The organism is Candidatus Acididesulfobacter guangdongensis (genome assembly GCA_004195045.1).
GTDB classification, from domain to species: Bacteria; SZUA-79; SZUA-79; order Acidulodesulfobacterales; family Acidulodesulfobacteraceae; genus Acididesulfobacter; species Acididesulfobacter guangdongensis.
Map to the genome: position 1 here is coordinate 173,015 of SGBC01000004.1, position 57,671 is coordinate 230,685.

50 protein-coding genes, 1 tRNA gene and 1 pseudogene (2 of these 52 running past the window's edge) are annotated in these 57,671 nt (G+C 31.9%); 40 read left to right on the plus strand and 12 right to left on the minus strand.

What is annotated here, in order from left to right; translation table 11 throughout:
- The 3 genes from htpX to EVJ46_09380 form a co-directional block, all read left to right on the plus strand.
- Positions 1 to 51 carry the 3' portion of a zinc metalloprotease HtpX gene (gene htpX / locus EVJ46_09370; protein RZD15722.1) on the plus strand. The gene continues 810 nt to the left of window position 1, outside the view, so only the last 51 of its 861 coding nucleotides appear in the window; the start codon falls outside the window, past its left edge; the stop codon is at positions 49 to 51.
- 164 nt (positions 52 to 215) lie between these two features.
- Positions 216 to 866: a ribulose-phosphate 3-epimerase gene (rpe, locus tag EVJ46_09375; protein RZD15723.1), complete on the plus strand. Its 651-nt coding sequence runs from the start codon at positions 216 to 218 to the stop codon at positions 864 to 866.
- A gap of 250 nt (positions 867 to 1,116) precedes the next feature.
- A tRNA-Pro gene (locus EVJ46_09380) sits at positions 1,117 to 1,193 on the plus strand.
- Positions 1,194 to 1,329: 136 nt separating this feature from the next.
- Here EVJ46_09380 and EVJ46_09385 read toward each other — a convergent pair.
- From EVJ46_09385 to EVJ46_09395, 3 genes and pseudogenes are all read right to left on the minus strand, one after another.
- Positions 1,330 to 1,579: pseudogene (locus EVJ46_09385) on the minus strand (XRE family transcriptional regulator).
- Between the two features lie 266 nt (positions 1,580 to 1,845).
- On the minus strand, positions 1,846 to 2,091 hold the full coding sequence (locus tag EVJ46_09390) for a hypothetical protein (protein ID RZD15724.1): 246 nt from the start codon (positions 2,089 to 2,091) through the stop codon (positions 1,846 to 1,848).
- Between the two features lie 609 nt (positions 2,092 to 2,700).
- Positions 2,701 to 3,387, minus strand: a complete 687-nt coding sequence (locus EVJ46_09395) for a hypothetical protein (protein RZD15725.1) — start codon at positions 3,385 to 3,387, stop codon at positions 2,701 to 2,703.
- Between the two features lie 327 nt (positions 3,388 to 3,714).
- On the opposite strand from EVJ46_09395, the gene EVJ46_09400 reads away from it, so the two are divergent.
- Both EVJ46_09400 and EVJ46_09405 read left to right on the plus strand, forming a co-directional pair.
- Positions 3,715 to 5,115 (plus strand): replication-associated recombination protein A, encoded by a 1,401-nt coding sequence (locus tag EVJ46_09400; GenBank protein ID RZD15726.1) that lies wholly within the window; start codon positions 3,715 to 3,717, stop codon positions 5,113 to 5,115.
- Positions 5,116 to 5,275: 160 nt separating this feature from the next.
- The gene (locus tag EVJ46_09405) at positions 5,276 to 5,527 is read left to right on the plus strand and encodes a hypothetical protein (GenBank protein ID RZD15727.1); all 252 of its coding nucleotides are present in this window, start codon (positions 5,276 to 5,278) and stop codon (positions 5,525 to 5,527) included.
- 94 nt (positions 5,528 to 5,621) lie between these two features.
- Here the strand turns inward: EVJ46_09405 and EVJ46_09410 are convergent, their stop codons facing one another.
- Entirely contained in the window at positions 5,622 to 5,954 is a 333-nt protein-coding gene (locus tag EVJ46_09410) for a carboxymuconolactone decarboxylase family protein (protein ID RZD15825.1), read from the minus strand.
- A gap of 345 nt (positions 5,955 to 6,299) precedes the next feature.
- Here EVJ46_09410 and EVJ46_09415 point away from each other — a divergent pair, with 345 nt between their 5' ends.
- The 17 genes from EVJ46_09415 to EVJ46_09495 all read left to right on the plus strand — a co-directional run bounded on the left by EVJ46_09415 (position 6,300) and on the right by EVJ46_09495 (position 27,022).
- Entirely contained in the window at positions 6,300 to 8,327 is a 2,028-nt protein-coding gene (locus EVJ46_09415; protein ID RZD15728.1) for a type IA DNA topoisomerase, read from the plus strand.
- 300 nt (positions 8,328 to 8,627) lie between these two features.
- Complete coding sequence (locus tag EVJ46_09420; GenBank protein ID RZD15729.1) at positions 8,628 to 9,356, plus strand: hypothetical protein; 729 nt, start codon at positions 8,628 to 8,630, stop codon at positions 9,354 to 9,356.
- A gap of 144 nt (positions 9,357 to 9,500) precedes the next feature.
- Positions 9,501 to 10,175, plus strand: coding sequence for a 3'-5' exonuclease (locus tag EVJ46_09425; GenBank protein ID RZD15730.1), 675 nt, complete (start codon positions 9,501 to 9,503; stop codon positions 10,173 to 10,175).
- A 187-nt stretch (positions 10,176 to 10,362) separates the two neighbouring features.
- The gene (locus tag EVJ46_09430; GenBank protein ID RZD15731.1) at positions 10,363 to 10,809 is read left to right on the plus strand and encodes a dUTP diphosphatase; all 447 of its coding nucleotides are present in this window, start codon (positions 10,363 to 10,365) and stop codon (positions 10,807 to 10,809) included.
- Positions 10,810 to 11,000: 191 nt separating this feature from the next.
- On the plus strand, positions 11,001 to 11,693 hold the full coding sequence (locus EVJ46_09435; protein RZD15732.1) for a ubiquinone/menaquinone biosynthesis methyltransferase: 693 nt from the start codon (positions 11,001 to 11,003) through the stop codon (positions 11,691 to 11,693).
- A gap of 1,231 nt (positions 11,694 to 12,924) precedes the next feature.
- Positions 12,925 to 14,520, plus strand: a complete 1,596-nt coding sequence (locus EVJ46_09440; GenBank protein ID RZD15733.1) for a hypothetical protein — start codon at positions 12,925 to 12,927, stop codon at positions 14,518 to 14,520.
- A 399-nt stretch (positions 14,521 to 14,919) separates the two neighbouring features.
- A complete protein-coding gene (locus tag EVJ46_09445; GenBank protein RZD15734.1) occupies positions 14,920 to 15,285 on the plus strand; it encodes a cytochrome c in 366 nt (121 codons plus the stop codon).
- A 134-nt stretch (positions 15,286 to 15,419) separates the two neighbouring features.
- Complete coding sequence (locus EVJ46_09450) at positions 15,420 to 16,097, plus strand: cytochrome c (GenBank protein ID RZD15735.1); 678 nt, start codon at positions 15,420 to 15,422, stop codon at positions 16,095 to 16,097.
- Between the two features lie 606 nt (positions 16,098 to 16,703).
- Positions 16,704 to 18,125: a HAMP domain-containing protein gene (locus EVJ46_09455; GenBank protein ID RZD15736.1), complete on the plus strand. Its 1,422-nt coding sequence runs from the start codon at positions 16,704 to 16,706 to the stop codon at positions 18,123 to 18,125.
- A 27-nt stretch (positions 18,126 to 18,152) separates the two neighbouring features.
- On the plus strand, positions 18,153 to 18,821 hold the full coding sequence (locus tag EVJ46_09460) for a response regulator transcription factor (GenBank protein ID RZD15737.1): 669 nt from the start codon (positions 18,153 to 18,155) through the stop codon (positions 18,819 to 18,821).
- Between the two features lie 323 nt (positions 18,822 to 19,144).
- The gene (locus tag EVJ46_09465) at positions 19,145 to 19,552 is read left to right on the plus strand and encodes a c-type cytochrome (GenBank protein RZD15738.1); all 408 of its coding nucleotides are present in this window, start codon (positions 19,145 to 19,147) and stop codon (positions 19,550 to 19,552) included.
- Positions 19,553 to 19,651: 99 nt separating this feature from the next.
- Positions 19,652 to 20,014, plus strand: coding sequence for a cytochrome c (locus EVJ46_09470; GenBank protein ID RZD15739.1), 363 nt, complete (start codon positions 19,652 to 19,654; stop codon positions 20,012 to 20,014).
- A gap of 505 nt (positions 20,015 to 20,519) precedes the next feature.
- Complete coding sequence (locus tag EVJ46_09475) at positions 20,520 to 21,329, plus strand: 4Fe-4S dicluster domain-containing protein (GenBank protein RZD15826.1); 810 nt, start codon at positions 20,520 to 20,522, stop codon at positions 21,327 to 21,329.
- 66 nt (positions 21,330 to 21,395) lie between these two features.
- Positions 21,396 to 22,598 carry a polysulfide reductase gene (locus tag EVJ46_09480; GenBank protein RZD15740.1) on the plus strand — a complete coding sequence of 401 codons (1,203 nt, stop codon included), beginning with the start codon at positions 21,396 to 21,398 and terminating at the stop codon, positions 22,596 to 22,598.
- Complete coding sequence (locus EVJ46_09485; GenBank protein ID RZD15741.1) at positions 22,598 to 25,708, plus strand: molybdopterin dinucleotide-binding protein; 3,111 nt, start codon at positions 22,598 to 22,600, stop codon at positions 25,706 to 25,708. The genes EVJ46_09480 and EVJ46_09485 overlap by 1 nt, the downstream gene beginning before the upstream one ends.
- 264 nt (positions 25,709 to 25,972) lie before the next feature.
- Complete coding sequence (locus EVJ46_09490) at positions 25,973 to 26,662, plus strand: hypothetical protein (GenBank protein RZD15742.1); 690 nt, start codon at positions 25,973 to 25,975, stop codon at positions 26,660 to 26,662.
- 114 nt (positions 26,663 to 26,776) lie between these two features.
- Positions 26,777 to 27,022 (plus strand): hypothetical protein, encoded by a 246-nt coding sequence (locus EVJ46_09495; protein RZD15743.1) that lies wholly within the window; start codon positions 26,777 to 26,779, stop codon positions 27,020 to 27,022.
- 45 nt (positions 27,023 to 27,067) lie between these two features.
- Here EVJ46_09495 and EVJ46_09500 read toward each other — a convergent pair whose 3' ends face one another.
- Entirely contained in the window at positions 27,068 to 27,235 is a 168-nt protein-coding gene (locus EVJ46_09500) for an EAL domain-containing protein (GenBank protein ID RZD15744.1), read from the minus strand.
- A 325-nt stretch (positions 27,236 to 27,560) separates the two neighbouring features.
- On the opposite strand from EVJ46_09500, the gene EVJ46_09505 reads away from it, so the two are divergent.
- Entirely contained in the window at positions 27,561 to 28,406 is an 846-nt protein-coding gene (locus EVJ46_09505) for a hypothetical protein (protein ID RZD15745.1), read from the plus strand.
- 11 nt (positions 28,407 to 28,417) lie between these two features.
- Here EVJ46_09505 and EVJ46_09510 read toward each other — a convergent pair whose 3' ends face one another.
- Complete coding sequence (locus tag EVJ46_09510; GenBank protein RZD15746.1) at positions 28,418 to 30,034, minus strand: DUF445 domain-containing protein; 1,617 nt, start codon at positions 30,032 to 30,034, stop codon at positions 28,418 to 28,420.
- Between the two features lie 269 nt (positions 30,035 to 30,303).
- Between EVJ46_09510 and EVJ46_09515 the strand changes: the two genes are divergently transcribed.
- Complete coding sequence (locus EVJ46_09515) at positions 30,304 to 30,711, plus strand: DUF2784 family protein (GenBank protein RZD15747.1); 408 nt, start codon at positions 30,304 to 30,306, stop codon at positions 30,709 to 30,711.
- A 113-nt stretch (positions 30,712 to 30,824) separates the two neighbouring features.
- Here EVJ46_09515 and EVJ46_09520 read toward each other — a convergent pair whose 3' ends face one another.
- Positions 30,825 to 31,169, minus strand: coding sequence for a hypothetical protein (locus tag EVJ46_09520; GenBank protein ID RZD15748.1), 345 nt, complete (start codon positions 31,167 to 31,169; stop codon positions 30,825 to 30,827).
- Positions 31,170 to 31,529: 360 nt separating this feature from the next.
- Between EVJ46_09520 and EVJ46_09525 the strand changes: the two genes are divergently transcribed.
- From EVJ46_09525 to EVJ46_09550, 6 genes are all read left to right on the plus strand, one after another.
- Positions 31,530 to 32,654: a cytochrome-c peroxidase gene (locus EVJ46_09525; protein RZD15749.1), complete on the plus strand. Its 1,125-nt coding sequence runs from the start codon at positions 31,530 to 31,532 to the stop codon at positions 32,652 to 32,654.
- A gap of 522 nt (positions 32,655 to 33,176) precedes the next feature.
- On the plus strand, positions 33,177 to 33,578 hold the full coding sequence (locus EVJ46_09530; GenBank protein RZD15750.1) for a hypothetical protein: 402 nt from the start codon (positions 33,177 to 33,179) through the stop codon (positions 33,576 to 33,578).
- 305 nt (positions 33,579 to 33,883) lie between these two features.
- Positions 33,884 to 34,849 carry a DMT family transporter gene (locus tag EVJ46_09535; GenBank protein ID RZD15751.1) on the plus strand — a complete coding sequence of 322 codons (966 nt, stop codon included), beginning with the start codon at positions 33,884 to 33,886 and terminating at the stop codon, positions 34,847 to 34,849.
- A gap of 13 nt (positions 34,850 to 34,862) precedes the next feature.
- On the plus strand, positions 34,863 to 35,279 hold the full coding sequence (locus EVJ46_09540; GenBank protein ID RZD15752.1) for a hypothetical protein: 417 nt from the start codon (positions 34,863 to 34,865) through the stop codon (positions 35,277 to 35,279).
- A 183-nt stretch (positions 35,280 to 35,462) separates the two neighbouring features.
- A complete protein-coding gene (locus tag EVJ46_09545) occupies positions 35,463 to 36,224 on the plus strand; it encodes a sulfite exporter TauE/SafE family protein (GenBank protein ID RZD15753.1) in 762 nt (253 codons plus the stop codon).
- 325 nt (positions 36,225 to 36,549) lie between these two features.
- On the plus strand, positions 36,550 to 39,045 hold the full coding sequence (locus EVJ46_09550) for a diguanylate cyclase (protein ID RZD15754.1): 2,496 nt from the start codon (positions 36,550 to 36,552) through the stop codon (positions 39,043 to 39,045).
- 135 nt (positions 39,046 to 39,180) lie between these two features.
- On the opposite strand, the gene EVJ46_09555 is transcribed toward EVJ46_09550, so the two are convergent.
- Positions 39,181 to 39,723, minus strand: a complete 543-nt coding sequence (locus EVJ46_09555) for a hypothetical protein (GenBank protein RZD15755.1) — start codon at positions 39,721 to 39,723, stop codon at positions 39,181 to 39,183.
- Positions 39,724 to 40,974: 1,251 nt separating this feature from the next.
- Here EVJ46_09555 and EVJ46_09560 point away from each other — a divergent pair.
- The 3 genes from EVJ46_09560 to EVJ46_09570 all read left to right on the plus strand — a co-directional run bounded on the left by EVJ46_09560 (position 40,975) and on the right by EVJ46_09570 (position 43,952).
- Entirely contained in the window at positions 40,975 to 41,802 is an 828-nt protein-coding gene (locus EVJ46_09560) for a hypothetical protein (GenBank protein ID RZD15756.1), read from the plus strand.
- Positions 41,803 to 42,008: 206 nt separating this feature from the next.
- Complete coding sequence (locus EVJ46_09565; protein RZD15757.1) at positions 42,009 to 43,076, plus strand: alcohol dehydrogenase; 1,068 nt, start codon at positions 42,009 to 42,011, stop codon at positions 43,074 to 43,076.
- 144 nt (positions 43,077 to 43,220) lie between these two features.
- Positions 43,221 to 43,952, plus strand: coding sequence for a DUF481 domain-containing protein (locus EVJ46_09570; protein RZD15758.1), 732 nt, complete (start codon positions 43,221 to 43,223; stop codon positions 43,950 to 43,952).
- A 93-nt stretch (positions 43,953 to 44,045) separates the two neighbouring features.
- On the opposite strand, the gene EVJ46_09575 is transcribed toward EVJ46_09570, so the two are convergent.
- On the minus strand, positions 44,046 to 45,185 hold the full coding sequence (locus EVJ46_09575) for an HlyD family efflux transporter periplasmic adaptor subunit (protein ID RZD15759.1): 1,140 nt from the start codon (positions 45,183 to 45,185) through the stop codon (positions 44,046 to 44,048).
- Between the two features lie 162 nt (positions 45,186 to 45,347).
- Positions 45,348 to 46,856 carry a TolC family protein gene (locus tag EVJ46_09580; GenBank protein RZD15760.1) on the minus strand — a complete coding sequence of 503 codons (1,509 nt, stop codon included), beginning with the start codon at positions 46,854 to 46,856 and terminating at the stop codon, positions 45,348 to 45,350.
- A gap of 947 nt (positions 46,857 to 47,803) precedes the next feature.
- Between EVJ46_09580 and EVJ46_09585 the strand changes: the two genes are divergently transcribed.
- The 3 genes from EVJ46_09585 to EVJ46_09595 all read left to right on the plus strand — a co-directional run bounded on the left by EVJ46_09585 (position 47,804) and on the right by EVJ46_09595 (position 51,279).
- Entirely contained in the window at positions 47,804 to 48,811 is a 1,008-nt protein-coding gene (locus EVJ46_09585; GenBank protein ID RZD15761.1) for a sulfite exporter TauE/SafE family protein, read from the plus strand.
- A 200-nt stretch (positions 48,812 to 49,011) separates the two neighbouring features.
- Positions 49,012 to 49,533, plus strand: coding sequence for a hypothetical protein (locus tag EVJ46_09590; GenBank protein ID RZD15762.1), 522 nt, complete (start codon positions 49,012 to 49,014; stop codon positions 49,531 to 49,533).
- A 327-nt stretch (positions 49,534 to 49,860) separates the two neighbouring features.
- A complete protein-coding gene (locus tag EVJ46_09595) occupies positions 49,861 to 51,279 on the plus strand; it encodes an MFS transporter (GenBank protein ID RZD15763.1) in 1,419 nt (472 codons plus the stop codon).
- Between the two features lie 13 nt (positions 51,280 to 51,292).
- Here EVJ46_09595 and EVJ46_09600 read toward each other — a convergent pair whose 3' ends face one another.
- A complete protein-coding gene (locus EVJ46_09600; GenBank protein ID RZD15764.1) occupies positions 51,293 to 51,529 on the minus strand; it encodes a DUF2892 domain-containing protein in 237 nt (78 codons plus the stop codon).
- Between the two features lie 280 nt (positions 51,530 to 51,809).
- On the opposite strand from EVJ46_09600, the gene EVJ46_09605 reads away from it, so the two are divergent.
- Together EVJ46_09605 and EVJ46_09610 are read left to right on the plus strand one after the other, a co-directional pair.
- The gene (locus tag EVJ46_09605; GenBank protein RZD15765.1) at positions 51,810 to 54,176 is read left to right on the plus strand and encodes an EAL domain-containing protein; all 2,367 of its coding nucleotides are present in this window, start codon (positions 51,810 to 51,812) and stop codon (positions 54,174 to 54,176) included.
- A 169-nt stretch (positions 54,177 to 54,345) separates the two neighbouring features.
- Positions 54,346 to 54,612: a hypothetical protein gene (locus EVJ46_09610; protein RZD15766.1), complete on the plus strand. Its 267-nt coding sequence runs from the start codon at positions 54,346 to 54,348 to the stop codon at positions 54,610 to 54,612.
- Between the two features lie 548 nt (positions 54,613 to 55,160).
- Here the strand turns inward: EVJ46_09610 and EVJ46_09615 are convergent.
- Positions 55,161 to 55,580, minus strand: coding sequence for a hypothetical protein (locus tag EVJ46_09615; protein ID RZD15767.1), 420 nt, complete (start codon positions 55,578 to 55,580; stop codon positions 55,161 to 55,163).
- Positions 55,581 to 56,672: 1,092 nt separating this feature from the next.
- Between EVJ46_09615 and umuD the strand changes: the two genes are divergently transcribed.
- Both umuD and EVJ46_09625 read left to right on the plus strand, forming a co-directional pair.
- Positions 56,673 to 57,218: a translesion error-prone DNA polymerase V autoproteolytic subunit gene (gene umuD, locus EVJ46_09620; GenBank protein ID RZD15768.1), complete on the plus strand. Its 546-nt coding sequence runs from the start codon at positions 56,673 to 56,675 to the stop codon at positions 57,216 to 57,218.
- Between the two features lie 346 nt (positions 57,219 to 57,564).
- Positions 57,565 to 57,671: the 5' end (the start) of a hypothetical protein gene (locus EVJ46_09625; GenBank protein ID RZD15769.1), read on the plus strand. Its footprint extends 811 nt past the window's final position; only the first 107 of its 918 coding nucleotides appear in the window; the start codon lies at positions 57,565 to 57,567; the stop codon falls past the right edge of the window.

The following is a 57,671-nucleotide window of genomic DNA, read 5'->3' on the forward strand; positions in this document are numbered from 1 at the left end:
GCGACTGAAGATAGAATCGCGAGGCTTAAAGAAATGGCAAAAGGTTTATAATAGCCTACCGCCTCTTTAAAAAATTTTCAGAAAAATGACTTATCTTATTGCTTGATTATTATTAATAATATGTTATTATATTTTACATTGGCAAAAATTATTTAGACAGATTGATTGGTTTGTTTGTTAGTTATTTTTGTCGCTATTAACTAAAAGAGGTTATTTTGAAACAGATTGCGCCGTCTATTCTTTCGGGTAATTTACTGAATTTATCAAGAGAAATAGAATTAATAGAAGAAGCAGGGGCTGATTTAATCCATATAGATATAATGGATGGTATTTTTGTGCCTAACATTACTGCAGGGTGGAATTTTGTTGAAGCTATAAATGAAAAAACTGCTCTGCCTTTGGACGTTCATCTAATGGTTGACAGGCCTGAAAGGTATATCGAGGATTTTATTAAAGCAGGAGCGGATATACTTACGATTCACCAGGAGGCTTGCATACACTTAAACAGAACAGTTGAACGGATAAGAGAATTAGAGGCAAGTCCGGGTGTTGCAATTAATCCTTCTACTCCTGTTGCAGTATTAGAAAATATTCTTGATTATGTAGACATGGTTTTAATAATGTCTGTTAATCCGGGTTTTAGCGGACAGGAATTTATTTATGCGTCTTTATTTAAAGCTGAAAAATTATTCAGAATGATAAATGAAATTGAACTTGAAACCATTATCGAGATAGACGGAGGAATTAAAGTTTCTAATATTGCAGAAGCTTCCAATTCTGGATGTGATATATTTGTGAGCGGGTCTGGTATATTTGGTACAGAAAATTATTCTGAAACAATAAATGAAATGAAAAGAAGAGTGTGACGCATATCAGATTAAATTACAGTTGTTCACGTATTTTTATTTTTCAAGATATAATATATAATAAACAATTAACCTTTAAAAAATTTGTTGCTCCAATTATATTTTAAATTATTTAATCTTTTACCGACATTTACATTATCATAAATACTAACATTAATGTTAGTATTAAAAGTTTTATCTATCCTGTGAATCAATTTTATTTATTAGATTGATTATATTAATTTGTTTAAGTCGTTCTCTTACCATATTTCGGGACGTGGCGCAGTCCGGTAGCGTACCTGCTTCGGGAGCAGGGGGTCGTGGGTTCAAATCCCGCCGTCCCGACCAGTAAAATAAGTGCTTTGCGGTAGTTTTAAAAAACGGTTTAAAATTGATTGTGCCCTTAATTGTCGGAGTAGGAAAAACAACTACCGCCGTAAATTTAGCCAAATCGCTTACCTTGCCTATTTTTCCGGTTACAGCTTTAATATGCGGATGCTACCCGTTCCAGCATGGAAATCTTAATATCTTCGGCATGGTTTTCTATTCTTGAAATAGCGGTTTTTTTGGTTTTAAGCTTAGCGGCAAGTTCTTCCTGAGTTAAACCGGCAGACTCCCTCATCTGGCGAATCATAGCTCCGATTTTAAACTGTTCGTAGCCTCCATCAAATCCTTCGCGGAAAGATATGTCCGTTTTTTTTCATATTTTCTGTGTATTTTTTCAAATCACTCATTTTTACCATAACATTTTTTTTTGCGACGATTTTGTAACAAAAATTCAATAAATTTTATACAAAATATATATTATTTATGATTTATTGTCAAGGTCTAAAACAGCTTATGTACTGCGTCTTTAACTGGTGCCCCGACCGGAACTAACCGATGGCCAAAGGTTTAGAAAACCTGTTATTGCGGATTACGACTTATTGATATTGTTAAATTATTATCATTGTTAAAAATGCTATATGACAATTTTGAGACAAAAGGTTTAAATCCGGACTTATTCGTTTGCTGCTTTATCTCTATATATTCTTTCTTCTCTGAATCCCATATGAACGAGTATATCGTATAGTCTGTCCATTCTATCGGACAGTCTGTCTATTCTGGCGGATAATTTATTATCCACTTCTGTAATTTTATCGGAAAGATTTTTATTTAAACTAATCTTTCTGTCCGTATGGACATAAACCCCGATGACAAATCCAAGCGTAATTAAAAGTATGCCTAAATTTATATAACCTATCATAATACCCCCTAAATTAAATTAATTCTTTATTAAATTATACCGCCGTTCTTTAAAATAATAAAGGATTTTTTCTTCATTTCTGATTATTCAAATAAAATCTCTGCGCATTTTTATTTGTTTATTTTGAAAAAATAAACGCTAATAAATAATTAATGGATAAATAAGGATAAATAAATCTAACTTTTTATTTTTATTACTTTTTTTATTGAATTTTTCTTGATTTTCTCTGGGGGAGGGATATAATTTACAATAGTTAATATTTAATACTAATAAAATTATGGGAACAAAATTATAGGGACGGATTTATTATTCCTTTTTACCGGTTGGTAAATTGCCAATAAAAAATCCCCACATATATTGGGGAAATTTATTTTGCAAAATTGGGGATTTTTTGATTGCAAAATACACCTAAAGAGGGCGTAAAGTTCTACGTCTGCTACAACGCGATGATTCTAACAACCTCGTGAGAAAGACTATTATAAAAGGCGTGACCCCCGTTCTCATGGGACTTTTAAAGGTTTACGAACTGAGGAAGGAAGGGTATGTGTATGTTACCAATCCGTAAAATTAATGCGGCGAGATAGGCTCATTATACCTGAAATCTTAATATCATGTATATTTTGCATCCAACTGAACACGGTTTACGTTTTTAATTAGACACCCATTACGGAAATTACCGGACACCCTTTTCTCAATTAATTTGATAGTTATTAAATCTTTAGTAAGCTTATTAGTAGCTTCGGCAATAAGCTTATCTATATCTTCATCGGATATAGTTACTAACCTGTACAATTCGTTGAGTTTCTTAATTTTAAAAGCGGGGTTCTTTTCTATTAAACCTTTTTCAATACAAAAATAAAAAAAATTGTATAATGTAGATGTTTCAATATTTGCGGTCATAAACGATATTTCAGATTCCCTTTCGCCGATATTTTTCGGCATTGATAATATTTCTAATTTTCTTTTTAATTGATAATCTTTAATATTGGATTGGGTAATAGCTTGAATATTCTTAGTTTTAAAAATAGGCAAGAAATGTTTTGACGAAGTAATTCTAACTTCAATTGTTTTTTGACTAACTGCTTGAGATTTAATATATTGCTCCCATGCGGATAAAAATGTATAATTAGAATTAATTGGCATGCTAAATTTTTTTCTAATTAAATCAGTTTCAATGGTATTTGCGATTTGCTGGGCGAGTTTTTTATCATGGGTTTTTGTCGTACCTTGATATTGCCTGCCTTCTAATCGCACTTGATGCCAATAAATATTGCCTCTTTTGTATATAGTTGCCATAATTTTTGATTTAAAAATAAATTTTATGGTTGATTTAAAAAACGAACTGGGCTATCAAAAAATAGATGCCGTAATTAAAAGTTTGCGTTCTGATGAAAATCTACCTATTTACGAAATAGCATAAGTTATACTATAAATTTTCATGAACGAAAAACACGAACACGAAAAAAGAACACGAACATAACATATACGCCATGGCTTACCGTGAATGGGACTATATGGATATCCTTAATTTCGACGGATTGGAAACGAGATAGAGATAGGACGAAAATTCATATCATAACGGAAATAATATAACTGTTTTTTTACTGATAATTTTAAATCTTTATGAATCTGTTTGACAATAGCGGCAATAATGACGGAAGCGATAACAATGTCGCTGCAAATAAATTTAAAAATAACATTCTCCAACCCCTTGCAGAAAGGCTGCGGCCTAAATCGTTATATGAGTTCTTTGGGCAAAATCATATTCTTGGCGAAGGCAAACCTTTAAAAAATATGCTTGATGCGGGATTTATACGTTCTATGATATTCTGGGGTCCTCCGGGAAGCGGAAAGACCACGCTTGCCACCATAATTGCCGGTATATCCGGTTATGAGTTTTATAAAATTTCTGCAGTCTCAAGCGGCGTAAAAGAATTAAGAGAAATTATCGACAAGGCAAATACTAATTTTAAATACTACGGCAAGCCTATACTTATCTTTATTGATGAAATTCATCGATTCAATAAATCACAGCAAGACATACTGCTTCATTCAATTGAAGAAGGAAGTCTTATCTTAATCGGAGCTACTACAGAAAACCCTTCATTCGAAATAAATTCGCCTATTTTATCAAGAGTAACCGTATTTACTTTACATCCCCTATTTAAAGAAGATTTAAACCTGATTATAGACAGAGCGCTTGCCTCCGATGAAACTGTTAAAAAAAAGAAAATTAACTTAAAAGAAGACGGCAGGGAAGCTCTCATAAGATATTCCGGCAGCGATGCAAGAATAATGCTGAACGCTCTTGAAACGGCCGTAAATACTTCTGAAACAGCCATAAATACTGCTAAACCATATACTGATAACGTCAATGACGACACTATCATACTTGACGCAACGAAAATAGAAGAGGCTTATTTAAGAACATCAAAATATGATAAAACAGGTGAAGAGCATTATAATACTATCTCCGCTTTTATAAAAAGTTTAAGAGGCAGCGATCCGGACGGAGCTGTTTTCTGGCTTGCTAAAATGCTTGATTCAGGAGAAGATGCTAAATTTATTGCAAGAAGAATGGTTGTTTTGGCATCTGAAGATGTCGGCAACGCAGAACCTGATGCATTAAATTTGGCGGTTAGCTGCTTTAACGCTGTAAATGTAATAGGCATGCCGGAGGCGAGAATTCTTTTGTCGCAGGCGGCAACATACCTTGCAAGCTGTCCTAAATCAAACGCAAGCTATCTTGCTATAGAATCGGCGTTAAATGATGTGAAAAAATTCCCCGGAATAACAGTTCCGCTTCACTTGAGGAATGCGCCTACAAAACTTATGAAAGAGCTTAATTATCATGAAGGATACAGATACGACCACAATTATGAAAATCATTTTGCGAAACAGAAATATCTTCCAGAAGAACTTTCAGATAGAATATACTACCGACCTGAAAATATCGGCAAGGAAAAAGAAATTAAAATACGTCTTAAAGCATTATGGGAAGAAAGCAAGAATTACCGAGAATAAAATTGATTATAGCCCAAATGTTAATAAGTGCCGTTTTGTCGGTCTGTCTGAATAGGCAATTCAATGCAGACGGAAAATAGATGAAAATAAATAAAGATACTATAAAGGTACTAGAAAAACAGATTAAGATACTATTTAAGTTCGACCGGAAAATAGAAGAATGCTATACACAATATTATTTCAAATATTAAACTATTCAGGCTTATTGGCTACACTATTAGCCGTCTGGTTCTTTTCGTCGCATAAATACAAAATAGGATTCCTAATATCCATATTAAGCTGCATTCTCTGGATAGCTATCGCTTATATCGATAACGTATGGAGTTTGTTAATTCTTAATGCGATATTGCTGATATTGGATATAAGAGGATATTTTAAAAAAGATATTCAGAAAATAACGCAGAAAATATAAAAATAAAATTGCGATTAATACTTTAAGATAGCCGCAATCCTTGCTTCTTCAAGATATATCACCAAAGAAACCAAAGTATTGATATGTATTTTTATTATTTCGCTCCAAATTGATCGCACGCATCAATTACGTATCTTATAAATGCGACACTCGGTCCTCCGCCCATGAGAGCCGCCACAAATGCAGCCTCTATTATTTCCGGTCTTGACGCTTTATGTGAAATAGCGTTTTTTACATGAAAAGCGACACAGTACTCGCATTGCGATTTAACCGATAATGCAATAGATATTAATTCTTTAGTTTTTGCGTCTAATGCCCCGCTTTTTTCAGCTTGTTTAAAAAATCCCATAAAAGAATTTGTATATTCCGGATAATCTTTTCCAAGTTCGTTCATTAAATCAATAAATCTGTCATATGCCATGTTCATGTCTATTTTCATTTCTTTCGGTTCCATTTTTAACCTCCCTGTATTATTTTAATATTAAATACATTATATATAGTATATAATACTATATATAACAAATATATTATATATAATTATGCAGACGACTTTATTTATTAATTAAACCGATATAAATTTTTGCAGCTAAATATATAATATATATTATAACCTTATTATCAATATGTATCTCTATTTAATATTATTATCAATATAATTCTATATTATTTATATTTACCCGTTGATAGCGGAAACAAAGTGCAGCGAAGCTCATTCTCTGCCTTTAGGCATATGGACAAAAAATAAATATAAACTAAACAGAGCAGAGGATTCATGAAACTAATCATCGCCGAAAAACCGTCCGTAGCTAAAGCCGTGGCTTCTTTTTTAGGCTCTTCCGTCCGCGGAAACGGATATTTCGAAACTAAAGATTATACTATAACGTTCTGTTACGGTCATGTTTTGGAGCAGCTTGGTCCGAAAGAATATCTCGGCAGACCCGTCAATATAAACGACGCTCCGCTGATACCCGACAAATGGCGGTTAAAAGTAAAAGAGTCCGCTTCCGTTCAGTTTAAAATTATTAAATCGTTAATAGCAAAGGCTTCGGAAATAATAAACTTGGGAGACCCGGACAGAGAAGGGCAGCTGTTAGTAGACGAACTTATCGAATACTGCGGTTATAAAGGACCGGTCAAAAGATTATGGCTGAACGCCTTAGACGATGAATCAGTCGCTAATTCGTTTAAAAAACTTGAAGACAATTCTAAATATATTAATTTTAAGAACTGCGCTTTAGCCCGCCAGAGATTAGACTGGCTAATCGGTTTAAACGCCTCTATCGTTGCCACCAAAAAAACCAATCAGCTGTTATCAATAGGAAGGGTTCAGACCCCCACGCTGTCTTTAATAGTGGAACGCGATTTAAAGATAGAAAACTTTAAGCCGCAGGATTTTTACGAAGTCTTCGTTGATATAGAACATGCAAAGCCTTTTACGGTTAAATGGATTAAAGGCGATATTAAAACGGACGAAGAAAACCGCATTACGGATAAGCAGGCTGCCGAGAAATTAGCCGGTCTCGTAAAAAACACTGCAGGCAAGGTTATCAACTTTGAAAGCAAGAAAGGAACTTCTAAAGCGCCTAATCCGTATAATCTTGCAAAACTAACCAAGGACGCTTCGGCTAATTTCGGCTTTTCCGCCGATACAACGCTGAAATTAGCCCAGAGTTTATACGAAAGGGCTTTTGCTACGTACCCCAGAGTTGACAGCGAGTATCTGCCTGAAGAACAGTTTGCCGGCAGTAAAAAAATACTGATGAACTTTAATTTGCCCAAAATAATAGATTTTACCAAGAAACATCCGGCATGGAACACAAAAAAAGTTGACGCTCATCACGCTATAATCCCGACGGTTAAAAAAGCGGCGGGACTGAGTGAAGACGAACAAAACCTATATAATTTAATAGCAAACAGATTTATTAATCTGTTTATGCCGGAACAGGAGTTTATAACTAAATTAATAGAAATGGATATTAAAAACAATATATTTTCGGCTAAAAAAAAGATAATAACCAATCCCGGCTGGTCAGACGAAAAATCGCAGGATGATTTGCCGAACGTAAAAATAAACGATATTTTAAATACGGCGGGTTCGAGAATGGAATCCAAACAGACCACTCCGCCTGTGAGGTTTACGGACGGAACTTTAATAGCCGCAATGGCTAATATTCATAAATACGCCGAAGACGACAAAGACATAGAAATATTAAAAGAAATAAAAGGCATAGGAACAAGCGCCACGAGAGCCAATATAATAGAAACTCTTATAAAGCGCGGATATATAGAAAGACAGAAAAAAAACCTTATTTCCGTTGATTTGGGAAGAAAGCTGATAAGCGATTTAAAAGGCGGCGAAAATATTAAACTGCTGACTTCCGCTCATTTAACCGCCGATATGGAAGAAGAGCTGAAATTAATAGAAAAAGGCGAAAAAACAATAGACGAAATACTGAATAAAGGCATAGCAACGACTAATGAACTAACAGCAAGCCTTAAATCTTTGCCTTTTTCCATTAAAGGCGTTCCGTATAATAATCCGAACGCGCAGGTAATCGGCAAATGCGGGTGCGGAGGAGATATAACGGAATTTTCAAAAGGATATAAGTGCGTCAAGTGCGGAGCTATTGTATGGAAAGAATTTTCAGGAAAAAAATTATCAATTAGAACCGCCGTAAGTCTTTTGAATAATAAAACCGTTTCGCTGAAAGGTTTTACGTCAAAAGCGGGCAAAAAATACGATGCCGTTTTGCGTTACGATTTTGATGCAAAAAAAATAGCGTTTGTTAATAACAAATGACTAATGTAAACTTATTAGAGATTACGGACCAAGCAGGAGTGGGATTTGTTTATTAATAGCAAATGACCAATATAAACAAGAGGCGATAAAATATGCCGGAGATACAAATCTTCATAATTAATAATTTTTTTTGTGCTATAATATAAAAGTAAAACTAACGTATATAAAATTCACTATATAAAACTAAATATTAAATAATATTGAAAATGTAAATGTAAATATAAATATAAATATAAATGTAAATATAAATATAAATATATTAATATTAATTAATACAAAAAATAAATCGGAGCCAAAATCATGAAACTTTTAAATAAAGCAGTTTCTGCAGCAAAAAATGCTGCAAGAGCTTTTAATAGGTTGTTCTATAGGTTTTTAGTTAAAACTCCGGCATTAAATTCGGGCGTATATATGCTTAAATATAAAAAACATATTATTTTTCTTACCATTTTTATGTTATTTGCGTTTAACCTTAGCGGCTGTGCAACATATCGGACACCTTCAGCCTATTCGGCCGGTTTTATAAGCGTATCAACCCCAAGTTTTGCTTTTTCTTTCGGACAGGGGGTTAATGCGTATTATTATCCGCCTTTTCAAACTTATATTTACGGATATAACGGGTACTATTACAGATGGTTTAATAATAGCTGGGTTTATGCAAGCGCTTATTCGGGTCCGTGGTTTCAACTGCCCCCGACCTCTGTTTTGCCGCCTCCGCTGCTTTATGGTCCGCCTCCGCCTATAGTCACTTATAGACCTTATTTTATGTGGTGGAGAAGAAATATTGGACCGTGGTACAGAGTATATCATCCGGGGTGGTGGGTTAGACACCGCGCATATTTGAGACATTATGACTTGTGGCGTTCTCATGCAGCGAGGTTTTATGCAAACCATCCGTTTAACAGATGGAAGATGAGAAGAATCTTTAATATAAAACGCAGAGAAAGAGAAAAATATTTCCGAAGAAGAATGAAAGCATACAAACGCAATCAAAATAACAGGCGCAGATTTTATAGACATAGACATTAGAAAAAAACTATATATATTATATATATAATTATACTATGGCAGCGTATCGGCAAAGAAATGGCAAAACTGCAGTCTGATGCTGATACGCTACACTTGTTTGTTGATATAATTTTTTAAGTTAACATAAATCAAAAAAGAATAAAAATGTCTGGTATTCTTATTTTCGATACGGAAACTACCGATGCTTCAGAACCTGTTCTGATAGAAGCCGCAGGTATTTACGTAGAAGGCAGTCCATTTGATAAACAGCATAATGTATTCACTCAAAGATATAATCCTGAAAAGCCTATAAGTTTTGGAGCTATGGCTACGCATCATATATTAGATGAAGAGCTTGTCGGCTGCCCTAAATCTTCCGAGTTTAAATTAAACGCTAACGTTAAGTATTTAATAGGACACAATATAGATTTCGACTGGTCTGTTATAGGCAAACCGCCTGTAAAGAGAATAGATACGCTTGCTATGGCAAGAGCCGTTTATCCTGAGTTAGATTCTCACGGTCTTATAGCTTTGAGCTATGCTCTATGCGATGCAAATAAAAGAAAACAGTTAAGAGAAGTATTAAAAAACGCTCATAGTGCTCTAACAGATGCCAAATTATGTTTAAGCGTTTTGAGAAATATTTTGCAAAAAATGGATTTGCATAAATGGTCTGATATTTATGCTTTTTCGGAAGAATCAAGAATACCTAAGATAATGCCGTTTGGAAAGCATAAAGGCATTGCCGTAAAAGCTCTCCCTGATGATTATAAAATATGGTTAAGAAAACAGCCGAATATTGACGAATATTTATTGAAGGCGCTAAATGCTGCTGAATAAAAATAAATAAATGAAATGATTAAATAAAAATTAAATAAAGCTAAATAAAATAAAATAAAATTAAGTAAAATCAAACAAAACAAAATAAAACTAAGTAAAATTAAATTAAATAAAATCAAATAAAATAAAGTTAAAATAAAACTAAATGCAATAACTAAATTTTAACGGCTGCAAAATAATTATTATTATGATTATGGACTTATTTGAAGACTTTTATTTAAACATTGAACTTTTTCATCCCGAAGCCGTTATGCCAGTCCGCAGTATTAACGGAGACGCCGGATTAGATTTATGCGTTTGCGAAAAGACCGTCTTAAGACCTAATGTTTTAATTAAAGCGCATATAGGCATTAAAATAGAGTTTCCCATAGGCTACGCCGCTATTATAAAAGAAAAATCAGGATTGGCTTTAAAAGGCATTGAAATTAAAGCCGGTGTGATAGACCACGAGTATAGGGGGGAAGTGATCGTGTTAGCTAAAAATAAATCAATGGCGCCTATAATATTAGAAACAGGAAATAAGATAGCTCAGATGTTAATAATGCCGGTCTGGACAGGTAAGCCCTTGCAGGTAGGAAAAGTAAATAAAAATACCGTAAGAAAAGATAAAGGCTTCGGTTCGACCGGGGAATAGAAAGATAAAATTAAGCTTAACATATTAAATTGAATTAAATTAAATAACGAAACTAAACTAGTCCGTATTTTTTTTAAAGTATAACTGGTAAAAATTTCAAAAATACGATATATATAATAAAGACGGAAGCAATTTAATAAAAAATTATATTTACAGATTGGTGCAATATAGTGAGCAAAAAGATAAATGAGATGTTTTCTAGGATATATAAAAAATATGATTTTATGGACCATATTTTAAGCTGTAATGTGGATATTTTCTGGAGAAAAAAAGCAGTAAACGAAACCCTAAAAGGTTTAAAAAGTCATAACAGCTATAAATTGCTTGATGTCGCATCGGGAACAGGAGACCTTGCAATTGAAATAAAACGTGCTGCCGTCAAAAAAAAGCAGGGTGAAGATATAGATATAGACATATATGCTATAGATTCAAACAGCGATATGCTTAATGTAGCCGTTAATAAAGCAAAAAAGATGAATTTGCCCATACATTTCAAAGTCGGCGATGCCCTGGCAATTGATTTTCCTTCCGACAACTTTGATTTACTTACAAGCTCATTTGCATTAAGAGATTTTGACGATTTAGAGAAATTCATTCAAGAGGCAAATAGAGTATTAAAAAAAAACGCGAAGATTGTGCTTATGGATATGTCTGATCCAAAAGGCAAATTTTCTAATCTGTTTTTTAATCTATATGCAAAAATTATGATTTTAGAAGATTCTTTAGTAGATAAAGATGCTTATTCATTTTTGATTAACAGCATACGTTCATTTGATGAGCAAAGATTAATAAATATTATGAAAAACAAAGGTTTTAAGAATATAAAGGTTGCCAAACTTTGTCCGTATGTAACTTTTTTATTGACGGCTGAAAAAGATAAATGAGTGTTTTGAAGAAAGAAAGGAAAAATTTGAACGAATGAAAAAATAATATATAATTTTTAAATCAACATTTTTAATAAACTAAACAAATAAATATAACTTCAATAAATATAAATAAATAAACAAACAAACTAACTAACTAAATAAATAAACAGGAGACTATTGTATGAAAAATATTGAAATGAACGTTGCCGGCGATGTTTTAACAATTAAGGTTGATCTTTCCAAGACATTCGGCAAGTCCAGCAGCGGCAAATCAACTATTATCGCTTCTACGGAAGGCAATGTATCAGTGCCGGGCAAGGAGGAAGTAAAAATCGGATTAAACGTTTATACTAAGTAAAGTTAATAATAACAATAATTAATTAATTTGAGGAAAAGGTAATATAAACCGTTCTTAAAAATGATGTTTGTCTGTTGAAATAATAAGGAACCATAAAATAATTTTATGTTTCTTTATAAATAAATTAATTTTAATTTAACACAATAAACTGATTTTAAAGACCGGTTTTATTTAATTTGCAAATTTATTTATTGTTCTATTATCCGTTTACTTTATGTATACCGTATTTTTGCATCGCATAAAGCCTTATAGACTATGCTCGTTTTTGTCTAGAATCCCTAGTTTTTAGACATGGGGAGTATGTCAATCACTCCGTAACTGTGGATTAAGAAAGTTTATATACTAAAATTTCATCCTTCTTTTTTATTTTCAACCCGACACTTCACCGCTTTTTTATTGCAAATGGAACTTATTCAAGTTATTAATTTATTTTAAAAATAGATTTAAGCGATTTCTCCCCGTCGTTCTTTCCTGAAATGTAAGATAATAATTCGCAAACTTATAGTTTAAAGCTTACATATACGTAGTTATATTTTACATATTAAATATTATTTGTTTACAAAATGTATATATTCCACTTCTTTTCATAACAATATTTATAGAGTAAGCTCTAATTATTATAGAATGGTCATAAAATATAAAAAAATATTGGTTTAATATTTTTTTAGCAATATTAACCTTTATTCTATAATTTAAAACTTTTAATATTAATAATTCATAAAATATACGGGTTAAAATATTACAATAAATATTAAAAAATATATTGCATATAGAGATAATATACATACATTTGCTGCATGGATTGTTTTTTATATTATAGCTTAACCACACTAACTTAATTCACTATTCATTAATTTAATTTGGAAAAAAACAGCAAAGAGGAGAGAGGGTATGAACACATTTAACAGGACAGAAAAGCGAAGGTTGAATCAGCCGAGCTTGAACCAAAAATACGTATTTTTTATTTTGGTTTTTGGATTTATTGCAGTTTTAAGTTTTGCGGTATTGCAGATAAAAACGTCTTATGCGTCGGGACAATCCGTATTAACGGGAGGAAACGTTAATCTTTACGAAAACCCGGCAACCGGCGAAGTATTTTTAAAATCGGGCGCGGGAAGAGTAAAGATAGGAAAAAAAATGACGGATAAACTCTTTAAAACGAAAAGCGCCGAGTCTTCAGACATACCGTCCATGCCGTCATGGCTGAAAAATATTCAGCTTCACGCCCTTATCTATATGGGATACGGGTATTTTACCAATACGGGCTTCAGCGGTCAGATGCAGCTTGAAGAAGAACCGCCTGCAACCGGTAATAACGGATATAACGCTTTTAACGTCAACAGGGGATATTTAATATTTATTTACCAGCCGAATAAAAACTGGTTTTTAAAGATTACGCCTAATATAGTTAAAACGTCAAATTCCGGAATAACGGGAGGAAGCGAGTTTTACCGTCTTAAATATGCATTTGTTCAGTTCAACCATGTTTATAATGCAAACGGGCTTACGACAAATATAAAAGTAGGTCAGTTTCCGACTCCTATGGTAGCATGGGAAGACGGACTTTTAGGATACCACTTTGTTGAAAGAACCCCATGGGGATTTTTAGGTGTAACATCTACTCAGGCAGGTTTAGGCGTATCCGGCAAATTCAGAAATGACGGTAAGATATATTTGGCGTATAACGCCGGTATTTTTAACAATGCGGCTTTTCATAATTCCGAAGAAGCAGACCAGAAGAGTCCTCAGGTAAGGTTAAGCTACTACCCGTTCGGCGCATCTTCAAATTTAAACGGTTTAGGCGTAAGCGGGTACTATTCATGGGGAATGAACGACAGCAGTTTTGAGCCGTCCGTGTCTGATGCAAGTTCTTCAAATCTTCCGGTTACAAGGTCGTCTTTGATTCTTAATTATAAAACGGACAGATACAATATTGTTCTTCAATATGATTATGCAAGAAATTTAACATATCCGTTAGGCGGAGGACCCACCAGTTTCGGAAACAGCGAAGATGCCGGAAGCGCATGCTCTCCCATAGGCGAATATTCCACTTCAGAACCAAATACAACTTGTAATCCTAACGGCTCTTTGCCGTTCAATGTCGGTTTGCCGTCAAGCGTGACAGGCGCGATTTCAAATAATAGCGAGCACGGAGTAGACGCTTTCGGATATTATAATATAACAAATAAAATAGGCGTATTCGGACTTATTCAGGACTGGTTTATGCAGCCTAATGCCGGAACTCCCGTTGCAAGCAGCGGTACAAGTAATTTATACGAAAGTCCTTATAATTTTCAGAGACTCGTAATAGGCGTCGGGTATAAACTAAACAATAATATTCAGCTTGCATTAGACGACCAGAATTTCAGATTCTTAAACGACAGCGCCTATAGAAACGCTCCTGAAACATCGCCTGCGTATATTAACTATGGACAGTGGATGGGAGATACTAACGCAATATTCTTAAATGCGAGGATAGCGTTTTAGAAATCAGGGCTTTATATTAATAAAAAATAATAATAGCGGTAATAAAACTTTTACAAATGAATTAATAAAAATTACAAATTATAAATTATAGATAGGCAGAGGTTTTTCTTTATCTCCGGCAAGGAACGCAAATATACGTTTCAGTTAATGTGAAGATTAATTGAAGCGTATATTTGTTATTTTTTTATCTTTTTCTAAATGTAAGCTAATTACTTACAAACTAATATTTATATCCTACATATTAAATCTAATTTGTCTACAAAATGTATATATTCTACCTCTTTTTATATGACAATAACTATTATAAGCTTTAATTAAAGGGGAAATGTAATACAAAAGGAAATATTAAATCTAAATTTATTATGATGTTAATTTAAAAATTTAAAAAGGGGAATTAAAATGAAGAACATTAGAAATGGAATTATTCTCAGTGTTATTCTGTCTGTTTTTTATTTATTTTTCATTGCCGGCAGTTCTGCTTTTGCGCTATCTGGCAAGGCGGTATTTAAATCAGCAGGGTGTATAAGCTGCCATACAATTAACGGCGCAGGAGGCAAGATTGGACCAAATTTGAGTAAAATCGGCTCTAAACGGAATATTGCATGGTTAAGAAGTTTTATTTATAATCCGTCTAAGTATTTTGCCCCCGGCAGTTCAGTTAGTTTAAACGGAAAAACCTACACAGTAATAATGCCTCCTTTTAGCAGAACCTTATCTAAAGCTAAATTAGATGTTCTAACGACATATTTAGAATCATTAAAATGATTTACTTTTTATGACGGTAGGTTTTTTTGATAGCAAAATATAATTGCGTAATATGTTTTCATATTAAGCTGATGATTTAAAACTAATGATTTAAAACAAAATAATAGTTTAATTAAAAATATTTTTAAATTTAAATGAGGGGGTATAAGATGAATAAGACGAAAAAGTTCATTTTTATTACGGCAGTATCTTTTATACTTTGTTTTTTTAGTGTCGGTTTAGCTTTTTCAATGCCGTCGGGACCTAAGCTTTTCAAGGAGTATTACTGTATTGACTGCCATACGCTGGGTCATCAGGGAGGAACGGTCGGACCTGACCTTTCTAAAATCGGCAAAACCAAAAGCCTTGCGTGGATTAAAGCTCAGATATTTCATCCAGGCAGCCATTTTCTTTTAGGTACTAAAACTAAAATTAACGGAAAAATGTATCTTGTCAGGATGCCAGGTTTTAAGACTATACCGCCTGCCGTTGCAAATAAATTAGCGGAATATATTAAAACTTTTCCATCACGGAGACAGAATTTTAGTTATAAAATACCTAAAGGATTGAAATTGTTTAGAGAAGATAATTGTGTCGCATGCCATACGATAAACGGTGTAGGCGGAAAAATAGGTCCAAATTTGTCTCATATCGGAAAAACGAAAAGTCTTTCATGGATTGAAACGCAGATAATAGATCCTAAGGTTCATTTTACTTACGGAGTTCCGACGACTATCAACGGTCATACTTATCTTGTGATAATGCCTACATTAAATAAAATCTCATCGTCACAATTAGACACTATCGCTAAATATCTTGAATCATTAAAATAAAATTGAGCAAGAAATATTTGTTAATTTGTTTATTGTAAGAATACAATTAAATAGCAGAAGAATAATCGATAGTATAAGGATTTAAACACATAGAGAATGGAAATATGTAGTAACTGCGGATATGTGTTGACTAAGAACAAATTAATAAGATAAAGAATGTTCTTAGTCCTCTAATTAGTACGTGCCGGATATCTATGCTATGCTGCCGTCATATGGCAGCAATCAATAAAGCATTAGAGATTTTTACGGCGAAGTGCTTGTTTTCCCCCCGTGCACTTAGTTATTTATTTAGGTACCGGCGCGAACTAATTACCTGCGTTATTGTTAATAATTTAATTTTCCAATATAAATCATAATTAATTTATTAGTACTTGATATAAATAAATTAAATATTATTTTGGCTTTATTTATTGCAATAATTGAATTAACAACTATAATTTATTATACATTTTTATACCAATGCATAATTTGTATGATAAATTCTATAAGTTGCAATTTAACATAATCGATTGTAGTTTATATTTTATATTAAAATTATAACAATATAATATGTCATAACTGTCAGTACTCTAACTTCATTGCTACAGCAGCTGCGGAAATCTTTGTATGTTTACAAAACTAATCTTATTATTTAAAAATATTTTTGAAAAACTGTACAGTGTTTCCCTGCGTAATAAAATAATAAGTCTTATTATACTTATAACTTTGCTTATAGGTTTATTTACCGTAACTTACACATATTATGTTTTTAATAAAGAAAGTAATTTGCAATTAAAAGTTTTAAGCAAAACTTTAGCCGAAGATTTATCCTACCAGTCTGTACATTACATAAAAAAAAATAATATAATTAACTTAATGAAAGTTATAAGAAATATGCGGTACCGCAATAAAGATATCCGTTATATTTTTATAGAAAATAATAAAGGAAAAGTTATTGCATCAACGTTTGAAAATGGATTTCCTCTAAAATTATTAAAAATTCATAATGATAGATTTAAAAAAATTTCGGTAGTTGAATTAAAAAATATGTACGGTGGCGTATGGGACACCAGCTATCCAATATTAAAAGGTAAATTAGGTGTTGTAAGGGTCGGTATCTTAACGAAATATTCCAGGATAATTGCAAATTCATTTATTGGTTCATTAGCAGTTGTAATTATTCTGATTATATTTATTAATATTATTATTTTTAGCACTCTTATAACTTTCATTACTAAACCTATTGTTAAACTTACAAATGGATTAAAAAATGTTGGAGGCGGCGATTTAACGGTGGAGTTGGAAGAAGTAAAGAATAATTATGAATTGAGTGAAGCAATACATGCTTTTAATAAAATGATTAAGCGATTGCGGGATGCCGAAACAATAAAACTGGAAAAAAGCAAATTAATGAAAGAATTTACAAAAAAAATAATGGATGCTCATGAAGAAGAAAGAAAAAGAATATCAAGGCAATTGCATGATCAAATAGGGCAGATTTTAGCGAATATAAAAATTAGATTAAAAATTCTTGAAAATTCTGACGGAATAAATAATAAAATTAAAAATGATATTAAAATACTAAGAGATAACCTATCGAATGATATTGAATTAGTACATAGCATGGCTAAAAATTTAAGACCTGCAATAATTGACGAATTAGGGTTATTCAATGCAATTAATTACTATATAGATGATTTTGTCAAAATTTCAGGAATTAAAGTCAAATCTGATTTTATAGGACAAAGCAGCTGCTGCAGACTTCAGCCTGAAATTGAAATTGCAATATATAGAATTGTGCAGGAAGCGCTCCTGAATGTAGTTAGCCATTCCAAGGCAACTTTTGTCAGAATAATCCTTGAATGTAATAAAAATGAATTCAGAGGCGTTATAGAAGACAATGGTATCGGATTTAATTATAAAAAGGGCAATGTTGAAAATTTAGGTCTTTACGGCATGATTGAAAGAGCAGAATTGTTGAATGGCAGGCTTGATATTAAATCGGAGAAAGGAAATGGAACGACTATAACGTTCAATGTTAATTATTAATTAAATAAAGACGAGGGAGGGACTATCTTGAATTATAATTACAACATAGTGATTATAGACGACCATAAAATTTTAGTTTCCGGTTTGCATTTGCTTATTGAAACTCAAAATGATTTGCATGTTGTAGGGGAAGCTAATAATGGAGCATCGGCAATCAAAATCGTTCAAGAAAAGAAACCGGATGTTATATTGCTTGATATTTCTTTGCCAGATATTAGCGGACTTGATTTAATTGCAAAATTAAAGAATGTTTCTCCCGATTCAAAGATATTAATACTTACTATGCATGATAATCAATGTTTTTTGCAGATTGGATTTGATAATGGAGCAAACGGATTTTTAGTTAAAAAAGCGGTGGATGAGGACCTTATATATGCGATAAAAACTGTTGCAAGAGGAGAGAACTATATTCATCCTTCTTTGCTCAATAAATTTATTAAAAGGCATGAAAATAAGATTAATTACGACAGCAACGAAGAACTGCTCTGGAGTAGTTTAAGTGCCAGAGAGCAAGAAGTTCTAATCGGTATAGCGCATGGATATTCTTATAAAGAAATAGCCAAAAAAATTTTTATAAGTGAGAAAACTGTTGCTACATACAGATACAGAGGCATGGAAAAGTTATACATCAAAACTAAATCAGAACTTACGGATATGGTTTTAAAATTAAATTTATTTTTTAATGAAAAGTTATAGTGTTTTTAAATTTTAATTTTAAGGTATTATTTTATAATCTGTAATACATTCCCCTACAATTAAGTTTTTATCTTACAAAATAAATATTCTTTCATTACAAAATGTATATGTTTCGCCTCTTTTTACTGAGCTTTATTTATAATAACCTTATAAGTATATCGTTTAGTCATATTGATTATACTTACATTAAATTTTATTTATTATAAACAGTAATTGTTTGGGATACAAGATAAGCAAAATTAAATGTAAAAATTAAGATAATTTTTATTAAATACTTAAAGTTGCATTAAGTTAATTAATTTTTATGAAGGGGAGTAGGTACAATGAAGAAAAAAACAAAAGTTGTGGGGGTAGTTGTAGCTGCAGGAATAGTGCTGCTTGGAATATTTGTTGTTCTTTTTGGTTCCGTTCATCCTAAATTACCTTATTATCAGCCTTATTCGGGAAAACACTTATTTGTGACCGAAGCGTGCATTACGTGTCATACAATTAATAACGGACATATGAATTTTAATCTTACTTATATTTCGCAGATGCATACCGTTAGTCAGCAGGGTGGTTCGCTCGGACCTAACCTCACTTACATCGGGCAGCAATGGAATCTTGCATGGCTAAAAGAACAAATAATCGACCCTGAGGCTCATTTTACAGACAACACAATGCCGTCTTATAGGACAATGTCCGCACAAAAATTAGATAAGCTGTCCGGATATTTAGAATCGTTAAAGTAGCAGTAAATAATAAAATTTAAGATAATTATTTTTAGTTGTAAATTATAATCTAAGCGGTATTTATTAACGTTAATTAATATTTTCAGGAGAACAGCTATTATGAATAAGAAAACTAGATTTTTAGATTCAATAATAAAAATATCTGTCGGTTTATTTTTTTTAGTTTCTATTTTTATTATTCTTGCTGCATATTCTACAAAGGCTGATGCAAATTCTTCTATAAGCGGCGCAGCTTTATTTAAATCTAAAGGATGCATAGCATGCCATACTATTAACGGAAAGGGAGGAAAAGTAGGACCTAATCTGTCTCATATAGGTTCTAATAATTTAAGCTACCATTGGATGAAAAAACAGTTGACAGACCCCGCAGCACATTTTAGAAACAATATTATGCCTTCTTTTAAAAGTATGTCGCCGGCAAAGATTAAAATACTGGTAAATTATCTGGAAAGTCTAAAATGATTTGATATTTAAATTTTTGTATTTCTATTTATTTATATGTTTTCTTTCAATGAATATATTTGTCGGCAATTATATTTTGTATGTTTTTAACCATCATATTTCATGTATTTTGTTTTTTATAACTTTTATTTAACTGTAAAAATTATTTTTATGCTTTATGGAGGTAGATATGGAGAATAATGCAGGAACTGAAAATAAACAGATAAAACAAAAGAAGAAGGCTAGAAGGAATTTTTTAGGCAAAATAATTGGGGGCGGAGTCGCAATTATTTTTGGTTCTGCCATATTATCTAAAAAGGTTTATGCTGAAAAAACGGCATCCGTGAAAAAAATAGAAACTAAAAGAAAGCTCATGAAAGTTTCAGGCGAAACGCCATCCGATTATGGTCAAAATCTTCCTAATCCAAATACTGGGAAAGTTACCGGTCCTCTAAAAAATCACAGATGGATGTCATGGCTGAATCCTACGACATGGTTTAAGGATGGATGGGTAAGATGGTATGTGATGGAGCCTTATCTGAAATTACCGATATGGCATGAGCGGTTTTACGAAATTAAAAAAAGTAATCCCAGACACCATTGGGTTATGGTTATGGATTTGCGCAAATGCGTCGGATGTCAATCCTGTGTCGTTGCATGCAAAAGCGAAAACAACGTTCCCGTTGGAGTATTTAGAACAGTAGTAGATGTTATGGATACAGGTCATATGGAGAAAAATCCGAATGGGATAGTAATTACGGATGAAGGTAATTTTTCACCTAACGTTAAAAAAGTTATGCTGCCGAGGATGTGTAATCACTGCGACCATCCGCCATGTGTAGAGGTTTGCCCTGTAAAAGCAACATTCAAGAGGCAAGACGGCCTTGTATTGATTAATTTTTGTGAATGTATAGGATGCGGAACCTGTATTCAGGCTTGTCCTTACAATATGAGGTTTTTTAATCCTGTTATGCATACGGCTGATAAATGTACTATGTGTGTTGACAGGCTAGACCAAGGTCTTGAACCTGCATGCGTCATGTCATGCGTCGGAAGAGCAAGGGTGTTTGGTGATAGACTCGATCCAAAAAGCGAGGTTTCAAGACTTTTAGCAAATTTTTCTACTTCAAGGCTATTGCTCTCTATGGGAACCCATCCGCAGGTCTTTTATATAGATCTTGACGGCAATCTCACGGAAGCGACGAACCCTAAAAAAGTTAATATGGCTTACACATATTCAATGGATTTTCAGGGAACGGCTTATGAAAAACTAGGCGGCAAGGTTGATATGCCGTATGTTGAAGAAACAGATAAACCGTTTGAACACAGACTGTGATAATTTACAAAATCATTAAATTAATTAAATTGTTGATTTAATATTTTAATTATTGAGGAGTATATTATGTTGCTTTATACTAACGAGTCGTATGGTACTTTAGAAACTATTTATTGGGGGCTGCCGATAGTAATTTATCCGTTTCTTTCCGGTCTTCTGGCGGGTTCTTTTGTTGTCGGCGCTCTCTATCACCTTTTTCATATAGAGAAACTTAAACCTATTGGCAAACTCGCGGAAATAGCTAGTTTCGCAATGCTTTTGTTAGCAGCGATGGCTCCATTAGCTGATGCTTTGCAGCCGCAAAGAGGTGCATGGGAACTTTATTTCAGAGACCATTTTCCATATTCGCCTCTTGCAATGTTTATCGTAATATGGACCGCGTTTTTTATTGCTTTTTTGTTTGAAATGTATTATCTTTTCAGAGAAAGCAATATAAGAAGAATAGAAACAGATAAAGGAATAAGGGGAAAAGTTGCAAAGTTTTTGATACTCGGCAATTCCGATTTGTCTGAAAAAAGCATAAAAAAAGACCACAGAGCGTTGTGGATATTATCAATTGTTGGAATAGGACTGTCAATTTTATTTCATGGTTATATAGGATTTCTATTCGGTGCGGTTAAAGCAAGACCGTTATGGTCAGACCCTGATATACCGCCAATGTTTATCACATCTGCCGTAGTTTCAGGTTTTGCTTTCGTAGGATTGTTATATATAATAGGCTTCAAATGGTTTTCGAATAAGAATAAAGTTGAACCTGACACTTTGGATGTTCTTAATAAGGCGACAATTTTCGCAATATTTGCAGATCTTTTTTTCGACCTTATAGAGTGGCTTTTTTCGGTACGTTCGTACAATTCCAGAGAAGTGTACGATAGCTGGCATGCTGTATTCAGCTGGGGAGGGCATGGTCCTTTATGGTTTAACTATCATATTACGCAGATAACGCTTGGGCTTATAATTCCTGCATTGCTATTTATTATTTCTAAAAAAATTAGAAGATCGTGGTTATGGACGCTGATAATAGATGCTTTTATTACTGTCGGCGTATGGGAAATGAGGTTTGATACGGTTATAGGCGGTCAACTTGTGCCTAAAATAGGGCAGGGGCTGATTAATTTATATATTCCGTTCTTTGGTTATGACGGCTATTTGACGGGTATCGGGTTATTTGGACTTGGAATTGTCATATTATTTGTTTTCGGGTATTTTTTAGGATGGGAAGATGAGCCTGAAATGATTGACAATAAAAAAATTAAGGAGGACTTATAATGTCAATAAACAGAAGAGATTTTTTAAAATATTCAACATTCGGCGTTGTTTCTATTGCTGCTGTCGGCGGTTTAACGCAGTGGGCGGGCGGACTGTTTGAAAATATGACGGGTACTTATGTTTATCCCGGGAGACCCGAAACATGGCCCGGCGTGGAAATTAAATATTCAACGTGTAAACAGTGTCATAGCGATTGCGGTATTATGGCAAGATTATTCAAAGGCAACATTTTAAAACTTGACGGAAATCCGTATGACCCGCAAACTACGCAGCCGCATATAGATTATGATACACCTTTCAAAGAAGCGAAGGTTTATGTCGGAGGAACTTTCGATACCTCTAAACCTTATGTTGACGGAGCACATTCACTCTGCGCAAGAGGACAGGCGGGACGGCAGACAGTGTATGATCCATATAGAGTCTATATGCCTTTAAAGAGAGTTGGAGAAAGGGGCTCAAAGAAATTTAAAGTAATATCTTATGAACAGCTTATAGATGAAGTAGTTAACGGCGGCAATCTGTTTAAAGACGTGAAAGGCGAAGAAAGCAGGTCTGTTGAAGGATTTAAACATATTTGGAACAACGGTCAAAATAGGTATACTCCGGCTAATCCGGAATATCCAGACTTCGGACCGAAAACAAATCAGTATGTTTCTTACTGGGGAAGAGCTGAAGGCGGGCAGGGTAATTTTATAACGAGGTTTGCAAATGCCCTCGGTTCGGTAAATGCTATGCCTCATGTTTCAATTTGCGATTTAACGCATCATGTAGCTACATTCAGGACATTTCCCGGAACGAATATGTTAAAACCGGACCAGCCTAATTGCGATTTTCTTTTGATTTTTGGAGCAAATTACTATGAAGCTAACTTTCCTATGCAAACTCTTGCCCGCAGGTCTGCCGAGGCAACGGCAAGCGGCAAAAAGATTGTTTTTATTGACCCCAGAGGCGGAAATCAAATAGCTCATGCAGATTATGTGCCGATAAAACCGGGTGGCGACGGCGCTTTTGCAATGGCAATGATACGGTGGATATTAGAAAATAAAAGATATAACGAAAAATATTTAGAATTGCCTAATTATAATGCGGCAGCCAGGAATATAGAACCTAATTATTCAAACGCATCGTATTTAGTGGTAGCTGAGGAAAATCATCCTGATTTCGGTTTATTTTTAAAACCGGATAAAGGACCTCTATATAAAGCTTCCGACCAGTATGTGATAGACAAAGTTTCTAAAGCTCCTGCATTTGCATCTGCGACAGAAAGGGCAGAACTATGGCCGACCGGATTTTTATCTACAAAACCTGTTATCGTAAACGGCGTTGCATGTTTAACAAGTTTACAATATTTATGGAAAGAAGTTTCTTCTCATGATTATGAAGAATATGAAAAAGAAGCCGGCATTTCAAAAAATCTTATAAAAGATTTGGCTAAACAGTTTACTTCGCACGGAAGAAAAGCAGCAGCTGATTTTTACAGAGGACCGGCAATGCACGCAAACGGTTATTACAACGCAAGAGCCGTAGCGCTTCTAAATGGTCTAATCGGCAATATAGACTGGAAAGGCGGTTATATAAACGGCGGCGGTAATGCCGATTTTATGACGAACAGGTACGATCTGAACAAATGGCCTGATTTTGTCCCTGCAAGCGGGGTAAAAATATCGCGCGAAGGAAGTTTTTACGAAGATACTGATGAATATAAAAACAGGATTGCAAAAGGCGTATCTCCGTTCCCTGCTCAGCGTCCATGGTTTCCTTTCGGCGTAGGCATATGGCAGGAAATCTGGGGAGGAGTCTATTTTCAATATCCGTATGAAACTAAAATATTATTTCAGCATAATGCAAATCCTGCATATACCATGCCGGGCATGGGCGGAGCTAATGACGAGTCCTTGATGTGGATAAGAATGATAAAAGATTTAAAGAAGGTACCTCTTTTTATAGCGTCGGATATTATGATTTCTGAAAGTTCTGCCTATGCCGATTATATAGTTCCGGACGGAAGCTATATTGAAGGTTGGGGAATGCTGCCGGGTTATCCGACGTATCCGACATCCCGTATAGCCGTGAGACGTCCGATAATAGAGCCTGTAACGCAAAAAACAAAAGACGGTAGACCGATATGTATGGAGAATTTTCTTATTGATGTAGCAAAAACATTAAATCTTCCTGGTTTTGGAAAAAATGCGTTTCTTGAAGGCGGCGATTTAAACGAACGCGAGGATATATATTTAAAAATGGTTGCAAATATTGCTTACGACAGCAAACACCTTTTAAAGAAAGTGGGCAATAAATTTGTCGTCCAGGGACCTGTGCCCGATGCCCCGGCAAGCGAAATGAAAGTTGTCGGAGATTATATGAAAAAACATCCTAAAGCTCTCAAGGGAGAAGAATGGAAGAAAGCGGCATATGTTGTTTCAAGAGGCGGCAGATTTGAGAATTGCGATGTCGGATATTTACCGTGGGGGCAGCCTGAATGGGTTACGCATAGATGGGGCGAACTTAAAAATGCCGTTCAGATTTATGATGAACTTGTAGCTAAAACACACAATGCTATAACAGGCGTAAGGTTTAACGGTTCAATAAAGTTGGAAGGACCTAAAAATATGAAGGGAGAGCTTTTATATAAAATATATTCAAGAAAAGATTACCCCTTTATGCTTTCGACTAATAGACTGCCTATACATTCAAAATCTAAAACAATGTCTGACCCATGGCTAATAGAACTCTTGCCGGGCAATTTTATTGAAATTAGCGAGTTTGACGGAAACAGACTTGGCGTAAAAGACGGCGACCTCATTAAAGTAAGTTCTCCGACGCATACAAAAGGAATAGTGCACAGAGCAAAAATTAGATTCGCTTTACGGCCCGGGGTCGTCAGTTTTTCAATACCGTTCGGCAGATGGCTTTACGGTTCTGGAACATGGTATATAAACGGCAAAAAATACGACGGGGATTCAGCGAGAAATTCCGGTGTAAACCTTAATCCTTTGCAGCTGCTTGATGAATCTATTGCTGCAAAAGACGGATGGACAGTCGTAGTTGCAAATGATGTTTCAGGAGGAATGTCGCATTATAGCACCCCTGTCAGAATCGAAAAGGTATAAATTATTATAAATTTATATTATAAATTAATAAACGGCGGATTATAAATATTATAAAATTTATATAATATTTATAATCCAATGTTGATAACGAAATGATTACAGGGCATTTTTAGTATATCTTACTATATAATAAATAATTATTTTATTTATAAATATACCATTTTAGGCGTGTGAAAATAAATGCAATTCAATGGATGAATTTATATTAGCATTAACAGTTATAACTCTAAATCATATCAATATGATGTAATCGGGTATAGATAAATGCAAAGTCAACTTGTTATTAACGATTCAAAATCTGAAGAAAGGATATTTATATATAATCTTCTTTCCGAAGCTTTTGGGAAAAAACCTGAGAAAGAATTTTTAAATAAGTTTAAAATAGACGGTCTGTTTGAATTTTTAGATGAATATATAGGCGATAAAGAAAGCGTAAACCGGCTCGAATTAACGGTTGATGAACTTTTAGAAGATAATATAAAAATAAAAAACCTTGCCGACATTTACGAGAATATGTTCGTTGTACCTGCGGCAATTAAATTTATCCCGCCGGTAGCTTCTTCTTTTACCTGTATTGACGAAGAAAAGAAAAGCGGAGATGACAGTCGGCTTACCTTAGTTGATGAATTATCTTTTTTTTATGATAAATACAACGTAAAATTTATAGGCGGAGAAAAAGATAATTTTGTTTTTCATATTGACCACATATCCGCTATTTTTAATTTCATGGTTTTATTAATAGATTTAAATAATAAAAATCAATGCGGGTGCAAATTAGATATGCCTGCCGTAATGCATAATGATGAATCCGTATTTTTTAATAAATTTATATTATCGTGGACAGACAGTTTTTTTTCTGAGGTCATAAAATCAGACGCTTTATTTTATAGTCAAATTTCAAAAATAGCGTCTATTTTTTTGCGCAGCGAGTCAATTATTTTAACGCCGGTATAATAAAATTTTATTTTGTTCTTGTTTAATATTAATAATTAGCATAATATATAATTATTATAACATAAGAATAACTGATTAAAATTAATTGCCTTCGGGCGCAAGGGGGGTTTAATAATGACATTTTCAACATCGAAAGGGTCTTTTGAAAAAAACGGATTTAAAGTGAGGCTTACTCCTGAAACAACGAACAATGACTACGGTATATATGCCGTCGAAGACGAAAAGTACAATGTGCTATACTTTATTATCTGTAAAAACGATAATTGTTCCGACGAACATTTTACTACTTTTGAAGAAGCGGAAAAAAAATTCCCTTTTCTCTTAAATGAAACAATTGAAAAAGAGAATGAAAAAAAATAAATGAAACAAGACAGCCTGATACAAGTGTGTTTTACAGACTGCATCTTATAAGATAAATTCTTTAGGAAAATCGTCTATAAAGTAGGATGGTTTTCCGATGTAGTAGCCTTGGGCATAATAGATATCGAGTTCTTTCAGCTTCATTAATATTTCCTTAGATTCTATAAACTCTGCAATTGTTTTTGTATTGAAAGCTTTTGCCATTGAGGTCATGGCAATTTTCTTGCCGGATAAGTTTAAACATTTCGTGAAAATATAATATAAAATAAACCTTTTTACTTAGTTGATGTTTTTTAACTCAACCTACCATTTTTATTACTCTAAAATTATAACCCATTAATATTATTACATCTATTTCATTTTGTAGTCCCCATAGACATTTTTATTGCCCCATAAATATAGTAATATCAATCTGTTGCTGATAATTATGGTGAAGGTGGGTTAATTTTATTTTTCACTAGTAAATATGCTACAATATAAATATATAATAAAAACGGAAATAAATTTTAAAATTTCTCAATCGGGCGAGGTTGTCATAATGTCAAAAGTTACATTTTTACGTATGTTTATAGGATTATTCGGCGTTGTCTTTATAATACTCACATTTTGGCTAAGCGTGTATTTTCATTTGAGTATTTCCACAAAAATAGTAATCGCATTAGCGTTTGCGTTAGCGACTATTTTTGCAGAGTTTATAATAGCTATAGATAATCTGGAAAAAAGATTAAAAGTAGCTTTTCCGTCGCTGGAACTTTCTCTTAAAGAACAAATGGCTATTAATGAAACTATAATGTTATACAATAAGCTTAAAAAGAAAAAAGATATTTCAACGCAGATAGCTATTAAAGGTTTCGAAAATATTCATCACCTCTTAAAACAAGCTGAAAAAGGAGGGGATTTTACTTTTCAAAATATTTATGTCGCTAAAATGATTATACTTGCCGAATTAAAGCCGGGACAGTCCTTTAAAATTGTGAGCAACCTTGTAGAACCGTTTTATTGGAAATCAGGCAAAGATGAGACTGAACATACAAAATTAAATTACAGGCAAGCAAAAAGAGGCATCCATATAGAACGTATATTTATTTTAAAGGATGATGATGATTTATCTAAGATGAGAGAGATTATGGAAGAGCAGGAACAAAATAACATTGATGTTTTTTATGCTTTTAAAAACAATTTAAATAAATTGTTGCCGTATGCCAGTTTTGCTATATCCGAAGAATTGTCCTGCGGTGTAATTTCGCACAGGGAAGATTTATTGGGGAAGGTTGTTATTACCTCAAATAACGAGATAATATCAGAACTTTCCTGGCAATTTGATAATATTAAAAAGCAATCCAATAAATTTAATGCTGCAAAAAAATCTTTATATATAAAATAAATAAATTTAAGTTACATTTTTTGCAGCAGCAGAGCGATAAGCGCTATAATCGTTCCTATAACAGAACCAACTAAAGCGCCGTTGATTCTTATATATTGCAAGTCGTTCCCGATTTTATATTCTATTTGATTTACTAATTTATCGCCGTCAAGACTTTCTAAATTTCTTTTTATAAGTTTACCTATAGTTGAATGGTTGATTTTCATTAGATATACAACATTAGTTTTTAAAAAAATATTAACTTTATCATGGTTTTTTAATATTTCATCCTGAATTAAAATAAAAAAATAATCAAATTTTTCTTTAAATAATTTTTTATTGACGATATATTTTTTATTGTATTCCGATATTGCGCCTATAAAATTTATTATTATTGCGCGCAGCCGGTTTTTTAACGGGTCTTTAAACCGGTTGATAACATTTAATCCTTCCGCATTTATAAAATTGGAAAGCTTATTCTTAATAATTTCTTTTTGTTCATCTTTATTTAAATAATTTATTAAATAATCTTTTATTTTGTCTGCATTTGCATTTAGCATCATTTCTATAGTATTTAAAATTTTATCCTGCGAAGTTTTATCAATATTATTTAGCGTATTAAAAATATAATCTTTTATTTTTAATCTTACTTCATTATTCTCATTGTTTTTTATTTCTTTAATAAAATCTATTATTTTTGCTATAATTTCATTAGATAAAAGCTCAATATCTAAAATATTTGTCTTTTCTGCAACAAATAAAAAAATACTTTTTACTGCAGAATCGCTTTTATATTTTTCAATTAAATCTCCAATCTGTTCTTTTAAATAAGATTTGTTTTCTTCTATATTTGAAATTATAAAATCGCTTAAATTATTAATGCCGTCGTTAAAATTTTCATTTATTATCCGAGCCCCCGCAAATTTTATAGTGTTTATAAATTCATCAGAATACAGGTCTGTAATTCTTTTCGAAAGATTATCGGTATCATATGTTTTTATATAATTATTTACATAATTGATTAAACTATTATAAATGTAATCAGAATCGCCTGATTCTATAAACAAAGCTAATTTGCCTATTATATTATTTGATATATTTTCATCTGATAAAGTTTTATCTAATGCTTTATTAATATTTTCATATAAAAAATTCTTAAACCTGTCTGATTTAGTAAAATGAATAAATTTTATAATTAATTTTCTCAAGTACAATCTCGCTTTATTTCTGTTTTTATCTTTTTGAATAATTTTTAGTAAAATATCGGAAAAATCTATTCTGTTTATTTCGGCTGCCAGATAATTCTTCCCAAGCCACGTATCATTGACGGTATTAGTTATAGAATTAATAATTTTTTCTTTATTGTTTTTAATGATATTTGTATGAGGAATATGAAGACCCAGCGGATATTTGAACAGCGCCGTAACGGCAAACCAGTCGGCGATTCCGCCGATAAGAGCGGCGGCGGAGGCTCTTTGCAGTATAAATATCCAAAAGTTCGAAATATGAATCGTATAAGATATAATAAAAATTAAAAAAGCAAATAAAAGAAAAAGATTTGCAATAATTTTATTCTTAAGGATTTTATTTTTAACAATCGCAGTGTTAATTGTAGTGTTAGTAATCTTGTTGTTGTGAGCAAGTTTCATAATTTTTATTTTATCTTAAAAGACTGAATAAAACAACTATTTTGCTTTTCTGATGACGGCACGGCATATTAATTTGAATTAGTCCGTTAATTAAGTTTGGCCCGTTAAATTGACATTTGCGACTATACGTAATAATATATATTATATACCAGAAAATAGACGACAGAATAAAATAATAAATTTAGTTATTTATAAAGTAGATTATTCATAATAGAAAATAGACAATATAATAAAATAATAAATTCAGTTATTTATGAAATAGATTCTCTATGTTGACTCATGAAGATTTTGCAGAATTATCAGGTATTGTTTTATATTTTCATCTTGCCGTAATTTTGTTTATCATTTTTGGTTTTATAGCCGTTCCGTTTGGCGCTAAATTTAAGAAGAAATTTATATACGAATTCTGGTGGCGTCTTACGCATCTCGCGGCAATGGTGGTGGTTGCCGTTCAGGCGATGCTCGGTAAAGCCTGTTTTTTAACCTACATTCAGAGCGACTTGCTGGAAAGCGCCGGTAAAAAAGGATATACCGTACCTTTTATTCAAACTTATATTGATAGAATTATATATCATAATTTTCCAATTTGGATGTTTTCAATAGTATATATATTCTTATTTCTATATACGTTATATCTATGGTTTAAATTTCCTCCTAAAATTAAGGCAAGTTCATAAATATTTTTTATTTATATATATTATTTTATATATTATTTTAGAATACTTATTTTATTTTATTTTATCTTAGCTTATCTTGTTTTTTGTGTATCTTAATTTATCTGATATATTTATTAAATATCAAATCGGTCATTATTATTAATTTGTTTGCGGAGTTCATCTAATTTTTCGGTTATTTCTTGAATAGAATATTTTTCACTTTCGCTTACCAATATTTTTTGAGGTTTTCTCTGCTGTTCCGTTATTGCCAAACATGCGGTTAATTCTTTCTCAGCGTTTACATAATCCCCGTTTGCGGATAATATTTCAGATAAGAGCACATGCGCCGGTATAAGGTTTTTTTTAATTCTTAAAGCTAAATGAAGTTCTGCTAATGCATCATTAATCTTGCCTGATTTATATAATTTTTTAGCTTTATGGTAATGAGCTTCGGATTTATCGTTCTTTTTAGCAGTCATTTTTAAAAATATTAACAGTTTATGATATCAGTTTATTATGATATACAGTTATGATTATAATAAGCGGTTATAATCTTGCTGCATATTGTTCATTGTATTTATTTTATTTTTTTTATTTATTATTATATTAATACCATAATTTTAAATTTTTAAAATAAAATAAATAAATATGATATACTAAATAGTAGGTAAGCATCGGCAGCGATATTTTTTATATACAAATTATTCATCAAAACAGTGAGTATTATAACATTTGCCGTATCGTCAGGCAAATTTTTTCTATATATTAAAATACAGACCAGTCAGTATATTAATTTTTGTAATTTATTTAATATGTGCTTTACTTAAAAAGGAGGAACTATGCTTATTCAGAGACGATTTTTATTATTTGCTGCGGCGATGATTTTCATGCTTTCTTGCGTGATAATTGCTGCTAAAAATGTGTATGCTGTTAATTTAAAAAGCTTTATTTTAAAGCCTGTTCCAATTCCCAAAAATAACCCGCAGACTAAGGAAAAAATAAAATTGGGCAAGATGCTGTTTTTTGATAACAGATTGTCCGGCGACGGCAGTTTGTCATGTGCATCCTGTCATGTTCCAGCCGCCGGTTTTACGACCCCTACGAGACTTTCTTTGTCATATCCTACGACTATGCACTGGCGTCACACCCCTTCTGTGATAGATTCAGGGTATCTTAAGTTTTTATTTTGGGACGGCAGAGCGACATCGCTTGAACAACAGGCACTGGGTCCAATATCGACACCGTTTGAAATGAATAAGCATATTCACTATCTGACGGCGGAACTTTACGAAATTCCTGTTTACAGAAAAATGTTCAGACAGGTATTTCACGCTAAAAATATTATTACACAGAAAATGGTAGCTGAAGCGATAGCATCTTTTGAGAGAACTATAGTCGTCACTAAAACCCCGTTTTACAGTTATATAAAAGGCAATAAACATGCGATGTCAAAAAAAGCTATAGCCGGATTTAAATTATTTATCGGGAAAGCTTCATGTATCAGATGTCATTACGGACCTGTGTTTACCGATAATAAATTTCATGCGTTGGGAGTGCCGCCTCTTCATCTTACGGGCAAAACCGCAAAACTTGTCGCAGTTACGAGGCATTATTTTACATATGTAAACGCGCATCTGAAAAATTCAAACAAAATTAAACGGGACCTCGGCAGATATTTAATAACGCATAAAAAATCGGACATGTATAAATTTGTCACGCCGAGCCTTATAGATATAGGAGAAATAGGACCGTATTATATGCATAACGGAAGTATAAAAGGTCTTTTGAATGTAGTAAAATTTTTTAATAAAGGCGGCGGAAATATACCGAATAAATCAAAATTAATTAAACCGCTGCATCTTACTTTAAAACAGGAATATGAAATAGTTGCTTTTTTGAAATCTTTGGACGGGCCAAAATTTAATATAACTTCGCCAAAATTACCGCATTTTATTAACAAATAGAAATAGATATATATTATTATAATAAATTTTAATAAACTAAATTGTTTCTGCCTTTTATGCAGAAACAATTTAGTTTAAATCTAATTGTTGCATATAATAATTAAACCGACGATGTTGTTGCCTTATATCTATACTGTACTGACTTGAGGTTTCACGACAGCTATTGATAAAATAAATTAAATTAAATCTTCCAGCGAATGATTTCATCATCGTTGAAAAAATATTTAAATGTTCTAATAATAATTTTTTAATTTTTAAAAAAAATAAAAATAAATTAATATGATTAATATAATTATAGCCGCATTAAGCGCCTATTTTATATATTAATTTTTGATATAATCAGTGAATATTTTATATCGCAGTTATAATACAAGTTGACAATTTTTTTTATATATATTAAAATACAAACCAGTTGGTATTTTAATTAATTAAAAATTATAAAAAATTAATATGAAATTATTTTTTCGATTTTGTTTGTAAGTGTATGTCTATACTAAATAATTAAATACTAAATTAATATAAATAGTAATAAATATTTTACATAAAATAATTATATTAGGAGAAATTAAAGTGTCAAAGTCAAAAGCATTGTTTGTTATTTTATCTGGAGCAGAAAATCATGTTAAAGTTTTACTCGGTCTCAATATGGCATGGAGAACAATGAACAGCGGAGCGTTTGAAGATGTCAAATTAATTTTAGTCGGGCAGGCGGAAGATTTTATCGCTAAAACAGACGATAAAGATATCCTGGAAGCTTACGAACAAATTTTAAATAATAATATTATGTCTCATGCCTGCGTTGTTATTGCAGATGCTTACGGAGTCACGGACATTTTAATTAATAAAAAAGTTAATATGGTCCCCTCAGCCGGAGGGTGTATCGCTCAGCTTATGTCAGAAGGCTATCAGCCAATAACTTTCTAATATTTAATACAGTTTAATACTTAATTGCTTTAAGAATTTTCAATAATATCCGATAACATAAAATAGCAGCAATGCGGTATAATTTATTATATTTTTTACGGAAAAGATTAAAAATTAAATTATATTTTATATATAAAAAATATAAAAAAAAATTAATTAGATAACTTTTTGCATTATAATGTTCTGTCGGTTATATCGGTTATATTGTTTATATTAGCTTTGTTGTGCTGCTGCGTTATGATGTGTTGTGATATATTAAAAATACTATTTATAAATAATCGAATTATAAATAATCAAAATTTTTTATGAAATATATAAAAAAACCGGATAAGTTAAATTATTTATGGATTGCTTTTCTGACTTTTTTTGCAATTTTTGGATTTGCAGTCAACAGTCTGCTTGCCAGAATTGCGCTGCATAATAGCGTATTAAGTCCATTGACCTACAGTTTGCTGCGTCTTGGAAGCGGAGCGGTAACGCTTTTTTTAATAATTTCTTATAAACAGATTAAACTTCCGAAACCAAATTATTTATCGGCATTTGCATTATTTGTATATGCGTTTTGTTTTTCTGTAGGATATATTGAAATTGGCGTCGCAGTCGGAGCTCTTCTTGTGTTTTCCGCCGTTCAATTCACAATAATTGGAAATGCAATATTAATTCATAAAGAAAAACTTTTTTTATTGCAATGGTTAGGCGTTATAATTTCAATGGGAGGTTTTATTCTGCTAGTATATAAAGGCTTATCCGTTCCTAAAAATTTTATCGGGTATTTCGGGGCTGCCATGATGATTATTTCCGGAATAGGGTGGGGAATTTATACATTAAAAGGTAAATTTGAAAGACAATATTTATTAAGGACAGCATCTAATTTTATCCATTCCTTAATTTATTTCATTCCTTTTATAATAATATTTGCGTTTTTCAAAAATGGATTTATTAATTTGCAATATATTAATACGCCTTATATTTATTTAAAGCCGATAATTTTAGGTGTATTGTCTGGAACAATATTTTCGGCGCTATTTTATGTGCTATGGTATAAGGTAGTAAAAAAATTATCCCGTGTTTTATCATCGTCTGTTCAGTTATTGACGCCCGCAGTAGCGGCAATTTTAGGCATAATATTGTTAAACGAAAAAATATCGTTAAATTTCTTCATTTCTGCTATTTTAATATTAGGAGGTATTATATTCGTCGTACTTAAAGAAAAAACAACGGAAGTAAGGGAAGAGATCATTGAAGATTTAGAAGAAACATTTGATAAATGATAAAGGAGGAAAAATGCAAAAAATGTCTGTTATTGTATCTAACGACGCATTCGATGCGATATTGACGCCGTTTGATTTTATACATCTGGGGACTGCTATTTACGATGAAATAAATGTTTTATTTGTCGGATTTGCCGCAAGACTTATGACCAGAGAGGGCATAAAAACCGCGGAAGAATATTTAATCCATAAAAATATGCTTGATGAATTAAAGAAAGGTTTGGAAAGAATCGGTCTTCCCGATAATTTATATTCAATAATTAAAGAATTAAAGCGGACAGAAGGAATGAATTTTTATATTTGTTCAAACGCCGCCGCTAAATTTTCTATAACAGCTGAAATGCTTCTGCCTGAAATTGACGGTATAGTGGGAGCCGCATGGTTTTTGATAGAAAAGGCAAACAAATCGGAAATATTTATGCAATTTTAATTTATTATTTTTATATATTTGCATTTTCTGTCTATCTGTCTATCAATATTAATCTGCGGTTGTCTCTTCTTTAAACGGGGAATTTTTACAGTCTGTCCGTCAAAAATTTTAACTTATAAGTTTTGCTTTTTATTTATTTTGCTTTAATTATTATATTTTATTTTAATTATTATATATTATTATATGGATATTTTAAACATAGTTATACTTTCTATAACGGGAATAATAGTCGGCGCAGCGACGGGTCTTATAGGGGCGTCCGGAGTTATAATAGTCGTTCCCGTGCTTGCTTTTATATTTAATGTACCCGTTTCAATAGCAATAGGCACAAGCCTTTTAATTGACGTTATAGTCTCGTTTTCGGTAACGGCAACGTACGCTTTTAAAAAAAGAGTTAATTATCGCATCGGCATACCTACAATTATAGGAGCGGTAGTAGGCGCTCAGCTTGGCGCATATATTTCGGTCAGCATGCCGCAGAGGCTTTTAGAAATTATATTCGGTGTATTTATGCTGTTAATGGGTGCTTTTTTCTTAAAAACAAAAGGAAAATATCAAGAAAAAAGAGTTTTTCATTTTAAAAGCCCACGCATAAATTTTATAATTATACTTATTTTTGGTTTTATCATAGGGATTCTTGCAGGTCTTCTCGGCACAAGCGGCGGCGTATTATATATGCTTGTATATATTATAGTCTTTGGATTAGCAATAAAAGATTCCATCGGAACATCAACACTTGTTATGATTATAGCCGCATTAAGCGGCGCTATCGGCTATATCGCCTTAAAACATATAAATTTATTTGACGCATTTTTTATAGGTATTATTGCGATTCCTTCAGGAATTTTGTTTGCAAAAATAGCAATCAAAAGCAAAAAAGAAACGCTTATTATTGTTTTAGGGATTACTTTGCTCGCAGTAGGGCTTTCAATGATGTTTCATTAAAATTAAATTATTCACCGAACAGAAATTAATTTTTTTAGATTAAAATTTATTTTATTTTATAATAAACAGCTTGTAAGCGTAGATATTTGCATTATTTTTAAAATAATACTGCAAACCTCCTTCTTCTCTCTTCTCTCTTCCTTTTATATTCTTTCGATATTAAAAGCAAATAAATTTTGACTAGTATTTATTATTAATAGTTTTCTCTTGACGGATGTGGGGGGGGGGGGTAGTGTATTATAAATATAATATGGATAATCAGTATATCATACAAAAATAGTAATATATTTTATCATAAATTAAAAGTTATAGCAATTAAAAAATTATGATGAATATAAAAAATAAAAAAATATATTTTATCGGCGGTTTATTTTTTGCCATTGGTATATTAGTTGCAAGTATTTTATTTTTCACCGGTCCAATTCCTATAAAAAGTATTTCTGATTTTAATTCAAATCTTTTACTAAAAACCACAAAACTGAATAAAGATATAAGGCGTATTAAAAGCATGGTACGTAAAATTATATATTACAGCTCTTTAAAATCTTCGTTATCCAAAAAAACGCGATTTAAAACTGTTATAAAGAATTTAAAATTAGGTTTAAAAAAGACTGATAGTCAGTATAAAGAACTTGACGCGTTTATTAAAGAAAACAGCGCCCTTTTAAAAAATAACCCTCAAGTTACGGTATATTTTCACAAATCATACTATAATTGGGAAAATATCAGCAAACCTATTCTTGAAATAATTATAAAATACCCTAAATATATATCATCTAAAATATCCTATAAGCTTTTTCTAAAGCATACTATTCATCTTTCTTATCTGCCTACCTCAAATATTATTAAGAATACAAAATTATACTTCAAAAAGCTTATAAACACTGCTATATACATAGCGATAGCAGGCGTTATCATTATATTGTGTCTAGGTATTTTATTTATATACTATGTGAGTAAGTTCTATAAAACTATTTCTAAGAGTGAACAAAAATTTAAAACATTATTTGACAATCTTCCTCTCATTGCTTTTATTCTGGATATTGAAACAGGCTGCTTTATCGACGTTAACAAAGCCGCTGTAAAATTTTACGGATATTCAAAAGATGAGCTGTTAAACATGAGTATCGAAAAAATAAATATTTTTACCAGCACTCAAGAACAGACAGGATTCAGAAGATTGGCTGCTGAAAAAGGAAGCCACGATGCTTTTTTTAAACATAAACTTAAAAACGGGGAGATTAAACAAGTTCAATCTTTCGGTAATGCGATTTATTTAAATAATAAACTTTATTTGTTAACAATAATTTTAGATATAACAGAAAAAAAGCTATTAGAAGATAAGCTTAAAGAATCGGAAGAGCTATTCAGAATAATGACTGAAAATTTAATTACGGGGGTTGCTCTTTACCGTGAAAAATATATTTATGTGAATCCGACTGCTGAAAATATATTAGCTTACACTAAAGATGAACTTTATCAAAAATATGTTTGGGATTTATTTCCTGGCGAGTTTGACAAAAAAGCAATAAAAAATGCAATAGAAAAAAGATTAGGCGGAGAAATGTTTCAATCTACTTATGCAACAATTAGAGCTTTAACAAAACAGAATAAGGAGATTTGGCTTTTAATATCATCCACGACCGTTAAATATAAAAATAAATTTACTGCCCTTGCTAGCTTTATAGACGTGAGCGAAATGGTAAGTTTGCGTAACACATTAGAGCAAGAGCGCGACCTCTTCAAAGTTTTAATAGAAAACATCAATTCCGGCATAACGCTGTATAATAAGGACAGATTTATTTACGTAAATTCTGCTCTCCTTGACTTATTTCATTATACCAAAGAAGAATTCTTAAACTTAAACGTAAATGATTTCTTCAGCATCAGGGGAGATAAGCTGTACCATCAAAATACTTCCGTATTCAAAACATATTTCAATAACGAACTGTCTTCAAGGTTTGTTTACATTTATACGGACAGCAACAGAATAAATACAAATACAACCCGCAGCAATAATAATATTTCTGCAAATGGCAGTACTTCAGGCGCAGACACAGGTCAATCTGGAAGCAGCAGTAATAATAATGCCGGCAGCAATAATACGGACGGCGGCAATAGCAGCCTTATTCTCAATATCGACGATAATACTGTCAAACTTCCAAAAACCGATATGCACAAAAATATTAATATAACGGATGATAAAATCCGCTATATAGATTTATTCAGAACGGTCGTAACATATAAGGGAGAGCAAACCGGTCTTGCTATATTTTCAGATGTTACCGACCAGATACTTAGAGAACAGAATATTTTAGTAGAAAGAGAAGCATATAAAGAACTTTCAGAAATTGACGGGTTAACCGGTATTTATAACCGACGCTCTTTTGACGGTAAACTTATAGAACTTATCAATACCGCTCTAAGATACGGCAGGCCTCTATCGCTCATGATGTTCGATATAGATTATTTCAAAAGTATAAACGACACATACGGTCATGAAACAGGGGATTTTATATTAAAAGAACTTTCTGCTTTAGTAAAAGAAAATTTGAGGTCGGCAGATTTTTTTGCCCGCTACGGCGGAGAAGAGTTTATGGTAATAACTCCGGAAACCAATATTTTTACCGCCAAAGAGCTTGCCGAAAGATTAAGGATAAAAATAGAAGAACACGATTTTAGTATAGGACAATCTATAACGTGCAGTTTCGGAATAACGGGAATAAAAGAGAGCGATACATCAAAGAGTATTGTGTATCGGGCAGACAGTGCTTTATATGAAGCAAAAAAAGCAGGAAGAAACAAAGTATATTATGAATAACTGCTAAGAATATTATAAATAAACAAATAAATATTAAAAATAAATAAAAAAATCCGGTCCCTTTCGAGACCGGATCACCTTTAGGAGGAGTGATGAAAAACTTACAGTTATCAGTGATTCTATCATTAAATAAAATTACAGAAATATAAGCCCTGATATTTTATTATGTTTAATCATTGTCTTAATATAAATTGATTTCCCGCCCGCCAAGTTTAGTTTCCACATATAAAACTTAAATCCGGCTTGTTTTAGCGCAACCAGATATTTGATATTATAACCGTTTTTTAATTGTAATTTAGTATTAAGTGAATCAGACACCTTATCAAATTTAGTTTTAGTCACCACTGATTTAAACGATGACGAAACGGTTGATCTAAATTTTGTATAATTCTTTTTTGCCAGAGCTTTTATCGCTTTAGACACCACCTTTTTGACGGTTTTAATCCTGGCAGGACTCACTGTCAGTCTTGCAGGTTTATTTGTATTATTAATGGCTGGCGTATTAGCTCCCGGTGGCGTTGCCGCCTGATTATTCGGCTGAGGTGCATATCCGCCGGATGGATATTGGCTTGTTGCTGGCAGCGGAGCCGAACTGCTTGGATTTAATAAATTTGCGTTTGCATTTGCGCTGAATGCAAAAAGAGATACTAAAGCTAATAAATAAATAAGAAACTTCATTTTGATGACCTCCGTTAATTAATTTGATTGTTTATTTAAACAGCAAATAAGCAGATTATAGTTTTATGTTTATTTTATGCTGTATACAGCGTTTTAAATTGCAAGAATAAATAATCAGCAGGTAAAATCAGATGTTATTTAAGCTCAATTAAAATTAACCATTATATTATATATATATTTATTTTATATATATTATAATTATATATTAAATAATATTATTAACTTTATAAGATTATTAATAATAATTAATATTTGAACTTGTTATATGCCATGTTTTTAGGCTAACACAAAAATTGTTGCTTGTCAAACACATAAATATCATTTGCATATCATATTAATATCATCTCAATATCATCATATTGTTAAATATTATTAGATTATAGTTAAGATATTTTTTTATTTTGAAAACTATTTTGAAAACCTTGTCTTAATTTATTATTGCTCGTTTATAAAATTAATTATTCAAAAATATATTTAATTTAAAAATAAATATTGGAAATAAATAAAAAAACTCTATCCATTTCAAACCGGTAATAATTAATAATAATTAATGCATTTGGGTTTATATTACATGTATTAAAAATAAATAAAAAAATCCGGTCCCTTTCGAGACCGGATCACCTTTAGGAGGAGTGATGAAAAGCTTACAGTTGTTAAATTAAGTTGAATATTTTTCGATTCAATATTATATATGCATTTTTTATGCCAATAATAAATAAAATATATTTAAATATCTTTTAATAAAAAATATTATTAATAAATTGACAAAAAGTTTAATATAATCAAACAGTTATTCATGTATATATATTTAACTTATTTTCTGCATGTCAAACCGCTATAAATTAATTTCATTATTTATTTATAATAAATTAATTTAAAATTGTCATAATGACAATTAACTATGTAAATATTATTGTCATAACGACAATTATTTTAGCGGTTTTATTTATTATTTACCATTAAAATAATTTGAAAGCGTATTTTTTAATTTTATTATAAATCGTAAAATTTCATTATTGTTTTTTTATTTATTGTTTTTTTTGAAAATATATTGCAAATTTTGACTATTTTTAAAAATTAGTGTATAAAAATTATATAAACATTAATTTTGCTGAATACGACTTATATTAAATACTATATAATTATTATATGAAATATTAAACTATTATTGTATTAAATATTAACTAACCGATAAAAAAATTCTAATATAATATAAAATAAATATCAATAAGATTTAAAATTATAAAAAATATGGAGCATGACGAAGAGTATCCGAAGAAAGGCAATGACGACGGCAGTGTTTTAAAAATAATTTATAATCTGCTGCGTAACAGATTCGGTAAAATGAACTGGTGGCCGGCAGAATCTGATTTTGAGGTAATTATAGGCGCTATATTGACGCAGAACACTGCATGGACAAATGTAGAAAAAGCGATTTATAATCTTAAAATCCGCAATCTGTTATCTTTTGAAGCTATGGATGCAATAGAGTTAGATTTATTGAAAGAATACATCAGACCTTCGGGCTATTACAACCAGAAGGCTCTTAAAATTAAAGAATTTATAAATTTTGCAAAAAAGGGATATAATTTTTCTATTGAATTAATGAAAAAAGAAAATACTGCCGTAATGCGGGAAAAACTTCTTAATATATCCGGCATAGGAGAAGAAACTGCTGACAGCATAATGCTGTACGCATTAAAAAAACCGGTATTTGTCATAGATGCTTATACCAGAAGGCTGCTTGAAAGACATCACATAATCGAAGGCGCGTTAAAAGAAAAATATAAAAATCTGCAAAAATATTTTACAGACAATATAAACAATATAAATAATGCAGATAATACCGACGATATAGACAATATAAATAAGATATACAAGATATTTCATATCGACGATATAGGCAATATATTTGATGAGTATAACGGTAATAAAATAAATAATAAAATAAACGGTGAAGCAATTGCGAAAATATACAATGAATATCATGCGCTAATAGTAATGACCGGCAAAATGTTCTGTAAAAAAACTCCCATGTGCAGCGGCTGTCCGCTTGAAGAATTAAATCATCTAATCTAATCTAAACTAATCTAAACGATTTAAAATCAGCTTAAATTTGCAGATAAAACATTAACCAAAAACCAAAAAACTCCTCAGGACTAAAAAAATTGCTACAAAATAAACAGTGGATAGACTGGGGATAGAGGCAGATAATTTCTATCGGCAATTTTTGGAACAGCCGCTAACTACCAAAAATATGAGAAAAGTGATATAATACATTTATTATGAAATCATTAATAATTAAAAAATTTACGGATTTAAAAGAAATAATTTTAAATTTCGATTATAATTCTAAGGTCAGAAATTTTAATTTGCCTCTGGATTATTATGATGCCGAAATACCCGACATAAAAGACGATGAAGTCCTTATAAAAATAGGTGCATGCGCCGTATGCCATACGGAACTGGATGAAATAGAAGGAAGAATTACTCCTATGAACCTGCCTGTTATCCCTGGTCATCAGATAGTCGGGAAAATTATTAAAACCGGAAATAATGTTAAAAAGCTTAAAGAAGGCGACAGGGTGGGCGTGGGCTGGATAAATTCCGCTTGCGGAAAATGCTGGTACTGTAAAAACGGACTTGAAAACTTGTGCGCAGATTTTATCGCTACTGGCAAAGATGTAAACGGCGGTTATGCTGAATACACAAAAGTAAAAGAAAATTACGCAGCTCTTATTCCCGACAGTTTTAGCGATGAAGAAGCCTCTCCTTTGTTGTGTGCCGGAGCAGTAGGATACAGGTCGTTAAAACTGACCGGAATAACAAACGGATTTAATTTAGGTTTTCTCGGTTTTGGCGCGTCAAACCATTTAGTGCTTCAAATTGCTACGGCATTATATCCCGATTCAAAACTTTTTGTATTTGCGCGTTCTTTAAATGAAAGGAATCTCGCAAAAAAATTAGGAGCGTTCTGGACGGGAGATACGGCGGATACTCCGCCTGAAAAAATAAACGCTATTATCGATACCACGCCCGTATGGAAGCCTATAACCGATATTTTAAGACATCTTGCCCCCGCGGGAAGGCTTGTAATAAATAATATAAGAAAAGAAAATTATGATATAGAATATTTAAAAAATATTGACTACGCAAGAGATTTGTGGATGGAGAAAGAAATTAAGTCTGTTGCAAACGTCACTTTTAACGACATAAAAGAAGTTATTGAAATAGCATATAAATTTAATATTAAACCGCAAATTGAAATATACAGTCTGCCTGATGCCAACAAAGCCATTCTTGATATTAAAAATAGAAAAATAAACGGCTCAAAAGTTTTGAAAATATCCTAATTATTTAATTTTAATTATTGAAGTTAATTATAAAATTCTGAAAACGCTATAGGGAGCGGAAATAAAATAAATCAGACACATTTATTACATTTATTAAGAAAAATAAACTTAAAAATTAAATATTTATGCCTGTGCAATAAATATGTGCGTATTTTTACAATATTTACGGCAGTCTTGTTTGTATTTAATTTAATGCCTGTTAAAAATGTTTTCGCTCTTAAATTAACTAAAAACATTAAAATAGGACTGAGTCTGGGTCTGTCAAATACTACGGGGACAATTCCGTCTATAAGTTTAAATACCAGAAACTATATAAAATATATTAACAGAAAATCTAAGTGGCGGCATGAATTCAGGTTTAATTATACCTATATAGAAGCATACAGCGAACTGAGCTATTTAAGATTAGTTTTACAGGAATATTCAAAATATAAATTTAATAATTGGCTGTATTTTTTTGGAAAGGAAAGGTATGACAGAAATATATCTACCGGTTTTGAATATGTAATTAATGAAAATATAGGCGCCGGAGTTAAATATAAAATATCAGATAATTCAAATCTTTTTTTAGAATTTGGTCCTGGACTGAGGCAGGAAAAAATAATAGAAGGGCAATACTATGGAAGTATTTCATCGATGTTTGACGCTAAATATTGTTATAAAATAAATAAAAATTTAAAGTTTAAGGAAGATTTAACTGCGTATCTGGCGAATACAGGCGGAAATTCTTACACTTCTTTCAGCGAATTATCAACTAAAATAGAAAGAAATCTATACCTCGTGTTAGAGTACGAAATCAATTATCAAACTATAGTCCCCTATGGATTTAAAGCATTTAACACTATTTCAAGCGCAAATATTAAAGTAAAATTTTAGAAATAAACTGCGGAATCCTCTCTTTTTGAATCTTTTTTAATTTTTCAACTTCTTTAATTATTTTTAATTATTTTTAATTTATTTTAATCTTTTTTAACTGTTAAAACGTGTAAGGAATTTTAACGAATTTATAAATTTTTCGCCTTTTTTTAATCCTTTAATGATAGGGTAAAAATTATGATACTTTTTACCTACGATAATTTTTTGCGGTATAAAATAGCCATTACCTCCGTTAATTAAAACATAAGCCGTTTTATCTATCTTAAAAATGCTTTTAGCAGGCACTGAAAGCATTTTAACCTGCGGCGTCTTAATAGTTATTCTGCCGTACATATTCGGTTTTAAAAATCTTTTATTATTGTTAAATGCAATTATTATTTTAGTCGTATCTTTTTTGGCGGATATAAATGGGTACATTGATAAAATAAATCCTTTATGTTCTGCATGAATATCGTCAAAATGGGCACTGACCGACCTGTTCCTATGAATATATGCCGTGAATTTTTCCGGTATTTCTATAGTCATCCATAACGTGTTTAAATTTGCAATCGTTAAAAGTTTCTGTCCAACACTGAAATGGCTTCCGGAATTAATAAATTTTTTAATAAGAACTCCTCCCGCAGGAGATTTTATTATTATGTCAGTTTTGGCAGCCAGATTATTTTTAAGCAGATTAATCTGCCTTGAAGATATCCCCATCAGAACAAGTCTCGTTCTGGCGGCGTTATAGAAACTCTTGGCAATCTTTTTGCTGTAATCAAAGTGACCTATTTTAAATTCCGTGTTATCTATTTTTAAATAATTTTCATAGGCTAAAATAAAATCATTTTCGGCATCTAAAACAGTAGGCGAATAAACCTCTAAAATAGGTTGAAACGCTCTTATTTCCTCTCCGGGTCTGTCGGCATATATTTTTTCGATATAACCGCTGTATTTAAGTGAAATATTTTTTACCAAGGAAGCGGCATAGGTGAGTTTTCCGGCTAATGATAATTTTCTGGAAATGTCAATTTCTTTTGGAGATATAGTTTTAATTTTATATAATTTTCTTTCATGCCTGTTTATAATAACATACCCTTTTGCCATTTCTATATTATTAATAATTTTTTTTCTAACTATATGATGCCTATTAGAAAAAATAAATAAAATATTAATAACAACAATGACGGCAATAATTCCTATTAAAAACAGAATTATATATTTTGGTTTATTTAATTTAGAAAGTATATTCATTTTAAAAATAGAGTTTATAAAATTTATAAAATAGAATTATATATTTATTTTAAAAAAGAATTTATATTAAAGTGTTTATATTTTTGGATTATTGTTTATTTAATTTAAAATTGTATGTATAAATTAAATTCATTTTTATAAATATTATAAATATTTAATATTTTATTTTTTATAGACAATTTTTTTATAAGTTAAAGAAAGTTTTCCTATTACAGTTTTTAGAAAAGCCATTTTTTTTAAATAATCAGTTTTATATCTATACACGTTTAATTCAGATTTAACCACTTTTTTAAATGCGTCTACCATTGCAAAACTTGACGAATGGCGGACTTCAAAACTATTAGTGTATAAATCAAGCAAAAATATAGACTCTGGTAAATATAATTTTTTATTTGCTATATATAATTTATAATATTTATTTATAGAATTTAAAGAATTTTTTATATCGGATTTTATTTTTAAAAAAGTCCAATTTCTTTTATAAATGGAAGATAACAAATATTTTTTTGATTTTTTAATATCAGGTATCTGTTTTTGCGTAAAATATATAGGCAGAGATAAACCTATGCCGGCGGCTAGTGCAGGAGGATAAAAATATCTGTATCCGTAACTTAACGAAATAAAAATATTAGGATAAAAACCCTGTTCGGCGAGATTCAATGAAAGTTTTGACCGTTTATACAGATACCTTGCCGATTTTATATATGGATTATAATGATATGCTTTAATTAAAATTTTTTTGTAATTAAGTTTTGAATACAAAATATGAACCGGAAATAGCGGATGCAAATTATTTTTTATATAATTAAATTTTTTATCTGTTATGAGGGAAAGTAATAATAGGAACTTTTTTCTTCTCGCTTTAAGCGCTATTAAATCAGATTTCATATCTATCATCTCAAGCATCAGCCTTACCGGACCGGTAGCATTTGTTTTCTTAACGACATAGCTTTCTTCAACAATTTTTTTGATCATTCTTAAGAGCGAATAATCATATTTGATAATTGCTATGTCGCTATCGGTAAGAGCCAAATCGTAATACAGATATTTAGTATTTAATATAGTGAGTAAAGAAATTCCTATAAAATCATCATTTAAAGATTTGTAATGCATTTTAGCAATGCCGCTTTTTAAAAACAATTTTGTAGGAAAAGGAATTTCCTGATTTAAAGAATATGTATAATTGCTGCCTAAAATTGTGCCTATTTCAGGATTATTAAATCCGTTTGCATTATTAAATGTAAAGCCCAGTACCGGGTCAGGTAAGCTTTCATCAATTTTGATGTTTTGCCTGTATCCTTTAATTTTATTTAACGCGGAATCAATTTTTGGATTTTTCAGCGAAAATTCTATTAGTTTTTTTAATGTTATCGTGTCGGCAGTTTTATTTTTACCGTTTTTTATAACTTTCTTTAATTTTTTAATGGCTGAATCAACTTTTCTTTTTAATAAAGTATTATTAGCAATATTAATATTAGTATTGTTATTAACATTAGCATTATGATTAGAATTATGATTTAAGTTAAAAGCAGCATCAGCAGCAGCATTAGAATTTACAGAATAAAATGCAATGAATAGCAGATTGATTGCAAGAATAGAGAGAAAAAGTATGACAGGTTGTATAAAATTATATTTTTTAATAATCATATCCATAAAAACATCAGACAACATTCAACATTCATTACACAATATACTTTTTATATAATAACAGAGTATTAAACGTAAATCAAATATTGCACGTAAAACAATCAGTGAGGAATAGTTAAAATCAGCATAACTTATAACTAAGAATATCAAAAATACCAGCTTTTGTATTAAACGTAAATCAAATATTGCACTTTAAATAATGAGCATATGGATGAATTTGAAAAATTTTTTCAAAGAATTTTACAACCGCTGTTAATATTTTTCCGCAAACTCAATAAAGAAAAAAAAAATTATAAAAAACATTAATGACTTAGTCATATTGCCTATTTTTTAGGCTACTGTCAGAAATTAGCTAAATAATTAATAAAATAAAGAGATAATTTATAATTTATTATATATCGCGATAAGATAACTTAAATTAAGATAAAATAAATTAAGATAAGTTAAATAAAATAAGATAAATTAAGATAAATTTAAATAAGATAATATAAATAGCTGCTAAGCAATTTTCGGTTAATCTAAAATATTAGCTAAGCAAGCTCGTAAACTTATAATTATTTAGATAAACGCTAATCGCTTGTTTTTCTATCGTTAACTGTTTTTCTTGTACTAATGTTTATTTTATTTTATAATAGCGAGATGAATTAAGATTAGTAAGGATTAAAGATGATTAAAATTAAATAACTTTTTATCTCCTATCTTAAGAAAGGGGTCTTAAGTTATAAAAGAGATAAATAAATATAAATCAAAAACCCTGTCTAACATTATTATTGTGGCGGAAAAATTGTCGTGCCAAAAATTTTCAGAATCATACTAAAGTTTTTATAAAAATTGCGGAAAAGTAAAAATATTAGAGATAAAACTTCAGATGTGTTTATGAAACTGGAAAAAGAAATTTTTCTGCGAGATACGATAAACGGTCCGCATCGTATATTATAGACTGCAATATCAATATGAGCTTTATTTAATTAATGCCAAATATTATATTTATTATTATAGTATTATTTATTACGTCAATTTCTGTGGGTATTATCGGCAATATCATAGGAATTGGAGGAGGGATACTTCTTGTCCCGTTTTTTTTGTTTTATATGCATATGCCGCCTTTAGAAGCGAGCGGGTTAAGTCTTTTTACGATAGTAGCAAGCACATCCGGCGGGTCGCTTAAATTTATTAAGGAAAAAATAATAGATTTTAAACTTTTTCTTATGATAGTTCTTTTTGCCGTGCCTGCAGCAATCGCGGGTTCAATCTTAAGCAAATATATAAATACGGACGAATTTAAAGGAATTTTTTCTTTTATAATTATTATTATAGGTATATTTTCATTAATTGCAACAAGGATGCAAACCAAAAGAAATATACACAGCTCACATAATCATAATAATTATAATAATAGTAATGAAGAAACGGATACTTCAGATATTAACCCACGGATGCATAACGGAACGGTAAATAATGACGAAAACATCGAAACTTTAAGCGGTACGAGTAATAATATAGATTTAAGATTGCAGTCTATGATTATTTATTTTAAACACATAAGTTCTAATATAAAAAGAAAAAGAATAGACAGGACAGGCAATAGATATGATTATTATATTAAAAAGCCGATTGCAATAAATTTATTTTCCATACTGGCAGGGTTTATTTCCGGTTTTATAGGTATAGGCATCGGAGGTATTACCGGAACTTTCTTAACCGCAGTCGAACAGATTCCGCCCAGAATTGCCTTTTCTACTATAGTGTTGGCTATGATTTTTTCATCTATTGCAGGCGGATTTATACATTTAGCATATATGAAGCTTTCTTTTAAGACGATAGTATATTTAATTCCTCTAATGGTTGGCGCAGTCATAGGTTCTCAGCTTGGAGCCGCCATATCTAAATTGTTTAAATCAAGAACCCTGCGATTATATCAGGGTTGGATAATTATTGTGCTGGGATTTTTAATGTTTGTTATATCATATTTTAAATGATAAAATAACACTATAGTATTGAAATAATGAATAAAATGATAACATGGCAATAATACTAGAACATTGAAATAATAGTATAATAATAAAATGATAAAATATCAATACTATAATAAATTATAGTATTGATATTAATCCATAATATTAATATTAATCAATGATGCATTAGAAGAAAAAATATCATAATAATATATGGAGATAAAATGCAAAAAAAATTCAAGACGGCTTATGCGTTTACTTTTTTAATAATTTTTCTGTTCATAATTGCCCTTAGCTTTAATTTACATAATGCGGATGCAAAAGCGGCAACTAAACAGATTGCGCCGGTAAAAAGCAGAACTGTGTATCCTTTAACTTTTTTTAAACACAGACCGATAAAATTTGTTGAACAGTTGACCCAAAACTCAAAAAGATGGCCGATTGCTTTAAAAAGTCTGGCACTGGCAGGGCATGTTTTTGCCGAAAATCATATAAAGTACAGTATTATTATTGTAGCCTACGGTCCGGGTCTCAAGGCTTTTGTTGTAAAAGATGATAAAAAATATGGCAAAATTGTAGAAAAACTTCATAATGAAGGCATTAAAATGGTTGTATGCCATGAATCTATGAAAGATTCTCATATTACTCCGAATATGCTATTTCCTTTTGTAAAAATTTCGTATCCGGGGATAATAGCATATATTGTCAAAAAAGAAGACCAGGGTTATGCTTTTATAAAACCGTGATTATAAAATTATAAAAATAGTCGGACTGTAATAAACCGTATAATAGATTTTATAATAGACATGATAGGTTATATTATTAGCATATTTGCGTTGCCCCTCTATCATATATAGCGATGTTAAATGATTGATAAAAGTTATATTGTTAGCATATTTGCGCTGACCCTCTATCCAATAAATCGTAGACGGTCAGTTTGCAAAAATTCTATTTATACCTCATATAATATAAATATAATATAATATAATAATATAACAAAGCCGATAATGTAAAACTCCGATAAGATGAGTTAATTTGTAAGAATTCTAGTTACGTTATATAATAGTATAATTATGGAATCGAAGCCATATCTAAAAACACGCTTAACTGAACAATCTCTTAAGCGTTTTATAAGTATTTTAAGCGCACCGCGGCGTTGGATTTCTATATGGTTTTTTGCCTATGCTCTGCAAGGTGCCGTAAGTTCCGGGCTTATTCCTATCTTGACCCCTCTTATGATTGTTGCCTTAAGTCATCATCTAAGCTGGGTGGCTTATGTTATGGGCGCCTTTAATCTCGGACTTCTTACTTCGCCGCTCTGGGGCGGTTTGGCAGATAAGAAGCATTTGCACCGGCTGCTTTTTTTTGGCGGATTTATTGTTCTTATCGGAACTTTGGCAGCGCTGCCGTTTTTGCGCGGTTTACTAATCTGGTGTCTGTTGATTTTTCTTGCCGGCGCTGGTACTTCTGCAGTAGCAACGGTGGCAACGCTTTTTGTGGTAGAATTTACTCCTAAGACGGAGTGGGAACAGCGGCTCGGCTGGCTTCAGACTTTCAATGGCGCAGGTCAAGTGGCAGGTCTATTTCTTGCCGGTATTTTTGTTGTAAATTTTAAGCTTGGCATGCTCTGCTCAGCGTTCATTTTACTTCCTGCATTGTGGATTGGTGCTAAAGGGCTGCCGGTAAAAGCTCAGCATCATGATTTGCGTAATGAGATCGGTCAGAAAATGCGGCGAGATTTGGATTGGCATTTTATGGCGCAGTTTAGTCATGCGGAACTTCTCGGCGGCGATTTAATAAGATTTTCACATCATCTTTCATTTGGCGGATTCCGACAGATGAAAAAGTCTTTAAGAACTGCTTTTGGTCGCTTTCTCTTATCATGGTTTGCCGCCGCGTTTGCAGTAGCCGCTTTTTTTGCCTATTTTCCGGTAGCTATGCAGAAAGCTTATGATGTTGCTCCAGTTTTGACCTCCAGTGTGTACGGATTGACAGCCGCCGCCGCTCTTGCTCTTTACGCTTTAGGCGGGCAGCTTTCCAGCCGTGTCGGCGCAGAACATGTTTATCGGTGGTCGTTATTGACCCGTTTGCTGGGATTTGCGCTTTTGGCTTTTGGATTGTTTATGCCTGTACCGCCTATTATACCCGGTTTAATGGGCTTTGTTATGATTATATTGGCATGGCCTCTGCTTAGTATTTCCAGCACTATATTGACGGCTGATTTAGCGCCTTTCAGCGAAGGAGCGGCAATGGGTCTGTATAATGCGGCTGGAGCGATAGCCACAGTGATAGGTACTTTTCTTTCAGGACCCCTAATACAGCGGATTGGATACCCTACTTTGCCTATAATGGGTGCCGCCGGTATAGTGATTGCATTGCTTAGCGGACGCGGGTTGTTGTCTGCGCATTCCTCTCTTTCTATTTCAAAGACGGCATCTTCCGCTGATAAAATGGGACACGGCAGTCAAAAAATCAGTATGAACACGCAATAATATTCTAAATATTCTAATTTTTTGTTGCTTTATGCTCACTTGTATTGCAATTTTTACAAGTTGAGATACCCAAAATAGAATATAACCCGCAAAAGCCGGTAATTCCGGTAATAAGAGCTATTACACCTATTATAATTAGTACAATCCCGAAAACCATTGATGAACCTATTTCATACATACCTAAGGCTAACAATATCAAGCCTATAATTATTCTTATTATCCTGTCTGTAGAACTTTCATTTGTTTTCATTAAAACATCCTCTTAAAGTTAAAGTTTTTGCTTAATTTAAAATATTGCATAATCATAATAAAGCATAATATATATATTTATATATGCATATTATATAATATTCTATTCTATCATATATTTTTTAAAAATCAATATCTTTAATTTTAGCTTTAATTTTATAAAAAATTTACTTCGACAATTCACAGTGTATAATATATAATGTTATGTAAGAATATATATTATATATTTGGCAATAAAATAATATGATACAGTCTATACAACCCTTACAGCCGATAAAGCCATGCAGAGCGAAAATGCAAAAGATGTATTAAAGTCTTTTTATAAAATTCTTGCCGATTCTGCGGAAGCTATATATTTCTGCAAAGATGAGAAAGAACTGTTTTCCGATGCCGCAAAGGCGATAGTCGGCTGCGGATTATTTACTTCCGTCTGGATAGGCGCTCCAGGAAAAGATAAAGTGTTCAAATATTTCGCGGCATACGGACCAGGCAGCGAAGCGCTCAAATTTATTAAAATAGATATTTCAAATACCTCTGAAAAACAGACTCTTGCGGCAAGCACGTGGAAAGACGGCAAAGTTCATTTTAGCAATGAGCGCTTAAATGACCCTTTTTTTAAACCGCATTTAGAATTTTTGAAGAAATTTAACTGGAAATCTGCGGCAACGTTTCCTATATATAAAGATGAAAAGCTCAATGCCGTGCTTGCAGTTGTTTCAGACAGAACAGGTCTGTTTACTCCTGAAACCATTGGGCTTATTCAAAGAGTGGTAAAACTTATAGAAACTGCTCTTAATAAATTTGAGCTTCATAAAGAAAGAATTAAATTCGACTTGTACAAAAAACGCGCATTGAAAGAAATAAAATATGCGGCTTTGCACGACACTTTAACAAAACTTCCAAATTTTGAACTTTTTGAGCATAACATTAAACAGCTGCAAACTAAAGCCGCTAAATCTAAAAAGTCCCTGTGCATAGCCGTTTTAGATGTCGACAATCTTCAGATTATTAACGAAAAGTACGGCAGGCAGACAGGCGACGATATATTATTTGCAATATCAAAAAAACTTTTATTATTTGTAAAGTCCAATAATGAACGCTTTAAGGAGCATGCCGGCGAACAATCGTCTAAAGAAATTATAATTCCCGCGCCTTTTATCCCTTGTTGTCCGTCCAGATTAGGCGCCGATGAATTCGGCGTTGTTTTTCTTATTGAAAAAGAATCCGATATTGATATATTAAGATTTAGCATTGCGGAACTTCAAAAAGAGCTTTCAGCGCCGCTATACGCTCAAGACAACCTTGTACGGTTTACGATAAGCGCCGGCGTGTCCGTATGCTCCGGCTGCGCGGATAATTTGCGTTTAGAACCGGATACCCTGATAAGAATGGCTAATCAGGCTTTATATAAATCTAAATCTATGGGTAAAAATACAATTAATTTTTTTGATACGAGCGAAGAAACAGGCATTATCGCTTATTATAAAGAAACCAAAATTATAAAAGACGCTCTTGCGTCAAAAGAATTTATTCTGTATTATCAGCCCAAGGTTAATATTGCGGCAGAAATTATCACGGGTTACGAAGCTCTTATAAGACGCATAGATAAAGACGGCAATATTATATCGCCTGCCGAATTCATACCTGTCGCAGAAAAAAGCGACCTCATAGTAGATATCGGGGATTACGTTATGCAAGCCGCCATTAAGCAGCTTGAAATGTGGGTTGGAAATGGCAAAGAATGGATGATATCGGTAAATGTTTCAGCCCGTCAGCTTCAAAAACCGGATTTTCTTAAAAAACTTAAAAATGCGCTGAACAGATGCCCGAGCGTTCCCGCAGGTCTTCTTCAATTAGAAATAACGGAAACGGCTCTTCTTACGGATTTGATTTATACAAAAGAAATTATGAAGGAATGTAAAGATATAGGCGTCACATTTGCAATGGATGATTTCGGAAGCGGTTATTCATCGCTTATTTATTTTAAAGAACTTCCTTTTGAACTTGTAAAAATAGATATGGCTTTTGTCAGAAATATGCTTGAGAGTAAAGACGATATGCTTATGGTGCAGAGCATAATAAGCCTTTCCGAAATATTCAACAAAAAAGTTATAGCCGAAGGAGCAGAAACAAAGGAACAGTGTATAGTATTAAATATGCTCGGCTGCGGATATATTCAAGGCTATTATACGGGACGTCCTATTCCGGCTGAAAAAGTTATAGAATGGGCGAATAATTTCAGGCTTGAAGAAGATTTTAAAAAATGGCTGTCTATAAGGCTTGACATCGCCGATTTTTCATTAGCGCTGGCATATGCCGAGCACAGCGAATGGGTTAAAAAAATCAGAAAACTCTGCAGAGGCGAAGAGGTATCGATAGAAGGAGAAAAAATCAAAAATTATAAATTGTGCGGTCTCGGCTTATGGTATTACGGCTATGGACTTAAATATAAATATTTAGAATCTTATAAGAAAATAGAACATGAGCATATAAAACTTCACGACATCGCCTACAAAACGATGCGGCTCTGCATTGACGGCGAATATGAAAAAGCGCAGGATTTATTGAACGAGATAGAGAAAATACAGGAAAAAATTAAGATTTATATTATGGAAATAGCGTTTAAAATCGGTAAACATTCGCAATAAGTTATATAGTTTATATTTTGCCGTTGTTTTTAGTATCTCAATTTCCAAAAATTTAATTTCATTTATTTCATTTGCAATAAGTAATACAATTTATATTTTGCAGTCTTGTATGTATGCAATAAAAAAGTTAAAATTAAAATAGTTTCTAATAATATTAAGGTAAATTATTATGTTTAATTCCGGTATGTTCAGTATGTTTTTCGGTTTCGGCATTTTATGGCTTACGGGAGCTGTAGTTATTATTGTAGCTGTTATCGATATTATCAAGCAGCCCGAAATGAACGGAACTAATAAAATTATATGGCTGTTAATAGTCGTCTTATTTAATTTAATAGGAAGTCTAATATATTTTGTCGTTATAAAAAATTCAAAAGATAAAAACTTATTTAAATTCGGAAATAATAATATTCAAAATCAAAACGGGGAAAATAAGTAATAATATTTGTAAAACATATTAAAAATAAGTAATATATTTATTTTAAAAAATAAGGATATAAATGCTAACAACATTAGAAATTAAAGAAATTACAAAAAATTTGAATCAGGCGGGACAGCTATTGGTGTATTAGCCCCCAATTGACTGGAATAAAATGACACTATCTATAAAGGAGTCAATCGGAGGGTAAAAAATGGGATTAAATTTAAGAAGAAAATTTTCGGACGACGATAAGATTAAAATATTGCAGAAATGTAGATTATAACTAAAAATTGTCTTAATTTACTTCAACAATATGGGGAGGATTAGACCATTTTCATTGACTTAAAATTAACTATATTATATAAAAATAAAAAGAGGATTAGCCTGTAACAGTTACGACCTAAATCGGTGTCCAATGCGACCGAAATACACGATATAACTTAAGATAGATTTTTTAAAATTGAACTTCCGCTAAAAGCATTGTAAATAATATCACAGGCAAATGCAGGCGGGAGCGAGAAATAAATAAATCTAACACCTTTTTCTTTAATCATTAGCCAATGTATTTACTTTAAAAAGTGCAGTGTCACCAAAACGGCAAGAACTGCCATTATTAAAGTAAATCCCAGCGAAAGTCTTTTATCTAGATCATCAATTCTAGACGAAAGCCCTTTATCTAGGTCGTCAATTTTAGACGAAAGCCTTTTATCTACATCGTCAATTTTAGACGAAAGCCTTTTATCTACATCGTCAATTTTAGACGAAAGCCTTTTATCTACATCATCAATTGTTGCTGCAAGGCTATCAAAAAGCGTGTCGAACTTTGCTTCGATGCTGTTGAACCGTTCATCGAATTGCGCTCTTTGTCCGTTAAATTTTTCGGTAAAGAGTTTTTCCTGACCGTCGAACCTGCTATCAAAATATTTCTCTGGGGAAACCGAGAAACTCATATTCATATAATCTTCGCTTTTTTTAATTTCTTCCATTATAATCGCTCCTTTTTATTATAACATTCAAATTGATATTTTCAATATGGAAAATATAACTGTAAAAAATATAATATCATAACGATTGTTGAGATATTATGACGCAAATGTTGCAAACAAATTAAATTTCCGTTGCGTTGAGATTAAAAATATGTGCAAATGCAGATGGTATCAGAGAAAAAGGTATCAGACACCTTTTCCGGTTCACATTTATTAAAAAACTAAGTTTAATTTAATTTTAAATTTGCGTTGAAAAATTGTCATTATAAAATAGTTAAATTTATTCATAATGTTCATCTCTATTTTAAAATAGCCGTAAAATAAAAATCGCTACCCAGCAGATTCAGGAAGAAGTGAGAGATAAAATAAATCGGATGGCTTTTATTGATGGCTTTTATTTATAATCTTTATGCTTGACAGTAAACGAACGTTCACTGTATAATATTTTATTATTATTGCAAAAGTAAATACAGCTGAAACTATAAACACAGCTACAGATATAAATACAGGTGAAATTATAAATACAACTATAGGCATAAATATAGCTGAAACTATAAATACAACTACAAGTATAAACACGGCTGCGGATATAAACACAAACGCTATTGCAAAAAATATCAAAATGGCAATAATGATGCTAATGGCAATAACGGCAAGAATCTCAATCTTAATTTTGATGTCAACATCAATTATATTTTATATCAACTCAACGATGCCATTAACGACAATAACAACGCTAATTGCAATAACGGCAATGATATTAATGATGTCGATAATCACAATAATCAGAATAATAATATGAAAAATATAAATAAACACATTAATAATAATAAAATTAGTAATAAAACAGATGAAAAACTTAAACGCAGAGCGGGGCTTTTATTAACCTTTTTCAATGAACGCAAAAGAATGCCTTCTTATTCTGAAATGATGCCGCTTTTCTCTCTTAAATCCAAAAACGCAGTGTTTAAAATCATAAATAATCTTCAGAAAGAAGGATTTGTCGTAAAAGACGATAAAGGCCGCATTGTTTTTAATTCTGATTTTTATTCTCCGTCTTTTTTTTCTGCTAATCCGCGCGGTTCTGTTTGTATGTCTGTCAATGTATCTGCCAATGTTCCTGCTCCTGCCGATGCTATTTCTGCCGATGTCTCTGTATATTCTTCTGCTACGGCTTCTGCTTTTGCTGATGCTCTTATTTCAGAGCCTGCCTCTGCTCCTGTCTGTTTTCTTTCTTCTCCCTATTTTTCTTCTCCCGCCTTTTCCATAAAACTTTTAGGAAGAATAGAGGCAGGTTTTCCGAGTCCCGCCGAAGAAGAGCTTTTAGATATGATTTCTATAGATAAATTATTAATTAAAAATCCGGTTTCTTCTTTTCTTTTAAAAGTAACAGGGGATTCTATGACGGAAGCCGGCATCATGCAGGGCGATTACGTAGTAGTGGATAAATCCGGAACCGCGGCGGAAGGGGACATTGTTATAGCTCAGGTGGACAACGCATGGACTATGAAATATCTTTCTAAAGAAAACGGCTCTTATATTCTTCTGCCGGCAAATCCCAGATATAAACCGATAAAACCTAAAAACGAACTTGTTATAGCAGGAGTGGTAACGGGGGTCGTAAGGCAATATAAATAAAAAACTTGCAGCCGATTTTTAATATTAAATATATTAATTTTGCCTCAAAAAACAATAACAATATAATTATAATGTATAGTTATAATGCTATACAGCTATATAAATAAAAACTTAGTTTTTGGTCGGCAAAAACATTAGTTTTCGTTTTAGTTTAGCGTTTAAATTAGTTTTAAATCGGCGTTGGCATTAGTTTTAGTTTAGCATTTAAATTTGGCAGTGTATTTTAAATTAGCTTTAAGCCGGTGTCGGCGCTATTGTCGTCTATATAATATTATATGCGTTATATCTTATTTTTGCGGTAATTTAACCATAGTTTAATCAAGATAAATAAATCCAATAAAAACATATGCAAGTTTTATCCGTTCATTCATGGCCTCAGGCAATAGCCCATTTAGACGCCGACGCTTTCTTCGTATCGTGCGAACAGGCTTCCATGCCCGCGCTTAAAGGCAA

What these genes read in the sequence shown, in the direction of transcription:
- EVJ46_09390 (RZD15724.1), bottom strand. Translation starts at nt 2,091, where the DNA reads ATGATAGGTTATATAAATTTAGGCATACTTTTAATTACGCTTGGATTT.
- EVJ46_09395 (RZD15725.1), bottom strand. Translation starts at nt 3,387, where the DNA reads ATGGCAACTATATACAAAAGAGGCAATATTTATTGGCATCAAGTGCGA.
- EVJ46_09400 (RZD15726.1), top strand. Translation starts at nt 3,715, where the DNA reads ATGAATCTGTTTGACAATAGCGGCAATAATGACGGAAGCGATAACAAT.
- EVJ46_09405 (RZD15727.1), top strand. Translation starts at nt 5,276, where the DNA reads ATGCTATACACAATATTATTTCAAATATTAAACTATTCAGGCTTATTG.
- EVJ46_09410 (RZD15825.1), bottom strand. Translation starts at nt 5,954, where the DNA reads ATGAACATGGCATATGACAGATTTATTGATTTAATGAACGAACTTGGA.
- EVJ46_09415 (RZD15728.1), top strand. Translation starts at nt 6,300, where the DNA reads ATGAAACTAATCATCGCCGAAAAACCGTCCGTAGCTAAAGCCGTGGCT.
- EVJ46_09420 (RZD15729.1), top strand. Translation starts at nt 8,628, where the DNA reads ATGAAACTTTTAAATAAAGCAGTTTCTGCAGCAAAAAATGCTGCAAGA.
- EVJ46_09425 (RZD15730.1), top strand. Translation starts at nt 9,501, where the DNA reads ATGTCTGGTATTCTTATTTTCGATACGGAAACTACCGATGCTTCAGAA.
- EVJ46_09430 (RZD15731.1), top strand. Translation starts at nt 10,363, where the DNA reads ATGATTATGGACTTATTTGAAGACTTTTATTTAAACATTGAACTTTTT.
- EVJ46_09435 (RZD15732.1), top strand. Translation starts at nt 11,001, where the DNA reads ATGTTTTCTAGGATATATAAAAAATATGATTTTATGGACCATATTTTA.
- EVJ46_09440 (RZD15733.1), top strand. Translation starts at nt 12,925, where the DNA reads ATGAACACATTTAACAGGACAGAAAAGCGAAGGTTGAATCAGCCGAGC.
- EVJ46_09445 (RZD15734.1), top strand. Translation starts at nt 14,920, where the DNA reads ATGAAGAACATTAGAAATGGAATTATTCTCAGTGTTATTCTGTCTGTT.
- EVJ46_09450 (RZD15735.1), top strand. Translation starts at nt 15,420, where the DNA reads ATGAGGGGGTATAAGATGAATAAGACGAAAAAGTTCATTTTTATTACG.
- EVJ46_09455 (RZD15736.1), top strand. Translation starts at nt 16,704, where the DNA reads ATGTTTACAAAACTAATCTTATTATTTAAAAATATTTTTGAAAAACTG.
- EVJ46_09465 (RZD15738.1), top strand. Translation starts at nt 19,145, where the DNA reads ATGAAGAAAAAAACAAAAGTTGTGGGGGTAGTTGTAGCTGCAGGAATA.
- EVJ46_09470 (RZD15739.1), top strand. Translation starts at nt 19,652, where the DNA reads ATGAATAAGAAAACTAGATTTTTAGATTCAATAATAAAAATATCTGTC.
- EVJ46_09475 (RZD15826.1), top strand. Translation starts at nt 20,520, where the DNA reads ATGGAGCCTTATCTGAAATTACCGATATGGCATGAGCGGTTTTACGAA.
- EVJ46_09480 (RZD15740.1), top strand. Translation starts at nt 21,396, where the DNA reads ATGTTGCTTTATACTAACGAGTCGTATGGTACTTTAGAAACTATTTAT.
- EVJ46_09485 (RZD15741.1), top strand. Translation starts at nt 22,598, where the DNA reads ATGTCAATAAACAGAAGAGATTTTTTAAAATATTCAACATTCGGCGTT.
- EVJ46_09490 (RZD15742.1), top strand. Translation starts at nt 25,973, where the DNA reads ATGCAAAGTCAACTTGTTATTAACGATTCAAAATCTGAAGAAAGGATA.
- EVJ46_09495 (RZD15743.1), top strand. Translation starts at nt 26,777, where the DNA reads ATGACATTTTCAACATCGAAAGGGTCTTTTGAAAAAAACGGATTTAAA.
- EVJ46_09500 (RZD15744.1), bottom strand. Translation starts at nt 27,235, where the DNA reads ATGACCTCAATGGCAAAAGCTTTCAATACAAAAACAATTGCAGAGTTT.
- EVJ46_09505 (RZD15745.1), top strand. Translation starts at nt 27,561, where the DNA reads ATGTCAAAAGTTACATTTTTACGTATGTTTATAGGATTATTCGGCGTT.
- EVJ46_09510 (RZD15746.1), bottom strand. Translation starts at nt 30,034, where the DNA reads ATGAAACTTGCTCACAACAACAAGATTACTAACACTACAATTAACACT.
- EVJ46_09515 (RZD15747.1), top strand. Translation starts at nt 30,304, where the DNA reads ATGTTGACTCATGAAGATTTTGCAGAATTATCAGGTATTGTTTTATAT.
- EVJ46_09520 (RZD15748.1), bottom strand. Translation starts at nt 31,169, where the DNA reads ATGACTGCTAAAAAGAACGATAAATCCGAAGCTCATTACCATAAAGCT.
- EVJ46_09525 (RZD15749.1), top strand. Translation starts at nt 31,530, where the DNA reads ATGCTTATTCAGAGACGATTTTTATTATTTGCTGCGGCGATGATTTTC.
- EVJ46_09535 (RZD15751.1), top strand. Translation starts at nt 33,884, where the DNA reads ATGAAATATATAAAAAAACCGGATAAGTTAAATTATTTATGGATTGCT.
- EVJ46_09540 (RZD15752.1), top strand. Translation starts at nt 34,863, where the DNA reads ATGCAAAAAATGTCTGTTATTGTATCTAACGACGCATTCGATGCGATA.
- EVJ46_09545 (RZD15753.1), top strand. Translation starts at nt 35,463, where the DNA reads ATGGATATTTTAAACATAGTTATACTTTCTATAACGGGAATAATAGTC.
- EVJ46_09550 (RZD15754.1), top strand. Translation starts at nt 36,550, where the DNA reads ATGATGAATATAAAAAATAAAAAAATATATTTTATCGGCGGTTTATTT.
- EVJ46_09555 (RZD15755.1), bottom strand. Translation starts at nt 39,723, where the DNA reads ATGAAGTTTCTTATTTATTTATTAGCTTTAGTATCTCTTTTTGCATTC.
- EVJ46_09560 (RZD15756.1), top strand. Translation starts at nt 40,975, where the DNA reads ATGGAGCATGACGAAGAGTATCCGAAGAAAGGCAATGACGACGGCAGT.
- EVJ46_09565 (RZD15757.1), top strand. Translation starts at nt 42,009, where the DNA reads ATGAAATCATTAATAATTAAAAAATTTACGGATTTAAAAGAAATAATT.
- EVJ46_09575 (RZD15759.1), bottom strand. Translation starts at nt 45,185, where the DNA reads ATGAATATACTTTCTAAATTAAATAAACCAAAATATATAATTCTGTTT.
- EVJ46_09580 (RZD15760.1), bottom strand. Translation starts at nt 46,856, where the DNA reads ATGTTGTCTGATGTTTTTATGGATATGATTATTAAAAAATATAATTTT.
- EVJ46_09585 (RZD15761.1), top strand. Translation starts at nt 47,804, where the DNA reads ATGCCAAATATTATATTTATTATTATAGTATTATTTATTACGTCAATT.
- EVJ46_09590 (RZD15762.1), top strand. Translation starts at nt 49,012, where the DNA reads ATGCAAAAAAAATTCAAGACGGCTTATGCGTTTACTTTTTTAATAATT.
- EVJ46_09595 (RZD15763.1), top strand. Translation starts at nt 49,861, where the DNA reads ATGGAATCGAAGCCATATCTAAAAACACGCTTAACTGAACAATCTCTT.
- EVJ46_09600 (RZD15764.1), bottom strand. Translation starts at nt 51,529, where the DNA reads ATGAAAACAAATGAAAGTTCTACAGACAGGATAATAAGAATAATTATA.
- EVJ46_09605 (RZD15765.1), top strand. Translation starts at nt 51,810, where the DNA reads ATGCAGAGCGAAAATGCAAAAGATGTATTAAAGTCTTTTTATAAAATT.
- EVJ46_09610 (RZD15766.1), top strand. Translation starts at nt 54,346, where the DNA reads ATGTTTAATTCCGGTATGTTCAGTATGTTTTTCGGTTTCGGCATTTTA.
- EVJ46_09615 (RZD15767.1), bottom strand. Translation starts at nt 55,580, where the DNA reads ATGGAAGAAATTAAAAAAAGCGAAGATTATATGAATATGAGTTTCTCG.
- umuD (RZD15768.1), top strand. Translation starts at nt 56,673, where the DNA reads ATGTCTGTCAATGTATCTGCCAATGTTCCTGCTCCTGCCGATGCTATT.